This is a genomic window from Bacteroidota bacterium (assembly GCA_016194975.1).
Classification (GTDB): domain Bacteria; phylum Bacteroidota; class Bacteroidia; order Palsa-965; family Palsa-965.
In genome coordinates this window covers 1-57,671 of the sequence record JACQAM010000004.1, presented here as the reverse complement: position 1 = coordinate 57,671, position 57,671 = coordinate 1, and the positions used below count along the sequence as shown (strand labels likewise).

57 protein-coding genes (1 of these 57 running past the window's edge) are annotated in these 57,671 nt (G+C 43.5%); 36 read left to right on the top strand and 21 right to left on the bottom strand.

Annotated elements, in window-relative coordinates:
- From HY064_02245 to HY064_02200, 10 genes are all read left to right on the top strand, one after another.
- Positions 1-72, top strand: the 3' end of a protein-coding gene (locus HY064_02245) for a carboxypeptidase-like regulatory domain-containing protein (protein MBI3509455.1). Its footprint begins 2,421 nt before the window's first position; only the last 72 of its 2,493 coding nucleotides appear in the window; its start codon lies off the left edge, out of view; the stop codon is at positions 70-72.
- A gap of 48 nt (positions 73-120) precedes the next feature.
- Positions 121-1,458, top strand: coding sequence for an insulinase family protein (locus tag HY064_02240; protein MBI3509454.1), 1,338 nt, complete (start codon positions 121-123; stop codon positions 1,456-1,458).
- Positions 1,459-1,575: 117 nt separating this feature from the next.
- Positions 1,576-3,783 (top strand): SpoIIE family protein phosphatase, encoded by a 2,208-nt coding sequence (locus tag HY064_02235; GenBank protein ID MBI3509453.1) that lies wholly within the window; start codon positions 1,576-1,578, stop codon positions 3,781-3,783.
- 12 nt (positions 3,784-3,795) lie between these two features.
- Positions 3,796-5,172 carry an insulinase family protein gene (locus HY064_02230; GenBank protein ID MBI3509452.1) on the top strand — a complete coding sequence of 459 codons (1,377 nt, stop codon included), beginning with the start codon at positions 3,796-3,798 and terminating at the stop codon, positions 5,170-5,172.
- On the top strand, positions 5,156-5,314 hold the full coding sequence (locus HY064_02225; protein ID MBI3509451.1) for a hypothetical protein: 159 nt from the start codon (positions 5,156-5,158) through the stop codon (positions 5,312-5,314). The genes HY064_02230 and HY064_02225 overlap by 17 nt, the downstream gene beginning before the upstream one ends.
- 64 nt (positions 5,315-5,378) lie before the next feature.
- Positions 5,379-5,633, top strand: a complete 255-nt coding sequence (locus HY064_02220) for a type II toxin-antitoxin system HicB family antitoxin (GenBank protein MBI3509450.1) — start codon at positions 5,379-5,381, stop codon at positions 5,631-5,633.
- A gap of 3 nt (positions 5,634-5,636) precedes the next feature.
- Positions 5,637-5,867 carry a type II toxin-antitoxin system HicA family toxin gene (locus tag HY064_02215; GenBank protein ID MBI3509449.1) on the top strand — a complete coding sequence of 77 codons (231 nt, stop codon included), beginning with the start codon at positions 5,637-5,639 and terminating at the stop codon, positions 5,865-5,867.
- A 206-nt stretch (positions 5,868-6,073) separates the two neighbouring features.
- Entirely contained in the window at positions 6,074-6,556 is a 483-nt protein-coding gene (locus tag HY064_02210) for a hypothetical protein (protein MBI3509448.1), read from the top strand.
- Positions 6,557-6,912: 356 nt separating this feature from the next.
- Positions 6,913-7,398 carry an RNA polymerase sigma factor gene (locus tag HY064_02205; protein ID MBI3509447.1) on the top strand — a complete coding sequence of 162 codons (486 nt, stop codon included), beginning with the start codon at positions 6,913-6,915 and terminating at the stop codon, positions 7,396-7,398.
- A gap of 55 nt (positions 7,399-7,453) precedes the next feature.
- Positions 7,454-8,818 carry a hypothetical protein gene (locus HY064_02200; GenBank protein ID MBI3509446.1) on the top strand — a complete coding sequence of 455 codons (1,365 nt, stop codon included), beginning with the start codon at positions 7,454-7,456 and terminating at the stop codon, positions 8,816-8,818.
- A 62-nt stretch (positions 8,819-8,880) separates the two neighbouring features.
- On the opposite strand, the gene HY064_02195 is transcribed toward HY064_02200, so the two are convergent.
- The 3 genes from HY064_02195 to HY064_02185 are packed head-to-tail and all read right to left on the bottom strand — an operon-like array spanning position 8,881 to position 12,162.
- Positions 8,881-9,915: a 2-oxoacid:ferredoxin oxidoreductase subunit beta gene (locus tag HY064_02195; protein ID MBI3509445.1), complete on the bottom strand. Its 1,035-nt coding sequence runs from the start codon at positions 9,913-9,915 to the stop codon at positions 8,881-8,883.
- Position 9,916: 1 nt separating this feature from the next.
- Positions 9,917-11,797: a 2-oxoacid:acceptor oxidoreductase subunit alpha gene (locus HY064_02190; GenBank protein MBI3509444.1), complete on the bottom strand. Its 1,881-nt coding sequence runs from the start codon at positions 11,795-11,797 to the stop codon at positions 9,917-9,919.
- Between the two features lie 17 nt (positions 11,798-11,814).
- Positions 11,815-12,162: a 4Fe-4S dicluster domain-containing protein gene (locus HY064_02185; GenBank protein ID MBI3509443.1), complete on the bottom strand. Its 348-nt coding sequence runs from the start codon at positions 12,160-12,162 to the stop codon at positions 11,815-11,817.
- Positions 12,163-12,321: 159 nt separating this feature from the next.
- Here HY064_02185 and HY064_02180 point away from each other — a divergent pair, with 159 nt between their 5' ends.
- The 18 genes from HY064_02180 (at position 12,322) to purD (ending at position 27,952) form a co-directional block, all read left to right on the top strand.
- Positions 12,322-12,672 carry an NADH-quinone oxidoreductase subunit A gene (locus HY064_02180; GenBank protein ID MBI3509442.1) on the top strand — a complete coding sequence of 117 codons (351 nt, stop codon included), beginning with the start codon at positions 12,322-12,324 and terminating at the stop codon, positions 12,670-12,672.
- A 32-nt stretch (positions 12,673-12,704) separates the two neighbouring features.
- Complete coding sequence (gene nuoB, locus HY064_02175) at positions 12,705-13,235, top strand: NADH-quinone oxidoreductase subunit NuoB (GenBank protein MBI3509441.1); 531 nt, start codon at positions 12,705-12,707, stop codon at positions 13,233-13,235.
- Entirely contained in the window at positions 13,232-13,687 is a 456-nt protein-coding gene (locus tag HY064_02170; GenBank protein ID MBI3509440.1) for an NADH-quinone oxidoreductase subunit C, read from the top strand. The genes nuoB and HY064_02170 overlap by 4 nt, the downstream gene beginning before the upstream one ends.
- 50 nt (positions 13,688-13,737) lie before the next feature.
- A complete protein-coding gene (locus tag HY064_02165) occupies positions 13,738-14,805 on the top strand; it encodes an NADH-quinone oxidoreductase subunit D (protein MBI3509439.1) in 1,068 nt (355 codons plus the stop codon).
- Positions 14,805-15,905, top strand: a complete 1,101-nt coding sequence (gene nuoH, locus HY064_02160; GenBank protein ID MBI3509438.1) for an NADH-quinone oxidoreductase subunit NuoH — start codon at positions 14,805-14,807, stop codon at positions 15,903-15,905. Before HY064_02165 ends, nuoH begins: the two co-directional genes overlap by 1 nt.
- Positions 15,906-15,939: 34 nt before the next feature.
- On the top strand, positions 15,940-17,148 hold the full coding sequence (locus HY064_02155; protein ID MBI3509437.1) for an AAA family ATPase: 1,209 nt from the start codon (positions 15,940-15,942) through the stop codon (positions 17,146-17,148).
- Positions 17,142-17,672 carry a DUF4276 family protein gene (locus HY064_02150; GenBank protein ID MBI3509436.1) on the top strand — a complete coding sequence of 177 codons (531 nt, stop codon included), beginning with the start codon at positions 17,142-17,144 and terminating at the stop codon, positions 17,670-17,672. The genes HY064_02155 and HY064_02150 overlap by 7 nt, the downstream gene beginning before the upstream one ends.
- Before the next feature lie 6 nt (positions 17,673-17,678).
- A complete protein-coding gene (locus tag HY064_02145) occupies positions 17,679-18,158 on the top strand; it encodes a 4Fe-4S binding protein (GenBank protein ID MBI3509435.1) in 480 nt (159 codons plus the stop codon).
- 1 nt (position 18,159) lies between these two features.
- A complete protein-coding gene (locus tag HY064_02140; GenBank protein MBI3509434.1) occupies positions 18,160-18,675 on the top strand; it encodes an NADH-quinone oxidoreductase subunit J in 516 nt (171 codons plus the stop codon).
- Positions 18,672-18,986, top strand: coding sequence for an NADH-quinone oxidoreductase subunit NuoK (gene nuoK / locus HY064_02135; protein MBI3509433.1), 315 nt, complete (start codon positions 18,672-18,674; stop codon positions 18,984-18,986). The genes HY064_02140 and nuoK overlap by 4 nt, the downstream gene beginning before the upstream one ends.
- A 2-nt stretch (positions 18,987-18,988) precedes the next feature.
- Positions 18,989-20,935 (top strand): NADH-quinone oxidoreductase subunit L, encoded by a 1,947-nt coding sequence (gene nuoL / locus HY064_02130; GenBank protein ID MBI3509432.1) that lies wholly within the window; start codon positions 18,989-18,991, stop codon positions 20,933-20,935.
- 20 nt (positions 20,936-20,955) lie between these two features.
- The gene (locus HY064_02125; GenBank protein MBI3509431.1) at positions 20,956-22,458 is read left to right on the top strand and encodes an NADH-quinone oxidoreductase subunit M; all 1,503 of its coding nucleotides are present in this window, start codon (positions 20,956-20,958) and stop codon (positions 22,456-22,458) included.
- A gap of 2 nt (positions 22,459-22,460) precedes the next feature.
- Positions 22,461-23,870, top strand: coding sequence for an NADH-quinone oxidoreductase subunit N (locus tag HY064_02120; protein ID MBI3509430.1), 1,410 nt, complete (start codon positions 22,461-22,463; stop codon positions 23,868-23,870).
- 9 nt (positions 23,871-23,879) lie between these two features.
- Complete coding sequence (locus HY064_02115; protein MBI3509429.1) at positions 23,880-24,275, top strand: hypothetical protein; 396 nt, start codon at positions 23,880-23,882, stop codon at positions 24,273-24,275.
- 231 nt (positions 24,276-24,506) lie between these two features.
- Positions 24,507-24,905: a peptide-methionine (R)-S-oxide reductase MsrB gene (msrB, locus tag HY064_02110; GenBank protein MBI3509428.1), complete on the top strand. Its 399-nt coding sequence runs from the start codon at positions 24,507-24,509 to the stop codon at positions 24,903-24,905.
- Positions 24,906-25,061: 156 nt separating this feature from the next.
- Positions 25,062-26,267, top strand: a complete 1,206-nt coding sequence (locus tag HY064_02105) for a YHYH protein (GenBank protein ID MBI3509427.1) — start codon at positions 25,062-25,064, stop codon at positions 26,265-26,267.
- 31 nt (positions 26,268-26,298) lie between these two features.
- Complete coding sequence (locus HY064_02100) at positions 26,299-26,688, top strand: hypothetical protein (protein ID MBI3509426.1); 390 nt, start codon at positions 26,299-26,301, stop codon at positions 26,686-26,688.
- Complete coding sequence (gene purD, locus HY064_02095; protein ID MBI3509425.1) at positions 26,654-27,952, top strand: phosphoribosylamine--glycine ligase; 1,299 nt, start codon at positions 26,654-26,656, stop codon at positions 27,950-27,952. The genes HY064_02100 and purD overlap by 35 nt, the downstream gene beginning before the upstream one ends.
- 63 nt (positions 27,953-28,015) lie before the next feature.
- On the opposite strand, the gene HY064_02090 is transcribed toward purD, so the two are convergent.
- The gene (locus HY064_02090) at positions 28,016-28,210 is read right to left on the bottom strand and encodes a hypothetical protein (protein ID MBI3509424.1); all 195 of its coding nucleotides are present in this window, start codon (positions 28,208-28,210) and stop codon (positions 28,016-28,018) included.
- 85 nt (positions 28,211-28,295) lie between these two features.
- Between HY064_02090 and HY064_02085 the strand changes: the two genes are divergently transcribed.
- From HY064_02085 to HY064_02070, 4 genes are all read left to right on the top strand, one after another.
- Positions 28,296-29,285 carry a hypothetical protein gene (locus tag HY064_02085; GenBank protein ID MBI3509423.1) on the top strand — a complete coding sequence of 330 codons (990 nt, stop codon included), beginning with the start codon at positions 28,296-28,298 and terminating at the stop codon, positions 29,283-29,285.
- Positions 29,286-29,359: 74 nt separating this feature from the next.
- Positions 29,360-30,052 carry a phosphoribosylformylglycinamidine synthase subunit PurQ gene (purQ, locus tag HY064_02080; GenBank protein MBI3509422.1) on the top strand — a complete coding sequence of 231 codons (693 nt, stop codon included), beginning with the start codon at positions 29,360-29,362 and terminating at the stop codon, positions 30,050-30,052.
- A gap of 140 nt (positions 30,053-30,192) precedes the next feature.
- Positions 30,193-32,907 (top strand): T9SS type A sorting domain-containing protein, encoded by a 2,715-nt coding sequence (locus HY064_02075; GenBank protein MBI3509421.1) that lies wholly within the window; start codon positions 30,193-30,195, stop codon positions 32,905-32,907.
- A gap of 106 nt (positions 32,908-33,013) precedes the next feature.
- Positions 33,014-35,707, top strand: coding sequence for a T9SS type A sorting domain-containing protein (locus HY064_02070; GenBank protein MBI3509420.1), 2,694 nt, complete (start codon positions 33,014-33,016; stop codon positions 35,705-35,707).
- A 58-nt stretch (positions 35,708-35,765) separates the two neighbouring features.
- Here HY064_02070 and HY064_02065 read toward each other — a convergent pair whose 3' ends face one another.
- From HY064_02065 to HY064_02040, 6 genes are all read right to left on the bottom strand, one after another.
- Entirely contained in the window at positions 35,766-36,158 is a 393-nt protein-coding gene (locus tag HY064_02065) for a hypothetical protein (GenBank protein ID MBI3509419.1), read from the bottom strand.
- Between the two features lie 71 nt (positions 36,159-36,229).
- A complete protein-coding gene (locus HY064_02060; GenBank protein MBI3509418.1) occupies positions 36,230-36,805 on the bottom strand; it encodes a nicotinate-nucleotide adenylyltransferase in 576 nt (191 codons plus the stop codon).
- 6 nt (positions 36,806-36,811) lie between these two features.
- Entirely contained in the window at positions 36,812-37,372 is a 561-nt protein-coding gene (gene gmk, locus HY064_02055; protein ID MBI3509417.1) for a guanylate kinase, read from the bottom strand.
- Between the two features lie 40 nt (positions 37,373-37,412).
- Positions 37,413-37,808 carry a four helix bundle protein gene (locus HY064_02050; protein MBI3509416.1) on the bottom strand — a complete coding sequence of 132 codons (396 nt, stop codon included), beginning with the start codon at positions 37,806-37,808 and terminating at the stop codon, positions 37,413-37,415.
- Between the two features lie 80 nt (positions 37,809-37,888).
- Positions 37,889-38,746 (bottom strand): YicC family protein, encoded by an 858-nt coding sequence (locus HY064_02045; GenBank protein MBI3509415.1) that lies wholly within the window; start codon positions 38,744-38,746, stop codon positions 37,889-37,891.
- A gap of 163 nt (positions 38,747-38,909) precedes the next feature.
- A complete protein-coding gene (locus HY064_02040) occupies positions 38,910-39,887 on the bottom strand; it encodes a DMT family transporter (GenBank protein MBI3509414.1) in 978 nt (325 codons plus the stop codon).
- 40 nt (positions 39,888-39,927) lie between these two features.
- On the opposite strand from HY064_02040, the gene HY064_02035 reads away from it, so the two are divergent.
- The gene (locus HY064_02035; protein MBI3509413.1) at positions 39,928-41,049 is read left to right on the top strand and encodes a peptidylprolyl isomerase; all 1,122 of its coding nucleotides are present in this window, start codon (positions 39,928-39,930) and stop codon (positions 41,047-41,049) included.
- A 60-nt stretch (positions 41,050-41,109) separates the two neighbouring features.
- On the opposite strand, the gene HY064_02030 is transcribed toward HY064_02035, so the two are convergent.
- Both HY064_02030 and HY064_02025 read right to left on the bottom strand, forming a co-directional pair.
- Positions 41,110-41,457 carry an arsenate reductase gene (locus HY064_02030; GenBank protein MBI3509412.1) on the bottom strand — a complete coding sequence of 116 codons (348 nt, stop codon included), beginning with the start codon at positions 41,455-41,457 and terminating at the stop codon, positions 41,110-41,112.
- Between the two features lie 8 nt (positions 41,458-41,465).
- The gene (locus tag HY064_02025; protein ID MBI3509411.1) at positions 41,466-43,388 is read right to left on the bottom strand and encodes a tetratricopeptide repeat protein; all 1,923 of its coding nucleotides are present in this window, start codon (positions 43,386-43,388) and stop codon (positions 41,466-41,468) included.
- A gap of 229 nt (positions 43,389-43,617) precedes the next feature.
- Between HY064_02025 and HY064_02020 the strand changes: the two genes are divergently transcribed.
- From HY064_02020 to HY064_02010, 3 genes are all read left to right on the top strand, one after another.
- The gene (locus HY064_02020; GenBank protein ID MBI3509410.1) at positions 43,618-44,775 is read left to right on the top strand and encodes a cystathionine gamma-synthase; all 1,158 of its coding nucleotides are present in this window, start codon (positions 43,618-43,620) and stop codon (positions 44,773-44,775) included.
- Positions 44,776-45,019: 244 nt separating this feature from the next.
- Positions 45,020-45,745: an SDR family NAD(P)-dependent oxidoreductase gene (locus tag HY064_02015; GenBank protein ID MBI3509409.1), complete on the top strand. Its 726-nt coding sequence runs from the start codon at positions 45,020-45,022 to the stop codon at positions 45,743-45,745.
- Positions 45,746-45,769: 24 nt separating this feature from the next.
- Positions 45,770-47,863, top strand: a complete 2,094-nt coding sequence (locus tag HY064_02010) for a T9SS type A sorting domain-containing protein (GenBank protein MBI3509408.1) — start codon at positions 45,770-45,772, stop codon at positions 47,861-47,863.
- A gap of 64 nt (positions 47,864-47,927) precedes the next feature.
- Here the strand turns inward: HY064_02010 and HY064_02005 are convergent, their stop codons facing one another.
- The 9 genes from HY064_02005 to HY064_01965 form a co-directional block, all read right to left on the bottom strand.
- Entirely contained in the window at positions 47,928-48,371 is a 444-nt protein-coding gene (locus HY064_02005) for a hypothetical protein (GenBank protein ID MBI3509407.1), read from the bottom strand.
- A 72-nt stretch (positions 48,372-48,443) separates the two neighbouring features.
- Positions 48,444-49,346, bottom strand: coding sequence for a hypothetical protein (locus tag HY064_02000; protein ID MBI3509406.1), 903 nt, complete (start codon positions 49,344-49,346; stop codon positions 48,444-48,446).
- Between the two features lie 138 nt (positions 49,347-49,484).
- Complete coding sequence (polA, locus tag HY064_01995; protein MBI3509405.1) at positions 49,485-52,328, bottom strand: DNA polymerase I; 2,844 nt, start codon at positions 52,326-52,328, stop codon at positions 49,485-49,487.
- A gap of 178 nt (positions 52,329-52,506) precedes the next feature.
- On the bottom strand, positions 52,507-53,088 hold the full coding sequence (locus tag HY064_01990; GenBank protein ID MBI3509404.1) for a hypothetical protein: 582 nt from the start codon (positions 53,086-53,088) through the stop codon (positions 52,507-52,509).
- Between the two features lie 234 nt (positions 53,089-53,322).
- Complete coding sequence (locus HY064_01985; GenBank protein MBI3509403.1) at positions 53,323-54,312, bottom strand: M28 family peptidase; 990 nt, start codon at positions 54,310-54,312, stop codon at positions 53,323-53,325.
- 77 nt (positions 54,313-54,389) lie between these two features.
- Positions 54,390-55,949: a cysteine--tRNA ligase gene (locus tag HY064_01980; protein MBI3509402.1), complete on the bottom strand. Its 1,560-nt coding sequence runs from the start codon at positions 55,947-55,949 to the stop codon at positions 54,390-54,392.
- 211 nt (positions 55,950-56,160) lie between these two features.
- Positions 56,161-56,580 carry a hypothetical protein gene (locus HY064_01975; GenBank protein ID MBI3509401.1) on the bottom strand — a complete coding sequence of 140 codons (420 nt, stop codon included), beginning with the start codon at positions 56,578-56,580 and terminating at the stop codon, positions 56,161-56,163.
- The gene (locus HY064_01970) at positions 56,559-56,861 is read right to left on the bottom strand and encodes a hypothetical protein (GenBank protein MBI3509400.1); all 303 of its coding nucleotides are present in this window, start codon (positions 56,859-56,861) and stop codon (positions 56,559-56,561) included. Before HY064_01970 ends, HY064_01975 begins: the two co-directional genes overlap by 22 nt.
- The coding region (locus HY064_01965) for a hypothetical protein (protein MBI3509399.1) at positions 56,858-57,671 on the bottom strand (814 nt) is incomplete at its 5' end. The genes HY064_01970 and HY064_01965, both read right to left, overlap by 4 nt.

The following is a 57,671-nucleotide window of genomic DNA, read 5'->3' as shown; positions in this document are numbered from 1 at the left end:
GATTTTGCGCTGGGCTATATGCAGAATGCAAAAGTGAGCGCCGGAATGAGAATTGGCGTGAGATTGAATTGAAAATTCTTCATTGGCAAAAAAATAATTCAACGATTAAATAATTCAAAAATGAAAAACAAAAAATTAGTACTGCAACTGCCTCTGTTTTTACTGCCGCTTTTTGCGAATGCCTACATCTATCCCACCTTCGATACACAACTACCGAACGGTTTGAAAGTGATCGTGTGTGAAAAACCGGGCTTGTCTGCCGGGCAGGCGGGAAACGGTTTTGCAGAAGTGGAAGTGTGGTACCGCGTGGGAAGCAAAGATGAAAAAGCCGGCATTCGCGGAATGGCACACATGTTTGAACACATGATGTTTCGAGGAACAACCAATGTTACCGGCGAACAATTGCTGGAAAAATTCGACAGCGTGGGCGCCGACTGGAATGCGTACACCACTTTCGACAGAACAGTTTATCATGAATATGTTCCTGTTTCTGCTGTGGATATGTCGCTTATGCTGGAAGCCGATCGTATGGCGAATCTGCATGTGACTCAGGAAATTTTAAATACGGAACGGCAAGTGGTGGGAGAAGAATACCGGAATGGAATGAGTAACTGGTACCAGAAAATGTCGCAGGATCGTTACGAAGCTTTGTATCCGGACGGACATCCTTACCAGTATGATGTGATCGGCCATCTCGACGAGATCGTGAATTTTACCGCGCCGCAATGCATGGATTTTTACAATAAATATTATTCGCCGAACAATGCATTTGTAATTGTTAGCGGCGATGTGAATCATGAAGAAGTTTTTGCAATGGCAAAAAAATATTTCGGCGTGATCACAAAACAACTTCCACTAACAGTTCCGGGCCCTTCTCCCGACCTGATGAATTTTCATGTGAAGATCACCGACATGGATCTGAATTATCCGCTGCAGGATTATTGTTATGCATTTCCACAACCTGCTGCCGGCGATAAGGATTATTTCGCTTACGATATGCTGATGTCACTTTTTTTTACAGATGAAAATTCCATTCTCAACGAACGCCTTGTGAAAAAAGATCACCTCGCGTATGCGGTCATACAGGCGAATGAACCGATGAGTTTGTATCCGTCCATGACGCAGTTTGATGTGTTCATGCCGCCTATGCCGGGAAATATAAAAGTGAAAAAAACGATCCGTGCAGAAATGGATTCAGTGATCGCAAATGGATTGCCGCAGGATAAAGTGGACGATTTTATTTCGAATATGAATGCGGCGAAAATCATGTCGGCGTATTCTGCTGCGGGAATTGCTGACGATCTCGGAATGGCGGAATATTATTTTCACGATTATCATAAAGCCGACACGATGGTGGATAGTTACAAAGCCGTTACACAGGATGACATCAAACGCGTGGCTGCACTTTATTTTTCGCCCGATCACGTGGACCTGATCAATATTAAACCGACGGAGTAAATTCTATTGTACGAACTACGAAACTCACGAATTACGAACTACGAAGTAAAACGAAAATTACGAATACGAATAACCACTCCATCAAAAATAATAACGTGCTGTATTAATTCCCGGAAATTGAAAAAGAAAATATTTCTCCTGTTGTTCCTTCTCTCGTCTGTGCGCACGTTCGCGCAGGATGTGCATGCTAACATGAATGTGGGTGAAGTGACGCAGGGAATGTTACTTGATAAGGGATGGAAATTTTTTCCGGGCGATGAACCTGCGTGGTCGCAACCGGAATACGATGACAGCGATTGGACCGCTGCGGTATCGTCATTGCCGACGATGGTTTCTCCGCCTGCAAAATTATTCAAAGGCAATGGATGGTTTCGTTTGCATTTCACAGTGGATACTTCCATGATGGGCAAGCCCATTGCGCTGGTGATGGTGATGATAGGCAGTGCGGATGTTTATCTCGATGGAAATCTCATTCAGCAATTCGGAATTCCAGGTGATAATATTTCGGAAGAAAAAGTTTACCACTCAAAAGGAACGGAACCGGTAATGGTGAATCTTGGAAAAAACAAAGAGCATCTTCTTGCCGTTCGCTATTCATCCTGGCACTTGTCGGAAAAAAAGGAGAATAAATTAGGTGATATTTCTCTGAACGGATTCAGTTGCAAGATCGCCGACTGGAAAGAAACGCGGATCGCTGAATTGAACACCGCCATGATGATGGGGCACTTATTCGGTTTCCTGCTCGGATTTTTTGCGGCGCTTTGTTTCCTGCACACATTTCTCTACATCTTCTATCGCAAGAACAGATCCAATCTTTACTACAGCGCTTTTTCACTCTGCATGTTCTGGATCTGTTTATCCACTGCAATAAAAATCTACAATCTGAATTCAGGAGAGGCAACGGCCGATAATACAGGTTCAATAGTTTTATTATTAATGCTGATCTCGCTCACAGGTTTTCTTTACTCGATTTTCTATGAGAAGATTCCTAAAATTTTCTGGGTGTTTACCGGCCTCTGTTTTGTGGCAATGATCCTGCGACTGATGTCATCGGAACTCGCCGGATTTCTTATGGTATTTATTTTCTTTTTTGCCGGGGTAGAATGTATTCGAGTGGTGATCCGCGGAATCATCAGGAAAACAGATGGCGCGTGGGTGATCGGAACAGGTGTGATTATTGCTGTGCTGTTTCCTATTTTGTGTGTTGTGATCAGTTTTGTTTTGCTTAAAGGCGGCAACATTTCCTTCGCTTTAACAAGCACGTTAGGACTGATCGTGCAGATCATGCTCGGCTCATCGGTGCTGAGTATTTCTGTTTCCATGTCTATTTATCTCGCACGACAGTTCGCACGGACGAATAAAGGATTGGAATTGCAGATGGTACAGGTAAAAGAACTTTCTGCAAAAACAATTGCGCAGGAACAGGAAAAGAAAAAAATTCTCGAATCGCAGAATGAAATTCTCGAATCGCAGGTAACCGAACGCACTGCCGAAGTGGTGCAACAGAAAAAAGAGATCGAGGAAAAAAGTGAGAAACTGCAGGAAGTTTACAAAGATATCCGCGACAGTATTCATTATGCAAAACGGATTCAGGAAGCCATGTTGCCCGCTGCAGAAATATGGAATAAAGCGTTGCCCGATTCTTTCATCCTGTTCAAACCAAAAGATATTGTGAGCGGCGATTTTTACTGGCTTGCAGAAACAAAAGAAAAAATATTTTTTGCAGCAGCTGATTGCACAGGTCATGGAGTTCCCGGCGCGTTCATGAGCATGCTCGCTTCTGAAAAATTACATGAAGCAGTGGAGATGAACGGAAATTCTTCGGGAATTCTTAAGCAGGTTAATCGTGGGATAAAAAAAGTTCTCCGCCAGTCGGAAAATGCAGCGCAGAAAAATAATGCCACATCACTCGATGTGAATGACGGAATGGATATTGCACTCTGTGCTTTGTCGAAAGAAAAAAATACACTGAATTATTCCGGTGCCAATCGCCCGCTGTGGATCGTAAGAAAGAACGGAGAGCTGGAAGAAATAAAAGCAACGAAAGCTCCCATTGGAGGAATGACCGATGATGAGCAGGAATTTGAAGGACACGATGTGATCATGAATCCGGGAGACACTGTTTACATTTTCAGCGATGGTTATGCCGACCAGTTCAGCAAAACAGAAAAAAAATTAATGACCAAACGTTTCCGCGAGATCATTCTATCGCTCGCCGGAAAAACAATGACAGAACAACGATCGTTCCTCGACACGTTCATCGAAAACTGGAAAGGTGACGTGGAACAAGTGGATGATATTTTAGTGATCGGAATTAAAACCTGAAAACAAATGAACATGAAAAAATTATTTTCTCTCCGGCTTGCTGTTATTCCGGCAATGATCTTCCTGCTTTCTGCAGGATCCATTCAGAAAAATCCTTTCCCGGAAATAACGCGCTACAAACTTCCGAACGGACTCGAAGTGATTTTTGCGCCTTACGGTTCATTGCCCGTTACGGATCTTACTTTCTTCATCAACGTGGGAAAGAAAAGTGAAACGCCCGGCCAACAGGGACTCGCCGAACTCACAGCGACTTCTTTGCTGATGGGCAATGACCAGTATTCGCGCATTGATGAAGATCGTTTGATGTACCGAATGGATGCGAATATTTCAGCGTCAGCCAATGAGAATTTTACGGAAGTGAACGGAGAATTTCTCAATGAAAATCTTGAAGACGGAATGAAACTTTTATCCGCCGTGCTTTTGCATCCTTCTTTTCCGCAGGCCGATGTGGATGAAGAAAAAGGTTTTACCATTTCGCAGAACAAACCGTCGAAGATGGATATAGGCGCGCTGGCAGACATGTATGGAAATTATTTCACGTACGGAATTGCCCATCCGCTCGGAAGGCATTTTTATGAAACACAATATTCAAAAGAAGGAATTTCCCAGATCAAAGAATTTTATTCTTTCAATTATACTCCGGGAAATACAAAATTGGTCGTGACCGGAAAGACAGACCAGGAACTGGTGAAAAAACTGATCGAACAGTATTTCGGAAAATGGAATGCTGCTTACGGAGAAGTGAATGGTTCGTCGTATGATATTCCACCGATCAAAACAAAAGAGTTTGCATTCATTCCGAAAGAAGGAGCGAAGCAGGCCTGCCTCGAATGGTTCAAGCGTGCGCCCGATGCGGGAAGCAAAGATATGCTGGCGTTCCGCCTGGCGAATGCAATTTTTTCTGATCGTCTCGGAAAAGATATCCGCGAGAAAAAAGGATTCACCTATGGAATTTACAGCACGTATTCCGAAACACAGAACGACGGAATTTTCCGTGCGAAAACGCAGATAAGAAATGAAGTGACGTACAACACGATAATGGCATACGATACGGTGCTGAGCAATCTTTTCAAAAATGGCGCGACTGATGCCGAGCTGAAAAAATTCAGGAACATGATGAAGACCGATATTCTTAATGTGGAAGAACCCTCTTCAATGGCATCGCTCATCAATCCGTGGGTGTACAAAGATTATGAGAAACGGAAAAATTATTTGGCAGATCTCGACGCGATCGATCTTGCAACGGTGAACAAAGCGATCAAAAAATATTTTACGCCCGATTGTTACAAGCTGATGATCGCCGGTGATGCAACAGATCTTGCAGATCAGCTCGCGAAAATTTCCGGATTGCAGAAGATGGCGTTGACGGATATTGAGAAGGATCAATAATGGGGAACTTCTTCCATTCAGCAACCGTGGTGTATGGAATTTGTTTGCGGAAGGATGCAGGAAGAAAATGTTCGTTGCCGGTGGAATAAAGAAACACGACGGAGGAATCGTATTTGTTTCTCTTTCTCATTGGGGATTTTGAAAGAGAAGATAATTGAAAACTCCTCTTCACAATTCGTTTCTCCTTATTTTGTATCTTTAGAATTATGAAAAGGAACGCAAGAGAAAAAATGCATATCCCACTTATCGTCGAAGTAGATGAGGATGGATTCTTCATCGTGTCTTGTCCGCTCTTTAAAGGATGTCACACTTACGGCAAAACAATTGATGAGGCGTTGGAAAATATAAGGGAAGTGGTGGAGATGTGTATTGACGAAGTGAAGCCAAAGAAAAAGGGCAAGAGCATTATTCCAATAAACCGTTTTGTTGGTTTCCGCGAGATCGAAGTGAAGGCAAGTTAATTTATGGGAACACATTTGCCAGCTATTTCGGGAAAGAATCTCATCAAAGTTTTACAACGGCATGGCTTTTCCGTGATCAGAGTTAACGGATCACATCATAGAATGTCGCATCCTGACGGAAGAGTAACCACCATTCCTGTTCACAAAAATGATGCGATTCCCAAAGGACTTCTGAGAAAAATAATCCGCGAAGATCTTCAGATGGAACTCGAAGAATTTCTGAAGATATTGTGAGTGATCGAATAATTTTGACTAACGGATGTTCTTGGAAAAATTTCGGGATTGAAGAAGATGGCGTTGACGGATTTGGAGGTTGATCAATAAATTAATTACAGATTACGTGATTACAAATTACAGATGGAGCTGTTTAAAGTTTTGGATTTATGAAAGCTGAGAGATAATTGTATATTAGAAGAAAATAGCAATGTCATATGCGAATTTTGGAATCCAGTTTTCTTAGCGGCGCAGGCGCAATTTTCCTTCTGGTCATTTTCCTTATAGTTGTTTTCGGTATTTTGCCAGCTTTGATTTCCAAAATTTCTGGAACTTCTATTAAAACAAAAGATTCTATTCTCGGAGGAAAAGGCAACGTTATAGCAACTCCTGATACCTTAGATGATCTTGGAAAAGGAGTTAGGGGAATTTTCGATAAAAAATATAAGATCAAGCAAGAAATACAACGAGAGTATAATGCCGAGTTACGAAAAAAGATTGCTCCTCTTGATAATAAGATAGTTTCAATAATTGTAGAAATGAGTTTAATAGATCTTAATAAGGATGGCGGAGAAATAAAACTTCGGAAGGAAAAAATATTGAAGGATCTCGAGGATAAAAAAACGGAACTGGTAAAGCAAAAAGATATCTTGGAAAGGGAAATTAAAATGAATTACGATAAGAAGCTTGGCGATATGAAATATCTATGATTGAAAAGACTGCAGTGTAATTCGATAATTAGCATCTTATTTAATAATATTATGTATTTGATTCTATAGTCAATAATAAAAAAAACAGAAGTATTTTTTCTCAAAGAGACTTCAAGGTTCCCCAAGTAAAAGGACTTTTGAAACACTGACCAACTTTCATAGCCCCGGCAGGCGGGAGCTCCGCCGACCAGATGACGGGACAGGTGGTAATTTGATGCACCGGGGTGCCGCTCCTCCAAATTGGCCTTCAACCCATTGTGATTTAAAGTAATTTAGCTGTAACTACCTGTGTAGTTCTCCGTCTTATGACTACACCAAGGGAGTGAAGTGCAACGTTACTTCAAGCCAAGCTGCCAATGACCGTAGAAGAATATAACCGCTGCGTCGATCTTTATTCTGACAACCTGTATCGTTTCATATTGAAAAATGTGAAGGATAAAGAAAAGGCGCAGGACATAGTACAGGACACGTATGAAAAATTGTGGATGAAAGTTTCGGAAACCGAATCGAAAAATGCGAAGTCGTACATGTTCACCACTGCATACAGAACGATGATCGATTACATACGAAAAGATAAACGCCAGGGAACGATGGATGAAGTGCCGATGATAGCGGTGTCGCACAACAAACAGTACAGCGACCTGAAAGAAATTCTGAATGAAGCGTTGAACAAATTGCCGGAAATACAAAAGTCTGTAGTGCTGCTCCGTGATTACGAAGGATACGCGTACGATGAAATAGGAGAAATAACAGGATTGACAGAATCGCAAGTGAAAGTTTATATTTTCCGGGCGAGGACGTTTTTGAAAAATTATATTGGATCGATAGAAAAAGTAGTCTAAAAAAATGCGCGCTGGCCTTCCCCCTTTGGGGGACCGAGGGGGCGGCGCTGGAAAAATGAAAATAACGCGCGAAAATTGTGAAGCATGGTTCCTCGATTATTACGAGGGAAATCTTTCGAAAGAAGGAGTGGAGGAAATGTTTGCGTTTCTCGTGATGAATCCCGATCTGAAAGAAATTTTTGACAGTTATGAAGATGTTTATTTCGACAACGACAACAAAATAAAATTTGAAGGCAAGGATGCGCTGAAGAAAGAAGTGCCGGCATCGAGCGAAGACGCGGTGTCAGAAACCAATTACCAGCAATGGTTCGTTGCTTTTCTCGAAGGAGAATTGAACACGGATGGAGTTGCGCAGGTGAATTTGTTCCTGGAAAAAAATCCGCACCTGCAGGGTGAAATGGAGTTGCTGAAGAAAACTATTCTCATTCCCGAAAAAGACGCTTCGGCTTCGCTCAGCTTAGAATGGAAGAATGCGTTGAAGAAATCCCTGCTCATTACAGAAGTAAATTTCGATGAGTATGCTGTGCTGGCGATGGATCAAGAACTCTCCATGGCAGAACTTGCTGCTTTCAGCGCGTATGTGAGTGCGCATCCGCAGGCGCGTGCGGGGAATGAAAAATTCCTCGCGACGAAACTTGTTGCCGATGAAAAAATTATTTTCGCAAATAAAAATTCGCTGAAGAAAAATGAGCGTGATCGCGGTGGATTTGTGTGGTGGAGAGAAGTGAGTTTTGCAGCAGCGGCAATGATCGTGTTGCTCGTTGGATTTTTTGTGTGGAGCAGAATGCAGAATGAAACTGCTCCGGGAAAAACAAACGTGATCGCGAAGAACGGGGATCATCACTCAAATCCTTCAGTACTCAAAAAAGATTCTGTTGTTGCGCCGGGCATCCATTCTCCTTCGAACAATTCGCAGATCGCCGTTGGGAATACGATTCATCCGAAAAATTCAGATCGTATCCTTGTGAAAAATATTTCGGCGAATGATAATAAAGAGAAAATTGTTTTTGCTGAAATTTCTCCGCGTTATTCCGGCAATGTGCTGAATGAAATTCCTGTGAAAAATTATTACGCCGATTATTCGGGCGTTTATTATGACGCGCCGCGGCAAAATATTCATCCGAATGCGGCGCCCGCTTCCAATGATATTTCAGTCGGACAATACGCGATGCGCTGGGTAAAAAATAAACTAGATCGCCGTTCAAATAATGAAACCAACGACGACCAGGATCACGACGATCTTTATGCGATGAATAAAAAAGACAAGACGACTACCGGAGATGTTACGGGTTTCGATCTCACGAGCAGTGCGCTCGACCGCGTGTCGTACGCAACAGGCGCCAATGTGCACCTTGCGAAGAATGATGACGGAACAGTTTTTACCGTGGGGAAATATGATGTGTTGCTGAACAGAAATTAATGTGCGGATGAATAAAAAAACCTGCCGGTAAAAGCAGGTTTTCAAAAAAAATAAATTCTGTTCTATGCGATGATCCAGGTTTTGTCGCCGGCAAGAATTTTATCGAGTGGCAATTTTCCTTTTTTAGCTGTTACCGCATTGATCTGCGCGGTAAGATCATCTTCGTAAGTAGGACGATCTTCAACATAGAATACGCCGAATGGACGCGGATTGTGCGGCTGCAATGAAACATCATCGAACAGGCCGGCGAGAATCATTGCTTTTGTTTTATCGCGCTCATCGTGAATCCAGAGATCATTTGCTGAAGCGCCATTGGAAATATCAACGATCACCGGTTTCAGTCCGTCGAGTTTAATTCCTTTCTCATTATTTTTTCCGAAGATCATCGGTTTGCCATGTTCAACGAAAATACATTCTTCCGCTTTGGTTTCTTTTTCTGTGTAAGGAGAAAAAGCTTCATCATTGAACACCGGGCAATTCTGGTAGATCTCTACAAAAGCAGTTCCCTTATGTTCATGCGCGCGTTTGTAAAGTACCTGCTGATGTTTTGTGTCGCGATCCATTGACCGTGCAACGAACGTTGCTTTTGCGCCGAGCGCAAGTTCGAGCGGATTGAATGGTTCGTCAACAGATCCGTACGGAGTGGATTTTGTATTTTTTCCTTTTTCTGATAATGGAGAATACTGTCCTTTGGTAAGTCCGTAGATCTGGTTATTGAACAGGAGATATTTAATGTTGAAATTCCTGCGCAATAAATGAATGAAGTGATTTCCTCCAATGGAAATAGAATCTCCGTCGCCAGAGATGAGCCACACATCCAATTCAGGATTTGTTGCTTTTACTCCCGATGCTACTGCTGCTGCACGTCCGTGAATACTATGAAAGCCATAGGTATTCATGTAATAGGTGAAGCGCGAAGAACAGCCGATACCGGAAATGAAAACGAAATTTTCCTGTTTCACATCGAGGTCGGGAAATATTTTCTGCACCTGGCTGAGGATCGCATAGTCGCCGCAACCGGGGCACCACTTCACATCCTGGTCAGAAGCAAAATCCTTTGCTGTTTTTTTCGGTACTGTGGTATTGATATCGCTCATCTTATTTGCTATTTAGAGTTTCAATGATCTTAGCTTTTAATTCATCCACTGCAAATGGCAATCCCTGCACTTTGCTGTAATTCATTGCGGGAATAAGATATTTTGCGCGCACTAATGAACAAAGTTGTCCCATGTTCATTTCAGGCACAAGTACTTTATCAAATCCTTTCAGCAATTCACCGAGATTTTTCGGGAACGGATTTACCCAGCGAAGATGAACGTGCGCCACATCATGCCCTTCTTCGAGTAATTCCATCACAGCAGTTTTGATCGCGCCATATGTCGATCCCCATCCGAGAACACAGATCTTCGCTTTCTCTTTTCCGGAATCTACTTTCGCAGCGGGAATAAAATCGGCGATGCGTTCCACTTTCTTCGCGCGCAGGTGCGTCATCTTCTCGTGATTTTTCGAATCATAAGAAACGTTTCCGGTCTCATCCTGTTTCTCGAGTCCGCCAATGCGATGCTGCAGGCCGGGAGTTCCTGGCTTCGTGCGCGGACGAACAAATCTGTCGTCGCGTTTGTAAGGAAGAAATGTTCCGCCGGGATTATTATTTTCTGTAACGAATTTGCAATCGATCGGCATTAAAGAATCTGCGCTTGGGAATTTCCACGGCTCAGATCCATTTGCAACATAACCATCACTCAGAAAAATTACCGGCGTCATGTGTTCCAATGCAACTTTAGCTGCTTCATATACTGCCTGGAAACAATCGGCAGGAGAAGAAGCGGAAATAACAGGCATCGGAGATTCTCCGTGACGGCCATAGATCGCTTGCATAAGATCCGACTGTTCTGTTTTCGTTGGTAAACCTGTTGATGGTCCGCCGCGTTGCACATTGATAACAACAATTGGAGTTTCAGTTATTACGGCTAATCCCATTGCTTCTCCTTTGAGCGCAATGCCGGGGCCCGAAGAAGTTGTCACACCAAGCGCACCTGCATAAGAAGCGCCGATCGCTGAACATATTGCTGCGATTTCATCTTCCGCCTGGAAAGTTTTCACTCCGTTTCCGCGGTATTTTGAAAGTTCATGCAGGATATCGGACGCAGGTGTGATAGGATATGATCCGAGAAATAATTGAATGCCGGCTTTTTCTGCTGCGCAGATCAATCCAATAGCTGTTGCGTGATTTCCTGTGATCTGGCGATAAACACCGGCAGGAAGTTTTGCAACATCAACTTTGAATCGTGTCGTGAAAATTTCAGTATTGTCTCCGAAATTCCATCCCGATTTCAACGCGGTGATATTCGCATTCATGATATCAGGTTTCTTTCCGAATTTCTCCTTGATGAAACCGATCGTGTAATCCATCGATTTGTCGAACATCCAGAAAAGAAGTCCGAGCACGAACATATTTTTCGAACGCTCAATTTCTTTATTGCTCAATCCGCTTCCGGCGAGTGCTTCCTTGGTGAATTTGGTGACGTCAATTTTGTAAACGATAAAATCATCTGTCGAACCGTCTTCAAGCGGATTTACTCCTTCTGGATAATGCGCGAGGTTGAGATTCTTCTTGTCAAATCCTGCTGTATTAGCAATGAGGATCCCGCCTTTTTTCAGTTTATGAATATCAGTTTTGAGCGCAGCGGAATTCATTGCCACCAGCACATCATACATATCGCCGGGCGTATAAATTTCCTTACTTCCGAAATTCACCTGGAATCCGGATACGCCTGCGACCGTACCGATAGGGGCGCGGATTTCCGCAGGGAATTCTGGAAACGTACTCAGGTCTTGCCCGAGAAAGGCAGAAGTATCTGTGAATTGAGTTCCGGTAAGTTGCATTCCATCGCCGGAGTCACCGGAAAATCGAACAACCACATTTTCAGCTTCTCTTGTCTGAACGACTTTTTCGGATTTTTTTTCCAAGGTGTCCATAATTTTTTTTGAATTACTTAAGGATGTAATGACGCTTTCTTTTCCAACAACTCATCTTTCGATTCTACGTGTGCCTCGTCAGGAAGACAACAATCTACAGGGCAAACGGAAGCACACTGAGGTTCGTCGTGAAATCCAACGCACTCTGTACACTTATCAGTAATGATGTAATAAAAATCGGCAGAAACGGCAGGTTGTTCTGAATTCGCATCTGCAGTGAGGCCACTTTTTGCAGTGAAATTACCGGTGAGTTCAGTTTTATAAGAAAACTGCCAGTTTGCACCGGGTTCATAAATTGCACCATTCGGACATTCCGGCTCACACGCTCCGCAATTGATGCATTCTTCTGTGATTTTGATCGCCATAACTATGTTTTTTTTAAATGGAAGAAAAGATTTTGCTGTAAAAGTATACGAAGTTAGTTATTAAAAAGTAATATTTGTTGCACTTTTTCCTGTGCATATTTGTTTATCAAAACAGGTATTTCCGTTCTTTGTACCACCAATCAGTACATTAAAAATTTTATGGGAGCAGGGTCACTTATTCTTTTAATTCTTTGCGGAATTGCATTCGCAGGCGGTGGAATTCTTTTGTCGAAAGTTTTGGCTAAGTCGTCGAAGAATGTGGTAAAAGGAGAAGCTTACGAGTGCGGAATTGAACCCACGGGAACCAATTGGATACAGTTCAATGTGGGGTATTATCTTTTTGCGCTGATATTCCTGGTGTTCGATGTGGAAATGATTTACATGTATCCCTGGGCTGTTGTGGTAAAACATATCGGGATGACTGCTTTCGTTGAAATAATTATTTTCATTGCCATTCTTTTTCTCGGACTTTTGTACGCTTGGAAAAAAGGTGCTTTGAAATGGATGTAATTTTGTGTAAATTAATACCAAGATAGATTGAGATGAGCGACAAGAATAAAATTGAATTTCCCGGCGAAGTTCATCCTACAGAGGGAGGCGGGATATTAGTGACGAAGCTGGATGATGTAATCAACTGGGCACGTTCAAATTCATTATGGCCTCTTGTATTCGGAACGAGTTGTTGCGCAATCGAAATGATGTCGGCGGCAGATGCAAAATACGATTGGTCGCGATTTGGATTTGAAGTGGCACGTGCTACTCCCCGACAAGCTGATCTTATTATTGTTGCAGGAACGATCGTGATGAAGATGGCTCCCGTGCTGAAAAGATTATACGACCAGATGCCCGATCCGAAATATGTTATCGCAATGGGCGCATGTACGATCTCCGGCGGACCATTTTTTTACAATACGTATTCCGTTGTCAAAGGAGTTGATCACGTTATTCCTGTTGACGTTTATATTCCCGGATGTCCTCCGCGTCCCGAAGCTTTGTTGCACGCGATGATCACACTCCAGGAAAAAATAAAACGCGAACCCTATTTCAGGAAAGTAAAACAAAAAGAAGAATGAACAGGGAAGAATTGAAAGCTGCTTTACTTGAATTATGTCCTTCCGTTATTTTTGATGAGACCGGCGAATTTCTGAACGCTGAAATTCCGAATGATGAGTTCCATTCTTTTATGAAATCACTTCGTGAAAAAAATAATTTCTGCTTCGATTCTCTTTTCTGCCTCACTTGTGTTGACTGGAAAACGCATTTCACAATGGTCTATCATTTACTTTCACGCGAACACAAACATCAGTTGGTGGTGAAAGTAAAATTGACCGATCGTGATCACGCAGAAGTGGAAACAGTTTGCGATATCTGGAAGACCGCGGAATTTCATGAGCGCGAAGTTTTTGATCTCTTCGGAGTGAAATTCAGAAATCATCCTGATCTGCGCAGATTATTCCTTGATGACAACTGGCCCGGATTTCCATTGCGGAAAGATTATACGGACATAAATATGATCGAACTGTGAAACTGCTGGGAGAAGATCAGGTCACTGAAGAAGGCGAGTTCATTGTGAACATAGGCCCGCAGCATCCTTCTACACACGGTGTGTTGCATCTGAAAGTCTGGCTCGACGGAGAAACGATCAAACATATTCAACCGCATCTCGGATACATTCACCGCTCGATCGAAAAAATGAGCGAAGCATTATCCTATAGAAATTTTATTTTCGCAACAAGCCGGATGGATTATTTATCCGCGCACATGAATAATGAAGCGTGTGCGCTCGCAGTAGAAAAAGGATTGGCGCTCGAAGTTCCTGAACGTGTTAAAGTGATCCGCACGATCATGTCGGAACTTACGCGATTGTCATCACATCAATTATGGTGGGGATGTACAGGACTCGATCTCGGCGCAGTCACGCCATTCTTCTTCGCCTTCCGCGACCGTGAAGCGATCAATGCGATAATGGAAGAAACTTGTGGCGCACGACTCACGCAGAATTACATGGTGCCCGGCGGAGTAATGTTCGATCTGCATCCGAATTTTGTGAAGCGCACAAAAGAGACGATCAATGAAATAAAAAAGAATCTCCACGAATACGATGAACTGCTCACGGGAAATATAATTTTTGAAAATCGCACCAAAGGCGTTGGTTATCTTTCGAAAGAAGATGCGATCTCCTTCGGCGTTACCGGCCCTACCGCGCGCGCATCGGGCGTGAGTTGCGATGTGAGAAAATGGTTTCCTTACAGCGCCTACGATAAAGTTCAGTTCGAAGAGATCATCGCTACAGGTGGAGATTGTTACGCGCGATACATGGCGAGGATGGAAGAGATGAAACAATCTGTTTCCATCATCGAACAACTTATTGATAATATTCCCGAAGGAGATTTCCAGGCGAAAACAAAAGCAGTACTCAAATTACCGAAAGGAGAATTTTATCAGCGGGTTGAAACCGCGCGCGGCGAACTCGGAGTTTATCTCGTGAGTGATGGCGCTGCTTCTCCTTACAGGGTAAAATACCGTTCACCGGGATTCAGTAATCTTTCCGCTCTTGCAACAATGGCAGAAGGAACCAAGATCGGCGACCTCGTTGCGATCATGGCGACAATTGATCTCGTAATTCCGGATATTGACAGATGATGGCGAACTTCATAACACTCATTAGTTTTTCCGGATTGACCGGGCGCATTCATCACTGGCTGCAGGAAATTCTGCCTTCAAGTCCGAGGATCGTTTCATTGACAGAAATGGTGCTCACCGGAATTTGTCTTCTTGTTTTTCTCGTGCTGCTTAGTTTTTTTCTCGGTTACATGGAAAGAAAAGTTGCCGCATTCATGCAGCTTCGCCGCGGACCGAATCGCGTGGGGCCGAAAGGAACATTGCAGATCATCGCAGATACGGTGAAACTTCTTTTCAAGGAAGGACTCACGCCAACTGCCTCCGACAAATTTCTTTTCAATCTCGCGCCGTTCATCGTTGTTATTGCTTCCATGCTCGTGTGTGCGCCGCTTGCGTTCGCGCGAGATTTTCAGATCTGGGACATCAACATCGGCGTGTTTTATATTTCTGCAGTTTCATCGATTTCCGTAATAGGAATTCTCATGGCGGGATGGTCGAGCTTCAATAAATATTCTTTACTCGGCGCCATGCGCAGCGGAGCGCAGATCGTGAGTTATGAATTGTCAATAGGACTTTCGCTCATCACCATTGTTATTCTTGCGGGAAGTTTAAGAATTTCCGACATCGTAACGAGCCAGAGCGACGGCTGGTGGATCTTCAAAGGACATTTACCGGTGATCATCTCCTTCATTATTTTCATTGTCGCTTCTACCGCGGAGATCAATCGCGCGCCATTCGATCTTACTGAAGCCGAACAGGAATTGACAGGTGGATTTCATACCGAATATTCCGGAATGAAATTCGCGATGTTCCTTTTATCAGAGTACATTAATTTATTCGTCGTGTCTGCGATCGCCGCAACACTTTTTCTCGGTGGATGGATGCCGCTGCATTTCGGGAAACTGGAATCGTTCAATCACATCATGGATTATATTCCCGGATCGATCTGGTTTCTGGGGAAAACATTTTTTATCATTTTCATCATCATGTGGTTCCGCTGGACATTCCCGCGATTGAGAATTGATCAGCTGCTGAATCTTGAGTGGAAATATTTACTTCCGATCTCGATGGTGAATGTTCTGCTGGTTACGTTAATGGCAATAATGGGTTGGTATTTTTAAAAAAATAAAAAGTCTACGATTTTAAAAAAGAAAAATGTTAAAGAATATTAGAATAACAAACTTCTTGAGTTTTGAAGATGAAACTTTTGTATTCGACAAACGTCAAAATATTCTTGTCGGGATAAATGGTTCTGGAAAGTCAAATTTTTTAAAGTGTTTGAGAATTCTGAAAGAAGGTGTTGCGGGAATAGGTATGAAAAAATATGTTTTTGATGTTCTTGGAGGATTTGACAACATCTTTTTCAAAGGAACTAACAAGGGAAAAAATCATTTGCGCATTGAATACACATTTGACGCTTCTGTTATCAGAAATTTTGGTTTTAAATTTACTGACGATGTAATTTATACGATAGAATTTTTTAAAAGCCCTAGCACTTCAAATTATTACATAAAGGAAAAAATACAAACAATAAAAAAAGAAGGTGTCGGTTTTACTTATTTGGATTTTGATAATGGTACAGGTATGTTAAACGAATTAGATAATAATGACAACTACAAAAGAACGAAACTAATTAGGTATAATGATTTTGTTGAGCCTACTGAATTGGCTTTGTCAAAAATTTTTGACACCAACCGGTACTTAGCTCTTTCAACAATAAGAAAAGCAATTTCAGATATTGTCGTTTACGACTATTTTGACACAACACCTACAAGTCAGATTCGCAAACCAATGCTTCCTACTTCTGAAAAAAGATTGTTGCCAGATGGAACTAATTTACCACAGATATTAAATACCATTAACATTAATAATAAAACAAGTTTCCGAAAAATAGAAAGTATGTTAAATCAAGTAAATCCAAAATTCAAGGGATTTGATTTTCATATTATTGGTGGAAATATCGAATTGATGCTTGATGAGAATAATCTTAATAGCTCTATCCATGTCAACAATATTTCCGATGGTACATTAAGATACTTGTGTTTATTATCAATATTATTTAATCCTGATAGAGGTGCATTAATTTGCATAGATGAACCTGAAGTTGGTTTACATCCCGACATGATAACAAATGTTTGTAATGCTATAATTGAGGCATCAGGAAAATCCAATATGATAATATCTACGCATTCGGAAAATCTATTAAATTCTTTTGACCTAACAAATATTAGGGTTTTTGAAAAAGACGAACGAAACTCTTCTAAAATTCTCAGTTATACAAAAGAAGACTTTAAAGATTGGTACGAAGACTTTAGTGTAGGCAAAATGTGGAGAGAAGGAGACTTGGGAGGTAACAGATGGTAGATAGAAGATTATTTATTGAAGGCACAAAGGAAATTCGCAATGGAAACTTACGAGAAGGTTTCGGTATGCTCATTGAGCAAAAAGTGAGGGACAAATTGCTCCGAATTGACATGGGGGGCGGTAAGGAACAAACAATTAATAAGTTTAAGCACAGTACAAATTCTAAGTTATTGTGTGATCTTGATGCTCCATCACCTGAAATTGAAAATGATTTGAAAAAGAATGCTCTTGAGAAAGCAAAGGATTCCGTTTTTTACATGATTCAGGAAATGGAAGCATGGTTTATTTCTCAACCAAAGATTTTGGATCAATTTTACAATATGGAAATCAGCAAACGGCTTCCCCAAAAAAATGCTAGTGCATTTGCAAATCCAGATGAGGAATTGCAGCGTATTACAAAAGACACTAAAAAAGGAACATATCATAAAGTAAACCACGGCGCACAACTCTTAAAATTATTAGATGCCGATAAACTTTATCATGATTTTCCCGATTTTCAAAGATTAATCGATAGTTTCAAGTAAGCGAAAATGGAAGCACAACCGGGATATTTTAAAACGATCTTTCTTTCCATCCGTTCACTCCTGAAAGGAATGAAACTGACGGGATATTATTTCACGCATCACAAAGAAATTCTCACAGAAGAATATCCAAACAACCGCGCGACACTGGTAATGGCCGATCGTTTCCGCGGAGAAGTGATCATGCCGCATGATGAACACAACGAACATCGCTGCACGGGATGCCAGGCATGCGAGATCGCGTGCCCGAACGGATCGATAAAAATTATTACAAAGCAAGTCATCAAGGAAGACGGCAAAAAGAAAAAAGCTATCGATGCTTTTATTTATCATCTCGATCTGTGTACGATGTGTAATCTTTGCGTTGTAGCTTGTCCTTCGGAAGCTATCGTCATGGGACATGCTTTCGAACACAGCGTACTCGATAAATCAAAACTGAAAAAGATCCTGAATGAGCCCGGCTCAAAAGTAAAAGACGGAATAGAATAGTATGAGTGTATCTGCGATCATATTTTATTTATTGTCCGCCGCGATCATTGGCGGTGCGTTCATGGCGGTAACAAGTTTGAAAATTTTCCGTGCCGCCATCTATCTTCTTTTCTGTTTGATGGGAATTGCAGGAGTTTATTTTTATCTCCATTACGAATTCATCGCGGCCGTGCAGATCGTAGTTTACGTTGGCGGAATTGTCGTGCTCCTTATTTTTTCTATTTTTCTCACGCACGAATCGGGTGCCGATATGAAACCGCCGATAAAGCAGCGTTCCATATTCGCAGTGATCGCAACACTCTGCGCTTTTGCACTGATCTACGTGATCGTGAACAAACAACAATTCGTTCCTTCCCCCGCGCCTTCGATAAATGCAGATGTGAATGAGATAGGAACAGAAATGCTGAGCACCACAGCACACGGATATATTCTTCCTTTCGAAGTGATCAGTGTATTGTTGCTAGCAGCGATGATCGGCGCGATCGTCATTGCCATTAAAGTAAAACCTAAAGAATGAACCAGATCGGATTGAATCATTATCTCGTTCTGAGTACTGCGCTGTTTTTTATCGGCACGTACGGATTTCTCACGAGGCGCAACATGGTAACGATGCTCATGTCGATCGAGATTATTCTAAACAGCGTGAATATTAATTTTATCGCGTTCAATAAATTTCTTTATCCCGGAAAACTCGACGGATTGTTTTTCACACTCATCATCATCACCATCGCAGCTGCTGAGGCGGCAGTGGCGATCGCTATCATCATCAACCTGTACAGAAAATATAAATCCATCGATGTGGAAGATGCCGATTCCATGAGATTCTGATTATGATCGACGCAAAACTCATAGCGCTCATTCCGTTACTTCCCCTTGCGACATTTCTCGTAACGGGATTGTTCGGAAGAAAATACCTGAAAAACTTTTCGGGAATACTCGGAACACTTTCGCTTTTGACAGTTGCGATCATTTCCGTTTATGTTGCTTACGAATATTTCTTTGTCATCGGAAAAAATACCGCCGGCGTTTATGAAAAGATCATTGCGCTGAAAATTACCTGGCTGCAATTTTCACCGAATCTTTCCATCGACATGGGTATCATTCTCGATCCGATCTCCGTGATGATGATCGTGGTGGTGACATTCGTTTCGCTGATGGTGCATTTCTACAGCATCGGTTACATGAAAGGAGAGGAACGCTATTCCACTTTTTATTCATTCCTCTCGCTCTTCACATTTTCCATGCTCGGGCTTGTGCTCTCAAGTAATATTTTCCAGATCTATATTTTTTGGGAACTGGTCGGACTTTCTTCCTTCCTGCTCATTGGATATTATTACGACAAACCATCGGCAGTTGCCGCTTCAAAAAAAGCATTCATCGTCACACGATTTGCAGATCTCGGATTTCTCATTGGAATTTTAATTCTTGCATTTTATTCCGGCACGCTTGATTTCTCAACACTCATCACACGGCTCACAACACACACCGAATATTATTCTGCGATCACCGCAGCTTCCTTCATGGGAATTTCCGCGCTCACCTGGGGACTCGTACTCGTTTTCATTGGCGGTGCAGGAAAATCGGCGATGTTTCCATTGCACATCTGGCTGCCCGATGCGATGGAAGGGCCAACGCCGGTTTCTGCATTGATTCACGCGGCGACGATGGTTGTTGCAGGAGTTTTTCTCGTAGCAAGATTATTTCCCGTGTATGCGCTCTCGTGCATGCCCGCGCTGGAAGTGGTAACGTATGTGGGAATATTTTCTTCGTTCTTCGCAGCGATCATCGCGTGTACGCAGACGGACATCAAGCGCGTGCTCGCGTATTCGACCATGTCGCAGATCGGTTACATGATGTTCGCGCTCGGCGTTTCCGGTTATGGCGGTGAACACGGATTGGGATTCATGGCGTCCATGTTCCATCTCTTCACGCACGCGATGTTCAAAGCATTATTGTTTCTCGGCGCCGGAGTTGTAATTCATTATGTTCACAGCAATGAAATGAAAGACATGGGAGGATTGCGAAAGTCAATGCCTGTAACGCATATTACATTTCTCATTGCTTGTCTTGCCATTGCGGGAATTCCTCCGTTCGCCGGATTTTTCTCGAAAGAAGAAATTCTTGCAGCGGCGTGGCAGAATAATAAACCGGTTTTTTTTGTTGCAATTCTCACTGCCGCGATCACCGCATTCTATATGTTCCGTTTATATTTCTCCATTTTCTGGAACAAAGAAAAAGTAGACTCGCATGCTCACGATGCTCACGCGCACGGGGAAGGCGCAAAAACAATGCTGATTCCACTGATCATTCTTGCCTTGTGCGCCATTGGTGTCGGATTCATTCCGTTCGGACATTTTGTAACGAGTGATGGAAAATCATTGCACACGGAATTCAACCCGTTGTTTTCACTCGGGCCGGTAGCATTGGCATTGGGAGGAATTTTTCTCGCAATGTTCCTTTATAAAAAATCAAGCAGCAAAGCGGATTCGATCTCGGAAAAAATTTCCGGTTTGTACAACGCGGCGTATAGAAAATTTTACATTGATGAAATTTATTCTTTCATCACGAAGAAGATCGTGTTCAATCTCGTTGGCCGGCCTGCTGCATGGATAGACCGCAACATCGTGGACGGATTCATGAATATGCTTTCGACCGTAACGGAAAATTTTTCTGAAACGCTCCGGCCTTCACAATCAGGAAAAGTGCAGCAATACGCCGTTTACTTCTTCACGGGAGCGCTCGGCCTTGCGGTGGTATTAATCTACATCTGGAAATAAAAAAGTGATTTGATAATACTATGAATCTTTCGCTCTTAATATTCATTCCGCTCTTAACCGCCATCGGACTGATGATGTGCAAAAACATTTCGTATGTGCGTTGGGTTGCGTTCGTGGGATCAATGGTTCAACTGGTGCTCGGCGGAATATTATTGAAAAGTTATTTTGCGGAACGCGCTGCAGGAAATGCCGCACCGATGCTTTTTGAATACCGTCACACCTGGTACCAGGGATTGAACATCGATTATTATGTGGGTGTCGATGGAATTTCCATTGCAATGATCTTGCTCACTGCATTTGTAGTCGCAGCAGGCGTGCTCATCTCCTGGAAAATGGAAACGCTCACGAAAGAATTTTTCTTTTTGCTGATGCTGCTGAGCATGGGCGCTTACGGATTTTTCATTTCACTCGATCTCTTCACTTTATTTTTCTTTCTCGAAGTTGCGGTCATTCCTAAATTTCTGCTCATAGGAATATGGGGAAGCGGCAGGAAAGAATACAGCGCAATGAAACTTGCATTGATGCTCATGGGCGGATCTGCTCTCGTGCTCGTTGGAATTCTCGGTGTCTATTTTTATTCTGACAATGGAAGCGGCGGACATACTTTCGATCTGCTGAAAATTTCTCATCAGCATATCGCACCGGCTGTACAATATTTTTTCTTCCCGTTCTTATTCATCGGCTTCGGCGTTTTCACGGCGATGTTTCCTTTTCACACGTGGGCGCCCGACGGACATTCTTCTGCGCCAACTGCCGCGTCTATGTTTCTTGCAGGAATATCAATGAAACTCGGAGGATATGGTTGTCTTCGCGTCGCAACTTATTTAATGCCCGAAGGAGCGCATCATTATTCGTGGCTGATCATTTTGGTTTCTACCATCGCAATTATTTATGGTGCATTCGCCACACTGATGCAAACCGATCTGAAATACATCAACGCATATTCTTCCGTTTCTCATTGCGGATTTGTGTTGCTGGGAATAGGAATGATGACACAGACGGCGATCAACGGTGCGGTGATGCAAATGGTTTCGCACGGAATAATGACAGCACTTTTCTTCGCCGCGATCGGGATGTTGTACGAGCGCTCGCATACGCGTGTAGTTGCGCAACTAGGAGGATTATTAAAAGTAATGCCGTTCATCGGTGTTGTTTTTGTGATCGCAGGTTTGTGTTCACTCGGACTTCCGGGCCTCAGCGGATTCGTTGCAGAGATGACCGTCTTCATGGGATCGTGGCAGGTGCAGGAATCGTGGCACCGGCTTGCAACTATTCTCGCCTGCGCTTCCATTGTTGTAACTGCTGTTTACATTCTGCGTGCGACCGGTGCTTCGCTGATGGGGCCTATAAAAGACAAACATTTTCTCGAACTGAAAGATGCAACGTGGAATGAAAAATTAGCTGCGGTAATGCTGATCGTTGCGATCCTTGCAATAGGAATGACACCGTATTGGCTTACCAATCTTATCACGCCCGATACAAAAATTATTATGGAACGTTTAGCAAACATCGGGGGAATCTGATCATGGGAATTGATTTTTTCGAATTGATGAAACCGGAAGTGAGTTTAATGCTCATCATCTGCCTGTTGCTTGTAATGAAGATTTGGGATGGAGTGAAAGAAACCGGCACATTGCTCGTGATCGCTAATCTTTTTCTTGTTGCGCATTTCATTCTCGGATTTTTCATGAATAAGGAAGGAGCTTTGTTCAGCGGAATGTATCATACGAATGCGATCATTGTTCTTGAAAAAAATATTCTTGCTTTCGGTACGCTGCTCATTTCACTTCTCGCCTGGGACTGGCTGAAAAAACACCAGCATCTTCTTGAATTTTATATTCTTCTTCTTTCCACGCTGCTTGGCCTCAACTTCATGATCTCTTCCGGAAATTTCCTGATGCTGTATCTCGGTTTGGAACTGGCGACAATTCCTTTAGCAGCGCTCTGCAATTTTGATCTCGATAAAACAAAATCTTCCGAAGCAGCATTGAAACTGATCATGTCTTCTGCATTCGCTTCCGGCGTTCTTCTCTTTGGAATTTCCATGCTGTATGGAACAACCGGTGCCATCAGTTTTGATGAGATCGCCGCGCATCTTGATGGAAACGCTTTGCAAATGATCTCGCTCATTTTTGTTTTCTGTGGATTTGCTTTCAAACTTTCCGTTGTACCATTTCATTTCTGGACGGCCGATGTTTACGAAGGATCGCCGGTTGCAGTCACATCGTACCTTTCCGTCATTTCAAAAGGCGCGGTTGTATTTGTTTTTATCAATGCGCTGTCGCCTCTTTTCCGCGAAATGCATGAAGCCTGGGAACATTTGTTACTTGTTGCGATCGTTCTCACTATTACTGTCGGAAATTTATTTGCCATCCGTCAGGATAATCTGAAACGGTTCCTTGCTTTTTCTTCCATTACGCAGATCGGTTATATTTTACTCGGGCTTACAGAAGGCGGATCGCTCGGATCATCTGCGGCAATTTATTTCCTCGTGGTTTATATTTTTTCCAATCTCGCGGCATTCGGTGTAGTAGGAATGATCGTTTCGCAGACCGGAAAAGAAAACATCAGCGAGATGAATGGATTTTACAAGAACAACGGAATACTCGGTTGGGCGATGGCACTTGCTGTATTTTCTCTAGCGGGAATTCCACCGACGGCAGGATTTTTCGGAAAAATGTTTTTGGTAATGGCGGGAGCTTCAAAAGGAAATTATTATCTCATCGCATTCGCCGCACTCAACATGGTGGTCTCACTTTATTATTACCTGCGAATTGTGAAAGCGATCTTTATGAATAAGGCGGAACAGCCGATGGAAAAGATAAAAGGAAGTCCGGCACCCACGTTTGCTCTTGTAATTTGCATTGCCGGTATTGTTGCCGTTGGATTCTACAGCGGCATTTATGATTACATCTTTTCACTTTTTACGAAATAATTTTCAGCGATGGCATTGAATCCCAATCACGCATTCGAAGAACTCGACGGAATCAAATGTTCTATCGTGGAAAAACTGTGCACTCCTGAGCGTGTGGAATTCCTGAAAAATATTCTTGAGCTGAATAAATTCACAGTCGTCATCAGCAAATCCCCTCCGCCGAAAGTTGTTCCTCCAAAACCTGCAGCGCCGCTCGCGGAAGGACAAGTCGCGCCACCGCCTGCGCCTGAACCGCCGCCCGCGCCGGAAACATTTACCGTTGGAGTTACCGATGTGTCATTCGATCCGATCACGGCGATCTACAACCGCCAACTGAAAACGCGCGATAAAAAATTCGTGGATATTTATTATTGGAAACAGGAAACTAAAAGTCCGGATACTTCTAAGTGGTATTGGCAGAAATGAAAATGTATTGATTCGGTTCCGATCTCAAAGATTATCGCATTATCTTTTCTTAACAGTAGAAGTATTCAGTTGCGAAATCCATTTTGCCGGTAGAAGCGTATATCAGGGAAATCAATTACAATGAAAATGATCTACTCTCTGGCAATCACGATAGCGCTTATGGGCGGATGCGCAAGCCCGGATACCGTTCCGGCAAAAAATTTCGCCAACGATAGTTTAAAAAATACTGCTATGGACACCACGAAAATTGTAAAGACAGATGCAGAGTGGCAAAAAACACTCACGCCCGAACAATACCGGATACTCCGTGAAAAAGGAACAGAGCCCGCATACACCGGCGAGTACTGGGACAATCACGAAAAAGGAATTTACAAATGCGCGGCGTGCGGAGCAGTTTTATTTTCTTCGAATGAAAAATTTGAATCCGGTTGCGGATGGCCGAGTTTCACCATGCCGTTCGATTCCGCTACGTGTGATTATCACAAAGACACTTCGGCTGGAATGACGCGCACAGAAGTAACCTGCCACAAATGTGGAGGACATCTCGGTCACGTGTTCGATGATGGACCGCCTCCGACTTACCAGCGCTACTGCATCAATTCGGGTGCGTTGATTTTTGTGAAGCAATAAGTGGGGAGTACGAAATACAAAAGTGCGTTGGTCATTGCGATCCCGATCTTAATCGGGAGAAGCAATCTTGCGGGTAGCACTTTTGTATTTTGTACGCTGCCGAAAGTTTTTCTCTTAATCATCGTCTTACTCTCATAAAACCGCTAAATTTCCTTTATGAGAAAGACCACTACCATTGCCGTTGCAATTTTGTTTTCCTTTTTTGCAAAAGCACAACTCACTCCCGAGATCACTTCGTGGATACTGAATACGAACAGCGCTACCGGTTACAATAATATTCCGTCTGATGTGCAGATCGTGCAGTATTCCGCAACGCAGGTTTACATCAGTTGCACTTGTATTCCCGGTTACAGCATCGGGCCATGGACGGGTAATCCGAACACTCCTTCGAATCAGAATTTTGTTTACATGATCACGCGCGCACCTGTGCAGAATACGGGTTCACCGGTTGTAACTCCACTCGGACACATTGGTGTTTGGTCGAATGGTGTTTCTGTTTTCAATGCGAAAGACGGAATGAGTTACAACAATCAGGGAATATGGAACAGGAATGCATTGTATTATGAAGGAATAAGTTTCGACAGTTGTCTCGGGCATCCTGCTCCCAATGGAGAATACCACAATCACGTGAATCCGCATTGTCTTTATGATGATCACGACAGCAGTGTGCATTCGCCCATCATCGGTTATGCGTTCGACGGATTTCCGATCTACGGTGCATTTGCTTACACGAACACAAACGGAACCGGGCCGGTCACAAGAATGCGCAGCAGTTACGTGTTGTCTTCCAACACAACCCGTACCAACGGACCGAATGTGAATTCAACTTATCCTGCAGGATGTTTTTGTGAAGATTATGTGTACACGCCGGGTGCAGGCGATCTTGATATACACAATGGAAGATTCTGTGTTACGCCTGATTATCCCAGTGGGATCTATGCTTATTTCGTTACGCTCAACGATACTTTGTATCCGCAATATCCTTACGTACTCGGACCCACCTATTACGGAACAGTGCAGGCGGGAAATACAGGTCCGGGTGGCGGACACGTGACGATCACGGAAACAACAACAGTTTACACGGGCGCTGCGGGCGTTTACAACATCACACCAACGATCAAATACACATTGATGCCGAATCCGACGAGCGATTTTTCCTACATCTATTTTGATCCGTCAAGCACAACGAATAATATTGCAGGAGAACTTTTCGATGCGAACGGACAATTGATAGAAACATTTGAGAATATGCAACCGGGAGTTCAGTATCGTGTTGATCTTTCGCAACACGCTGCGGGAATTTATATCCTGCTTTTGCAATCAAACGGAGCGCAGGTGAAATTAAAATTAGTGCGGATGTAATTCCCCATCCTCCTAACAGCAAACATTTTTTTTGCTTAAAGAATTTAACCCTAAAAAAAGCGGCCCCCAAAATGTGCCGCTTTTGTTCTTCTGCCGTTTAACCGTACAGGAAGATATAAAAACCGGAAGAAACAATTCCTCCCACGAATGGTCTCTCTCCGGTGTACCTTTTTCATCCTTTACTTTATTTCATTTCCGCTTACAACAGGATTGTTTACAGGGTAAAAAAGGTTATGATGAAAAGGCTTATATCACAAAAGAACAAAACCGGGACACTTACAAAATAAAAAATCGATACTGTGCAGCAATGAGTCGATGCATTGCAGGAATGGCAATATTTCCCGGCTCATTGCTCCGCGCTTCCTACTGCCCGTTATCTTTGTTGCATGAACGTACTTCTTCTCGGCTCCGGCGGACGTGAACATGCTTTCGCCTGGAAACTTTCAAAGAGTAAAAAACTTTCAAAACTTTTTATTGCACCAGGAAATGCGGGAACAGCTTTGTGTGGAACGAATGTGGCAATAGTGGCAACCGATTTTGGTGGAATAAAAAAGTTCGTTCTCGACAATGATGTGAAGATGGTAGTTGTTGGCCCCGAGGATCCATTGGTGAAAGGTATTCACGATTTTTTTCTTTCGGATGAAGAACTGGAAAAGATCATGGTCATTGGCCCGCAGAAAGCCGGTGCGATGCTCGAGGGGAGCAAGGATTTTTCAAAGCAATTTATGGTGCGGCATAAAATTCCTACTGCTGCCTATGAAACTTTCACGAAAGATTCGCTCGAAGAAGGATTCAGATTCCTTGAAAAACTTTCTCCCCCTTATGTTTTAAAAGCCGACGGACTCGCAGCAGGAAAAGGAGTGATCATTCCGAAAACACTTGCCGAAGCAAAAATAGAATTGAAGTCGATGCTGGCCAATGCAAAATTCGGTGATGCAAGTTCGAAAGTGGTGATCGAAGAATTTCTCAAAGGAATTGAACTTTCTGTTTTTGTGCTCACCGATGGAGATTCCTATAAAATTCTTCCGGCTGCAAAAGATTACAAAAGGATCGGCGAAGGAGATACAGGTTTGAATACCGGTGGAATGGGTGCTGTTTCACCCGTGCCGTTTGCCGATGAAGAATTTCTACGCAAAGTGGAAGAGCGTGTTATTGTTCCTACGATCATCGGATTGAAAAAAGATAAGATCCCCTACGTCGGTTTTATTTTTATCGGACTGATGAATGACAATGGTGACCCGAAAGTGATCGAATACAATTGCCGCATGGGCGATCCGGAAACGGAAGTGGTATTGCCACGCATCAAAAGTGATCTGCTGGAAACTTTCATTGCGGTCGGACAAAAAAAATTAGCTCGTTTCAAATTCGAACTGGATCCGCGCACTGCAACAACAGTGATGATGGTGGCAGGTGGTTATCCCGGCGATTATGAAAAAGGGAAAATAATTTCCGGACTTGAAAAAGTAAAAGACGCCATGGTGTTTCATGCCGGAACAAAAATTGACGGAGAAAAAATTCTGACTAACGGTGGACGGGTGATGGCATTCACCGGCTGGGGCGATTCTATTGAGGATGCACTCATCAATTCCTATTCAGCTGCTGCATTAGTAAAGTTCGACGGAAGTTATTACCGCAGAGATATCGGCCAGGATCTCCTGGAGTACGAAATACGAAATCCCGAATGAATTCGTACTCTAAAAAAATCCCCGCAAAAAATGCAGGGATCCACTTTGTATTTTTACAGCAACTTATTTCAATTTGCCTTCTTGAATTGCTTTTTTATTCAATTTGTGTTGCCAGGTCATCCACCAGATGAAACACATAAAAGCACCGAGGATAAGAATTTTGTTTGGCGAAATGTGATCATACATCCATTGGAGGAGATCGAAAAATTTGTAGAACGCACGTCCTACGCTGTACCAGAAACCGTGACCTGTCATCATAATTGAAATGTTTTTAGCCGGCTTCAAAGATAAGGATTCGTTTTAATTGAAAAAATGGCCAGTGACTAATGACTAATTTTACTTCGTGATCATCAGAACGGTTCGCACCTATCAGCCGCTTTCATTGGTATTGATTCCATTGATCGCCGTTGCATTGTGGCTGCCCGGATTTTTAAATCCTACTTCACCATCGGCGCAGATTTACATGCCATTATTCTCAGGGCTTGCTGATTTTTCAAATTCTCACCCGCTTTTTGCACATTGCTGCGGAATTATTCTTTCTCTTGCACAGGCATTTTTTCTGAATTACATCATCAATCATCACCAGGTGCTCACAAAAAAATCCTGGTTGCCTGCTTTGCTTTTCATGGTGCTTTCTGCCTGTTCACCGGGGCTGCTGGGTTTTTTTCCGGAAATGATCGCAGGTTTATTGTTACTCGTCGCGCTTCATTTCTTATTGGGAACTTATCGGGCTGACCGCGCTTTCACCGCAGTTTTCAATGCAGGATTTTTCATCGGATTTGCCGGGTTGATCTACGCACCTTCTTTACTTTTCGTGTTGTTCGGATTTGTGGTCATTCTCATTCTTCGCCCTTTCATCTGGCGCGAATGGATCATTTATCTCGTTGGCGTATTTATTCCGTGGATTTATTCCGGTGTTTATTTTTTCTGGAATGACCAGCTCAGAGAAATGTCTTATCGTGTACTCATTGACCCGGTGAAGCACCGCGATTTTTTTCTGAAACTTCCCGTGGAATATTATTCATTGAGCGCTGTCGCGGCTTTACTTTTATTGGTAGCCGCAGGAAGATTCATTGCCGGATCAGGAACATCTACGCTCAAAACAAAAAAATCTGTTTCCGTCATGATCTGGTTTCTTGTTTTTTCATTGCTGGCTGTACTGCCCGCACAGAATTTCGCTGTTGCCGGATTTCTTTTCTGCCTTTATCCTGTTTCCCTTTTCATCTCGAATTATTTTCTTCTGGCAAGGCGCACATGGATAGCAGAAATTATTTTCATCCTCCTCCTGCTCAGTATTGCCACCACTTATTTTTTAAACAAATTTCCATTGTAGTTCACAAATCCATCACCGTGCTGGCAACGGAAGCCGGTTTACGCAGTATCTTTGTGATGTAAAAGAAAAATAAAATGAAGATCGGTGTAGTAATTTTTCCGGGATCAAATTGCGACCAGGACATGATTTATGTTCTGCGGAATATCATGAACCAGGAAGTGGTGGAGCTCTGGCACAAGGATCATGATCTGCAGCGGGTGGATATGGTGGTGCTGCCCGGTGGATTTTCTTACGGCGATTACCTGCGTTCGGGAGCTATTGCAAGATTCTCTCCCATTATGAAAGAAGTGATCGATTTTGCGGGCAAAGGCGGAATTGTTTTTGGGGTGTGCAATGGATTCCAGATCCTTTGTGAATCCGGATTATTGCCAGGCGCATTGCTTCACAATACAGAACGGAAATTCATCTGCAAAAATATTTTCATCAAAGCAGAAACAAACAACACCGCGATCACGCAGGGAATTCCAAAGGAAAAAGCGCTGAAAATTCCCATTGCCCACGGTGAAGGAAGATTTTTTGCTGATGCAGGCACTTTGAAAAAACTGAATGACAACGGACAAATTCTTTTCCGTTATTGCGATGAGAATGGAAAGATCACTGCAAATTCGAATCCGAATGGAGCAGAAGAAAATATTGCAGGAGTTTGTAACGAAGGAAAAAATGTTTTCGGAATGATGCCGCATCCTGAACGCGCTTCCGATATTGAACTGGGAAATACCGATGGAAAAATTCTCTTCCGCTCCTTGCTCAGCCTCGTTCACGCCTGAAAATCACTCCTCTTTCTTTTTATTTCGCCCTTTCCCTCGATGAAACAACTTTTCATCGTGATTAAGTAAGATTTTGTCGAAATAAATTTTGTTTCCCCTGTTCTTATTCGGAACTTTCTTTTCCCTTAACCCAACACTCCATGAAAATATTTCTACGCTTATCTTTCGCTGCATTTCTTTTATCCACTTCTGTATTTGCCCAGCAACCGCAGATCGGAACTTCTTTGTGGGCAGCGCAACATTCCGTTCGTACAAGAAATGTTGCTGCGAATAATTCTGTCCAGAATGGAAACGCAACACTCGGAATGATCTATGACACGACTGCATGCGGACTCAATTTCCAGCAAGCATCCCTGCGGCTCGGACAACGATTTACTCCTGCAGGAATCACACAACCCGCAGCATTTCCTATTGGCAATCTTCCTTTCTGTGCGCAAATCGACAAAGCGTATATCTGGTGCGTGGATGTTGGAAACGGCCCGGCGATAAATGTCACAGTTACAAATCCGGTTGGAACTACAACTACTTTTCCAATGACAATGATCGGCATGGATGTCGACATGTGCTGGGGCGCTACAGGCACGTACGCCTATCGTGCGGATATAACGAGCATCATCAATGGAAATGGAAATTATATGATCAGCGGTTTGCCTACTACTACAGTTTTTTCTTCGACAACGAATGATATTGACGGCGCAACGATGATGGTTATTTACAATGATGTTTCTGCGTCATACACCGGTTCCATTCGAATCGATGATGGCTGCAAGGTTACAAATGGCGGAGTAAGTAATTACACGATGAGCGGATTAACACCCTGCGGAAATTCTACTTCTGCAACCGCATTCATGGTGATGGCCGATCTGCAAATGAACGGCGCGACGTGGACCATGAATTCGGGGCCAACGAATACTACTACAAGTTTCAACTGGTGGGATTATTTTTCTACCTCTACTAGTGTTCCTCAAACACAAACGAGTTGTAATTATTCTCTGAATGCTTCCGGAGATTGTGATTGTCTTGCAATGACAGGTTTGTACACGCGAACAGCTTGCACCACTTGTAACCCCATGTCGTCTGTTCTCACTGCGAATGTTGTTTCCACAACGCCTGCATCATGCGTGAATAATGGAGCGGCAACAATTTCTGTTTCCGGTGGCAGTGGAAATTATACGATCAACTGGAATACATCGCCGCAACAAAGCGGTTACACAGCTACCAATCTTCCTGCAGGAACTTATTATGTTTCTGTTACGGATTCCACTGCATCTGCATGTACAGGTTTGAGTGTAACTATTCCATACACCGGACCTGTTCTTTCAGTGACTTCAACCGGTGTGAATTGTTCTACGCTCGGATCAGCTTCCGTGAGTGTGACCGGTGGCACGGGCCCGTACACGTACTCGTGGGCGCCTACGGGTGGAACGAATTCTACAGCGAATAATTTACCAGCCGGAGTTTACACAGTGACGGTGACGGATAATACGGGTTGTTCCATTTCAGCAACAGATACTGTGCACAACAATACTTCGCTCATTGTAAATACAGCATCGCTTCCTGATACGTGTCCATCACCAACAGGAAAAGTTTTTGCTTTTGTGAGTGGAGGAACTTCTCCTTACACTTATCTCTGGCAACCGGGAAATCAAACAACGTCATCGGTTTCAAATCTCACTGCGGGAAGTTATACTGTTACAGTTACTGATGCAGTAGGATGTGCGATCACTTCGCAAGTGAGTGTGAATACGGTGAATGTTCCAATGACAGTTTCTGCTTCCATTGTCGGGGGAAGTTTTTCCTGCCTCGATTCCGTTTATCTTGCTGCTACTCCGAATTACACTCCAACAACTTTTGTTTGGGCGCCTCCTGCAAACCTGAATAATTCCACTTCGCAGAATCCGCATGCGCTGGTGATCGGAAATGTTACTTACACGGTGACTGCAACTTCTCAATGCGGAACAGCAACCGATTCCATTACAGTAAGTGTGGCAGGATCGAATACGCACAATGAGCCGATCTGTTTTGTGTCGGTTGATACAGCGATCAATCACAACGTCGTTATTTGGGAAAGAACAAATTCTCCGGCGGCAGGAAGTTATAATATCTATCGTGAGTCGTCAGTGGCGGGAGTTTACAATCTCATCGGATCGCAACCGATCACACAGTTCTCCACATTCACCGACATGACTTCGAATCCGCTGCAAATGGCGAGTCGTTATGAAATTACCACGTCAGATTCATGCGGCGCAGAGTCGGATACGAGTGCGCATCACCGCACACTGTTCCTCCAGGTGAGCCCTTCTATTTCCGGCGGATATAATTTGATCTGGACTCCGTACGAAGGATTGAATATTGCGACGTATGATATTTATCGCGGTTCAACACCAGGAAATATGAATGTGATCGCTGCTGTGCCCGGAACAATTTTCAATTTCACTGATGGCGCTCCGCCTGCAGGGCCAATTTATTATTGTGTAGTGGCTGTTCATCCAACCGGAGGATGTAATCCTTCGCGGCTTTCACAACAAGCGGCGAGTACTAACGGATCACTTTCAAATATCGGTCTTGCAAACGGAGTTGGAATTGATGCAGCTTCATTGATGCAGAACAGTATGAGCATTACGCCGAATCCTAATGATGGAAATTTCCAGTTGAATATTCAGATTTTGAATTCCGGAAAAATAGAAGTGAAAGTTTTTGATGCGATCGGACAAATTGCCTATGAAAAAACGGAAAATGCAGGCGCAGGAATCTTCACAGAAAAAATGGATCTCTCTTCACTTGCTAAAGGAGTTTACATGGTACAGGTGAAAACAGAAAAAGGAATTGTGGTGAAGCGCTTGGTGATCGAATGAAATAGAATGATCTTTTAACTGCTTCTGATTTTTTTACAAAAGATGATGCAGAACATTGGAGATAATATCCCGAAAAAATAAATTGCAATTGCATAAAAAAAGCATCATGAAAAAAATTCAAAAGGTAATTATTGCTGCAGTTTTTCTTCCGGCATTTATTGCCGCGCAAATTCCTCAGATCGGAACCGCCGCATGGGCCGCGCAGCATAATCATACGCAGCGACTGGTCGGACCTGTCGTCACTCCACAGAATGGAAACGATACGCTGAATAATATTTACAGTAACACCGCCTGCGGATTAAATTATTGCATGTCATCGCAGCGTCTCGGCCAGCGTTTTGTTCCAATAGGAATTGCACAACCTGCGCCGCTTACGGTAGCCATGCCCGCGTGTGCAACTGTTCTCAAAGCTTATTTGTACACAGAAGCTCTCGGTGTTGCTCCGTCAATCACAGCAACCATTACCGATCCTTCCACTACTACCACAAATTTTCCGATGACGGATATCGGAAATTCCATTGACGTTTGCTGGGGAATGAACGGAACACATGTGTGGAGAGCAGATGTTACTTCCTGCATTACAGGTCCCGGAATTTATTCACTGAGCGGACTTCCTGTGAGTACCAACACTGCAACGGTCGATGTGGAAGGCGCAACACTCATAGTAATTTACAGTGATCCTTCGGCAAACTGGACAGGAACACTCGTGATGGACGATGGTTGTCATACGGTCGCGTCCGGGCCCATGAGTCACACGATGATGAATGTGAATGCATGCGCGAATTCTACTTCAGGTACCGCGTTCTGTCTTGTTGGTGATATGCAGTTCAACACGTACACGGTGATCATGAACGGCGTAACGGTCCCCACTCCGCAATTCAACTGGTGGAATGAAATTTCAACTGTAACAAATGTCACGAACGGACAGGCAACCTGTAATTACTCGCTGAATGATAATGGGGGAGATTGCTACACGCTCGCTGTTGCCGGGTTGTATTTTAAAACAACCTGTTCTTCGTGTACACCTGTTGCAACCAATCTTTCTCTTTCCACTTCTTCTATTCCGGATAATTGCAATGGGAATGGAAGTGCATCGGTGAATGTTACAGGGGGCAGTGGAAATTATACGTATCTCTGGTTGCCGGGCGGACAAACAACTTCTACTGCGACCAATCTCGCTGCGGGAAATTATTCGGTGTTTGTGCAGGATGGAAGCGATTGCGCTTCAGCAAGTGTCACGGTCAGTTACACAGGTGCAGTGCTCACTATGTCTTCGGTTGGAGTTACGTGTTCGTCTGCAGGAAGTGCAACTGTGAATGTTTCCGGCGGAACAGGTCCGTTCACTTACAACTGGTCGCCGTCGGGAGGGACGAATGCAACAGCAAACGGACTTATTTCAGGAAATTATTATGTGGCGGTAACCGATGTTGGTTCCGGATGCATGAATACAGATTCTGTTTTTGTGGCGAATAATTCAAGTTTCTCTGCAGTGGTTAGTGCAGCACCTGATACCTGTAATGGAAATAATGGCGCCGCGTCTGCTTTCCCCAATGGAGGAACTGCTCCTTATACTTATCTCTGGCAACCCGGCGGACAAACTACGCAGAATATTTCCGGTCTTCCTGTCGGATCCTATACAGTTACAGTGACTGATGCATCTGGATGTTCTTACACCGGTACAACAAGTGTAACTGCATTTGCGCTTTGGGTTTACGCAGGAACGCTCGGATATTTTTATTGCGGAGATACGATTCAATTGAGTGCTTATTCGAATGACCCGAATGCAACTTATTCCTGGTCTCCTTCTTCATCGCTGAACAATCCGAATATTTATGATCCACTCAGCAATACCGGCATGAACATTACTTACACCGTTACTGCATCAAATGCATGTATGACCGCGCAGGATACTTTCCAGGTGATCCTTGATACATTGAATTATTACAACGAGCAGATTTGTTTTGTGAGCGTGGATACTGCGCTCGATAAAAATGTTGTGATATGGGAAAGATGGGGTTCTCCGTTGAATGGTTACTACAATATTTACAAGGAGAATCCTATAACGGGCCAGTATGCACTTCTTGCTTCACAACCTATTTCGCAATTCACGACTTACACGGATATGGCTTCTACTCCACAATTGAATGCCGACCGATATGTGATCACAACAGTGAATCCTTGCGGGCAGGAATCGGATACGAGTTATCATCACCGAACAATTTTCCTGCAGACCACTCCAGACGGAACAGGAGGATTCGATCTTGCATGGACAGCTTACGAAGGATTGCCGGTTACGCAATACAATATTTATCGGGGCACATCCATCAGCACACTCTCACTGCTTACCACCGTTACATCAACCACCATTTATAATGATCCGGCGCCACCTGCGGGTGTGAATTATTATCTGGTAGAAGCAGTTCATCCATTCGGTGGATGCGCGCCATCGCGCACGATCAATTCTTCTTATCAACCGCTCGATTACAGCAATGCACTTTCAAATATCAATACGGCTAACCCGAATGGAATTGCCCAGGATAATTTATTACAGAATTCTTTCAGTATAGCGCCGAATCCTAATGATGGAAATTTCCAGTTGAATATTCAGGTTTTAATTTCCGGAAAAATAGAAGTGAAAGTTTTTGATGCGATCGGACAAATTGCCTATGAAAAAACGGAAAATGCAGGCGCAGGAATCTTCACAGAAAAAATGGATCTCTCTTCACTTGCGAAAGGAGTTTACATGGTACAGGTGAAAACAGAAAAAGGAACTGCCGTGAAGCGCTTGGTGATCGAATAATAAAATTGTAAATGAATAACCGTCGTTCACGCTGATAAATATGCAGAAGGGACGGCGGTTATTTTTTTTCTCCGTCTAATTGTTCTCTCAGCCACTTCATCGCACTCTCTTCATCGGTGAACATTTTTGTAGGAACATTCGGCTGATTTACATTGATGTAAAAATTCACGAGCAGGCGTTGAGGAAGTGCGCGTGTGATAACAGCCACTGCAAGGAATTGTTGTTGCGCAGTTTTCTCAGCGAAATATTTTCTTGCTTCGTTCGTATCCGTGTACCCCGACCGCCCGTCCACGAGCGCGCCAACGCGCAAACCTTTGGTCAGCCGCGTACCGATCTCCACTAATTCGATCGCATCCTGCAATTCAATTTCCACACCTTCATTGATCTGAAAATGATAAATATCTCCAATAAGAGAAATGGTACCTGTGCGGTGTTGAACGGTTTTGTTCACGGGGGAAGTGAATTAGAGAGGACTAATTAAATTGATTTATCTGAACAAAGCAAGAATCTTTTACACGAAAATTATTTCTGGTAGAAATTCATCGTCTTCACAAAATTCCAGACTTCGCCCGGGAAAAAATGGCGCAGGTCTTTTTTTGCTTTCAGCCCTTCACGCAGAAACGAAGCGGATATTTCCAGTTGAGGCGCATTGGTGAAAGAAACAGACGGATGATCTTTCAGTTTTCCGCCGTCGTGGCCTTTGCGCGGGTAAACTAAAATTCGATGATGTTCCAGGATGAATTCATAATTTTTCCACTTGTGAAGTGTCTCTAAATTATCAGCACCCATGATCAATGCGAATTCATCATCCGGATATTTTTCTTTCAGGTAAGCCAGCGTGTTCACCGTGTAAGAAGGTTGCGGAAGATCGAATTCAATATTACTTGCTTTCATGTGCGCATGATCTCCGATTGCCAGCCGCACCATCTGCAAACGCTGCACATCACTGAGTAAAGTTTTTTTATCCTTCAGCGGGTTGTGTGGCGATACAACGAACCACACACGATCAAGATCCGTGTACTCCAGCATATAATTTGCGAGAGCCAGATGCCCGATGTGAACAGGATTGAAACTTCCGAATAATAAGCCGACTTTCATAGAGTACTACAGGAATTTTCTGACCAATCCTTCCGCTTCGATAAAAGCTTTTTCGAGATTTTCATTGACCAGCGTAAAATCAAACGAAGGCGCAAATTGCATTTCTGAAGTAGCTTTCATTACGCGAATTTTTATTTTTTCTTCCGGTTCAGTAGCACGCCGCCGCAGTCTTTTTTCGAGTATTTCAATCGAAGGCGGGCGCACAAAAATGGCCAGCGCTTTTTCCGCATATTTTTTTTTCAGGGTGAGTCCGCCTTGCACATCCACATCAAAGATCACATGATGGCCTTTTCTCCAGATGCGTTCCACTTCTGAATAAAGTGTACCATACAATTGTCCCGGATAAACTTCTTCCCATTCCACGAATTCATTATTTGCCACGCGCGCACGGAATTCATCTTCGGAATAAAAATAATAATCGACACCAAATTGTTCGTCGCCACGAGGTTTGCGGCTGGTTGCAGAAACAGAGAATTCCAGAGTAGGAAAAGTTTTCAGCAGGTGATGAACGATCGTGGTTTTACCCGCGCCGCTGGGTGCAGAAAATATTATGAGTTTGCCTTCCATCCGGATTCAACATTCAAAATTGAAAATTCAAGATTGAAAATTATCTGTTGGCAAATTTATGACCTTTTCGCCCAGAATTATTCAGGTAATTGATGAATCCCTCCAGTTCGCCACTGATTCTTTCGGCATCCATCTTCAATTTGTCAAATTCTTCCTGCGTGATGTAACCACAATCGAGACACCTGTAAAGTTGTGACCGGAATTCCCCCGCCGAACCTTTTGAGTACGATAGGAAATTTGTGAATTCTTTGTTGCCACCGCGTTCAAATCCCTCCGCAATATTATCCATCACCGATCCGGAAGAGCCGCTCATCTGGTCTTTCAGCTTAAAGTTTGTTTTAATGAGGGAGTTTCTGATCAACGAGTCAGCATCTTTTGCGAATACTCTTGATTTCTGCCAAACGGGCAAATCTTCAAATCGTTTGTAGCTAGCCATAAAAAAATAAATTAATAATAAAACTTAAAAAAATCTTGAATCTTGAATCTTGAATAAAAAGGGACGCAAGTGTAGAAAAACTATAATACGTTCAACAATTGTTCTTTTATCTTCTCCAGTTCATCCTTCATTTCCACAACGAGTTTCTGAATTCCCGCATCATTCGCTTTTGATCCAATCGTATTTATTTCTCTTCCTATTTCCTGCGAAATGAAACCGAGTTTTCTGCCGTTGGAATCTTCTTTCATCGTCTTCAGAAAATAATCACAATGTGTTTTCAATCGCAGTTTTTCTTCCGTGATGTCGAGTTTCTCGAGGTAATAAATGAGTTCCTGCTCGAAACGATTCTTGTCGACGTTCTCTCTTGCCACAGCTTCTGCCAGGTTTTTTTCCAGCCGCTCGCGCACATTCGCCGCACGCTGCGGATCGAGTGCAATGATTCCTTCCAGTTTTTCAAGAATGAGATGAATGCGCGAAGTGAATTCTTTCGACAGCGTTTTTCCTTCATCAGCGCGGAATTTTGAAAAAGACTGCAATGCTTCTGCAATCGATTTATTTACCAGCTTCCATTCTTTCTCATCCAGTTCTTGTCTTTCATTTTTTAGCACATCAGGCAGGCGCATCACAATGGAAAGGAGATTGTCGCTTTTTTCACCGAGATGTTTCGAAAGTTTTTTCAACTCTTTATGATAAGATGCGGCAAGAGACTGGTTGATGGTGGCCGCCGGTTCTTCCATCGTCGATTCAATGAAAATTGAAAAATCTATTTTGCCGCGCTCCGCATTTTTTGAGATCTCGGAGCGGATATCCGATTCCTTCTCACGATAAACCGAAGGCATGCGCAGATTCAGATCGAGTTGCCTGCTATTGAGCGAGCGGATCTCGATCGTTACTTTTTTCTGCGGCAATTCACAAACGGATTTGCCATAACCGGTCATTGATTTCATAGAGTACGAATTACGGATTTTACGAAAGTACGGAATACGAATTGGTGCGAATATACGAATGGAAGATGGATGTTGAAGGATGGAACAAATTCCTGCATTCGAAGAAAATATTAATTTCTATAATTGAAGTAAAGCCATCTTCCGTCTCCCGTTTTCATTGGGCAGCCGCGCTCTTTTTATTCTGGCTCGCCAGTGTCACGCCACTGAAGATCATCAACGCAGAAACAATTTTTTGCCACGAGAGTACATCTTTTCCAAGGTACAATGCAATAGCAGCCGCCAAAACCGGTTGAAGATAAATGTATGCGCTCACCACCGTCGGACTCAGCGCCTTCAATGCAAGTGTATTCAGAATGTAAGCGAAATACGTAACAGCAAAAACAACAAAACAAATATTGAACCAGGTGTGTCCATCCACTTCATGCCAGTTCACTTTCATTACATCGGATGTTCCCAGCGGAACAATGATCACCATGCCGAAAAGGAAAACCCATTTGAGAATAGTGATCGTATGGTATTTCTGCATCATCGGTTTAACCAGCACTAAGAAAATTCCCCATGAGATGGCATTGATGAAAATGAAAATATCTCCAACAGGTGAATCTGCTTTTGCAGAAACAGTGTTACGGAGATTCATCATCACCAGGAAAACCGCGCCGCCAAGCCCGACAATTATTCCGGTTAACCGCTGCCATGTTATTTTTTCTTTCAGAATAATATTTCCGAGGATCAGTACCAGCAGTGGAGAAGTGATCATGATGATCGCACCGCTGATGGGTGAAGTAAGACTCATTCCTTTCACGAACAGCGATTGGTTGATGGAAACTCCGAATAAAGAAAGCAAAGCGCATTTGAGAATATCTTTCCGCGCCATTTTTTCTCCAACGATCATTCCCGTTAACCAGAGCAGTGGAGTAGCGCCAAGTAATCGCAGTACAACAAATCCTATCGGAGAAATGTGTGAAGGTGTAACCTCTTTGATGATGGTGAATCCCGCAGCGTAGATCGCCATTGCAGTGAAGAGAGAAAGGTGAGCAAGAAAAGTTCTGTTCACGATCGCTAAGGTAATGAGTATTGAGTTATAGGTTTGGGTGATGGGTGATGCAGGAATTTCCGATCGGTGACTTCTCAAAACCCAATACTCATAACTCATAACTCACTACATTTGATAAATGAAAAAGTTTCCCCTGGTCCTGCTTTTTATTTCCTTAAGCGCCACTGCGTGCTTTTCACAAACAGCATTCACCGGTAAACCGCAATACCAGATCATCACCAAAAAAGCAGGGAACTATCTCGGAACAATTGATGTGGAATTATTTCCGGCTATAGCGCCGCTTGCTGTAAATAATTTCGACAGTCTCGTAAGTACACAATTTTACGACAGCACAGCATTTCACAGAGTGATCCCCGGTTTCATGATACAGGGAGGAGATCCTAATTCGAGACACGGCCCGCGTTCAACATGGGGATACGGAGATTCTACTCAACCGAATGTTCCGGCAGAATTTTCAGCAGCAAAACATGTAAGAGGAATTCTTTCTGCTGCGCGCGATACAGGGATCAACAGCGCCAACTCACAATTTTTTATTTGTGTAGCTGCAGCGCCGTGGCTCAATGGCCAATATTCTATTTACGGCCGCGTTATTTCAGGAATGGATGTCGTGGATACCATCGTCATGCAACCAAGAGATTCGGTGGATGATCCGCTGGTGAAAATAGAAATGTTCATCACGTACATTGGCTCGAATGATACGTTAGCCACTGTTCCTGTTCTCACGCAGCCGCTGAATAATTCTTTCAGTGCAGTAACAAACAGAGTTTTGAAATGGAATGCACAGAGTGATGGAATTATTTATCACGTCCAGATTTCTACAGATTCAACTTTCGCAACAACTTATCGCAATGTAGATGTGGGAACCAATCAATACACGGTGACAGGGCTTATTTCGGGAAGCAGGTATTACTGGAGAGTGAAAAGTAATAACGGCGGTGATACAAGCGCCTATTCACCGATATGGAATTTTCTTATTTCGGGAACGGGAATTGAATCTTACACAACAACTGATCCGGTATCGGTGACACCGAATCCGGGTAACGGACAGTTTTTATTTTCAGGAATGGAAAATAAGAACACGATAGAAGTTTTTGATGTGACAGGAAAAAGTATTCTGAAAACATCCACTGAAAATTCTTCCTGCGAAATTGATCTTCGCAGTCAGCCGGCAGGAATTTATTTTTATCGCATTGCAGATGGGAATAAAATAATACAGCAGGGAAAACTCGTTAAGCAATAGCAACGAGTGTCGTCGGGTGTTACACCCGACGTTTGATTGTGCCAACATCAACTTGTGATCTTATTTTACTGCAGCAGCTAGCGCCGTCACATTCTTCTTCGAATTGCCAATGAAAATTTTCTTTCCGAGGATCACCACCGGGCGTTTCAGAAAAGTATATTCTTCAAGAATTAATTTCCGGTATTCTTTTTCCGTCGTCGGTTTCGGATCGAGCGTTTTATATTTCAATGCAACGCGGCTGAACAACGCTTCATAACTACCGGCAAGTTTTGCAATCTCATCGAGTTGTTCCGGAGAAATTTTTTCTGACTTGATATCCTGCAATGGAATTTTCTTTTTGTCGATCGCAGTTTCTTTGATGATGCGTGCGCAGGTGGAGCAGGAGGAGAGGTAGTAAAAACAGTTCATGGTTTTCATCAGATGCGGATTCCGACAATGCAGATGTCATCAACCTGTTCGAGGCCGCCTTGCCAGTCATCCAGTTCTTTTTCGAGTTTGTTTTTTTGTTCATTCATTCCGAGGTCACTTATCCCGCACAATTTTTCACTGAGTCGTTTGTATTTATATTTTTTCCCCATCCCGAATTCGCTTTCATTTATTTTATCGGCATCATTTTTTTCAGATCCTCCGAACTGGTCGGCAAAGCCATCTGAAAAAAAGTAGATGCAATCTTCTTTCTCAGGCATCAGGGTTTGTGTCGTGAATTGATTGCGGTTATCCTGGTGGCCAATCGGCTGTTTGTTGGCAGGAATGCTCAGCAGTTTTTTCCTGCGAACGATCCACAATGGATTATTGGCGCCCGCCCAGGAAATATTTTTTTTATTTTTTACGTTCATCACCAGCAATGAAATATCCATTCCATCGCGGACTTCCTCGCTGCTCTTCCGGAAAGTTTCGACAACAAGTTCATTCACTTTATCCAGGATCTTACCAGGATCTTTCAAGCCGAATTCTTTGATGGTTCTGTTGAGCGCATTATTGCACACTACCGATACCATTGCGCCAGGAACTCCGTGGCCCGTGCAATCGGCCACCGCGAGAAAAATGTGATCGTCCATTTCTTCCAGCCAGTAAAAATCTCCTGCAACAATATCTTTCGGACGGTGAAAAATAAAATGATCGCTGAAATGTTTTTTGAAAAGATCTGCCGATGGAAGAATGGCTTCCTGTAATCTTTTTGCATACGTGATACTGTCAATGATCCGCTTCTGGTGATCTTCCACTTCATTCTTCTGCGATTTAATGATCCGGTTTTGTTTTCTTGAAACGCGGAGTGAACGGAAAATAAATGCGGCGAAGACGAGCATGAAAATAAGTCCGATGATAATGGAACGATCAATCAGTTTTTGTTTGCGGTCCTTTTCATCATCCAGCAGTTTCTTTTTTGTTTCCTCTGCTTTTCTCCCCGATTCTGCTTTTTCCAATTCGTAATTCATCTCGCGGCGCGCGATCAGGTTGGAGGATTCCTGGTTGGATGCACTGTCACTCCATTGCTTGAATAATTTGTAATCTTCAAATGCACCGGGAAAATTCCTGAGCGTGCTGTCAGCGAGCGCGCGCGCATAATACGCATCGCGCAGGCCCGTTACAATGTGCAGGCGCGTCTGTATCACGAGCGCGCTGTCGATGTAAGAGATCGCTTCTTTTGTTTTTCCCTCCGACCGGTAGAGACTGGAAATGCTGAGATATATTCCTGCCGTCACATTCACATAATCCAGTTTACGCGCGAGTGCAAGGGCTTTGAAATAATATTCGAATGCTTTCGCATCATCTGATTTCATTTTGTAAATAATTCCAATATTGAAAAGTTGTCTTGCTATTCCGTGCTCATCTTTCTGTAGTTCGAAAGAGCTAAGGGCGCGATTGGAAAAATCGAGCGCCTCGTCGAATTTGTTTTCCGATAAATAGATCAACCCGATATTTCCGAGAATCCTCGTTTTCCCGCTCTCATTCCCGATCTGCTCATAAATCTGCAGCGCTTTGAAATAATATTCGAGCGCTTTCACATTGTTCGATTGTCCTGCATAAGCCACACCGAGATGATGATAAGCGACGCCGATCTCGCGGCTGTGCATCCACTCTTCACTTTTCTTCAACTCCTTGTAAAAAAAATCAAGCGCCTTCGGAAAATCTCCCTGGTTGTAATACACCAGCCCTATGTTTCCATAGGAAGAAATGATGCCGGAACTGAAATTATTTTTCAGTGATAATTCCAGTGAGAGATTACTCTTGAGAATGGCCGAATCATATCCCCCGATGTTCATGAATTCGCCTGATTCTTCAACGAGGTGGCGGATCTTCAATGTGTCCGTGCGATCGGAAGCAAGTAGCGTTCTCAACGAATCTATTTTCCTGTTCTGTGCCGCAGAAGAAAGTGGCGCGAACAAAAGGAAAGGAATAAAGACAAATAAGACCGCCCTCGTAGTACACATATTGAAAAATGTAACCGTATTTTCAAATGTAATAATTTATGACGTGAAGGAACAGGAGGAAACCCAATCAATTTCTCTTCGTTCATTGCACGGGGACGACAAAAAAATCTGCAACTTTACAATTCAAATTTTCCCAATGAAAGACGCCTCCGGATTACGCTTCGCCACCAAAGCCATTCACGCCGGACAGGAGCCCGACCCTTCTACCGGTGCGATCATGACGCCCATTTACCAGACTTCTACTTACGTCCAGGAATCCCCCGGAAAAAATAAAGGTTACGGTTACGCGCGCGGAAAAAATCCAACACGTGTTGCTCTCGAAAAATGTATTGCTGCACTCGAAGGAGGGGAATATGGTTTGTGTTTCTCCAGCGGAATGGGATCAATGGATGCGGTGATAAAATTATTGCGCCCCGGTGATGAAGTAATTACCGGCGATGATCTTTACGGGGGAAGTTACCGCATGTTCACGAAAATTTTTGCGCACTACGGAATAAAATTTAATTTCATTAATATGAGTGACGCAGCGAATGTGAAAAAGCAGGTGAATAAGAATACAAAACTCATCTGGCTCGAAACGCCTACGAATCCCACGATGCAGATCATCGACATTGAAGCGTGTGCGAAAATTGCGAAGGAAAATAAAATTCTGCTCGCGGTCGATAATACTTTTGCATCACCGTATCTGCAGAATCCATTGGCACTCGGTGCAGACATTGTGATGCATTCGGTTACAAAATATCTCGGCGGGCATAGCGATGTAGTGATGGGCGCACTTGTGATGAATGACAAAAAACTCTATGATGAACTTTATTTCATTCTCAATTCATGCGGCGCAAATCCCGGCCCTATGGATTCATTTCTTGTTTTGCGCGGAATAAAAACGCTGCACGTGCGCATGGACCGGCATTGTGCCAATGGGAAAAAGATCGCTGAGTATTTGAAAACGCATCCGCGGATAGAAAAAATTTACTGGCCCGGATTTCCTGATCACCCGAATCACAACACAGCAAAAAAACAAATGAAAGATTTCGGCGGAATGATCTCCATCGTTTTGAAAGGTGCGAATCTCGATGAAACTTTCCGTATTGCATCATCATTCAAAGTTTTTTCATTGGCAGAATCACTGGGTGGTGTGGAATCATTGGTGAATCATCCGGCGACCATGACGCACGCTTCCATTCCGAAAGAAGAGCGCGAAAGAGTGGGAGTGGTGGATAATCTTCTTCGGCTCAGTGTTGGAATTGAAGATGTGAATGATCTGCTGGATGATCTGAAGCAGGCGCTTGGGTAATGACAGGGCATCTCTAATAACTTCGAACTGCTGCGTTGGGCTACGTCCTCAAAACCCTCATTTACGAATAGTAAACTCCGGTTTTTCAGACTTGCCCGCCTTGCATTTCTGTGTTTTTAGAGATGCCCTACAAATTTTTCAATTACAGATTACAAATTGAGGGGTGTCTCTGCGTTGAATATCGAAATTTCATCCCAGTAGAATATTTAATCTGTAATTTGTAATCTGAAAATCTGTAATCGAAATGAATCACTACTTCATCACCGGAACTTCCCGTGGCATTGGAAAAGCCATTGCGGAAAAATTATTGAAGCGTGAAGATAATTTTGTGACCGGCATTGCACGCACGTGCGCGATCACGCATTCGCGTTATGAGCATTACGCGCTCGACCTTTCCAATGAAAAAGAAATAAGCGAATGGAAATTTCCATTGCTGTTTCACGCAAAAAAAATCGCGCTCATCAACAACGCAGGAATTGTGGGACAAGTGAAATATTCCGGCAGGATGGATGCCGATGCTATTCGACGGGCTTATGTTGTGAATCTTGTTGCACCCACAATTTTTACGAACGCATTCCTGAAAACGTATCACGATCACACGGCAAAAAAAATCATCATCAATATCAGTTCCGGCGCCGGTAAAAATCCCATTGACGGATGGAGCGTTTATTGTGCAACGAAAGCCGGGCTCGACATGTACACACGCGTAGTGGCAGACGAGATCCGGTTAAGCGGGAATGTGAACACGCATATTTTCGCTGTAGCGCCGGGTGTGGTGAATACCGCAATGCAGGACGATATACGCACGGTAAATATTTCCGAATTCAGCCAGGTGCAGCGTTTTATCGAGTATAAAAAATCGGATTCACTCGCCGATCCGCTATTGATTGCGGAAAAATATTGTGCTATCTTAGATGTCCCTGAAAAATTCACAGAAACATTATTTTCAGTGAAAGATATCAGGGCATAAAACGTCTCACTTTACCACACCAATATGACCAGGAAAATTACCACAGTATCTGCTGCGTTTCTTTTCGGCGCATTCACGCTCAGTGCCCAGGACGACAGCTATCTTCATTGCGGAACCGATCAGCAGATGGCGAAAGTTTTTGCTGAACACCCGGAATTGAAATCCGATTTCGATCGCAGCCAGCAGGACGCAGAGAACCACGACCGCAGCGAATTTCAGAATGGTTACCCGGAAGCGCACCTGGCGACTACGCTTTACATTATTCCCATTGTATTTCACATCATTCACATGTACGGTTCTGAAAATATTTCTGATGCACAGGTGATCGATGAAGTGAATATTCTCAATCGCGATTACCGCAAACTGAATGCAGATACTGCCGCTATCGTAAATGGTTTCGGCGCCATCGCTTCTGATGTGAATGTAGAATTCCGTCTTGCAAATATTGATCCGAATGGAAATTGTACGAACGGAATTGACCGCGTTTATTCTTCGCTCACCAATAATGCAGATGATAATTCCAAATTGAATGACTGGCCAAGAAATAAATATCTCAATGTGTGGGTGGTAAAATCCATTGGTACAACAGGTGTAGCCGGCTATGCTTATTTGCCGGGAACAGCGCCTTCTTCAAGTACAGATGGAGTTCTCATTCTTTCGAGTTACATCGGAAGCATCGGAACCGGAAATACATCTACCTCGCGCGCGCTCACTCACGAGATCGGACATTTTCTCAATCTTCAGCATGTGTGGGGAAATACCAATAATCCGGGAGTGGCTTGCGGAAATGATGGTGTTACAGACACGCCGGTTACCAAAGGATATACTTCCTGCCCGCTTACGAATAATGAGATCTGCAATGCCACCATTCATGAGAATGTGCAGAACTACATGGAGTATTCTTATTGCTCCGTCATGTTCACTGCCGGGCAGGTTTCGCGCATGCGCAGCGCCCTCACGAGCGGAACAGGACAAAGAAATAGTTTGTGGACCGCAGCGAATATGGTAGCGACAGGCGCGCTGAATTCTCCGCAGAATGTGTGCACACCTAAAGCAGATTTTCTTCCTTACAATACAACAATGGTGTGTGCCGGAGGAAGCATTACGTTCACTGACATTTCCTGGAATGGTCATCCTACCGGTTGGCTCTGGAGTTTTCCCGGAGGAACGCCTTCCACTTCCACCGATTCTATTCCTATCGTGCAATACAACACGCCTGGAGTTTACAGCGTAACGCTTACAGCAACCAATGCTACCGGATCGAATACAGTTACCAGAACAAATCTCATTTATGTTTCTTCGACCACTGCGCAATACAATCAATGGAATTATTTTGAAGGATGGGAAACCAGCAGCACTTTCACGAATGACTGGGTCGTTATTAATCCCACCGGTAGCGGATGGACAAGAGTGACTACAGCCGCATACAATGGTTCTGCTTCTGCGAAACTTTCCAATTCTGCTTCAAGTGCGGGATCGGTTGATGAATTAGTGAGTCCATCAGTTGATTTTTCTGCAATCACCGGCGGGCCTTCACTCACTTTCCGTCTCGCATTTGCGCAGCGCACTTCTACTGATCTCGATAAATTGCGCATACTCGTGTCAACGAATTGCGGGCAAACCTGGTCACAGCGTTATTTGAAATCAGGAACTACACTTTCTACTGTTTCTCCTACCGGCGTTTCATTTACACCCACTTCATCTGCACAATGGCGGCTTGTAACAGTAAGTGTTTCCAATGTGGCAACTAATTCTGACGTCAGAATTAAATTTGAATTCACGAGCGACGGCGGAAATAATATTTATATCGACGACATCAACATACAAGGCACCACCGGAATATTTTCTCCGGAAGCCGGCATAGAAAATTTTGCGATCTATCCGAATCCTGCAGGCGACAACACCAACATCAGTTTCGGAGCGGAAAAAACAATGAATGCTTCCATCACCATTATGGATGTGACCGGAAGAATTGTGAAAAATGTTTATGACGGACAACTTGCTTCCGGCGAACACCAGTTCCCGGTAAGCACAGCCGAACTCGACGCAGGAATTTATTTTGTACAACTCACAACCAGCGAAGGAAAAAGCATCACGCAGAAAATGATCGTGAACTGAGCGGCGGATTTAAAAAAAATAAAACCGGCGGAAATTCTCTGCCGGTTTTTTTCTGACAGATTTATTATTTCGTCTTGAATCCTACGAGTACTGAAACGCAGCCCGCAGCTGTTCCGTTGCCTCCGTCATTCATTCCTGCGGTCACCGTTACTTTGAGATCACTGGTGCTTTTCGCTTTGAAATCCCACACATCTGTATTGTTATGAAGTTTCGAATCGAAGATCACTTGTCCTGTCATATCGGTAACAACGAATGAAACATTTTCGAGTGTCTCTTCATAGCAAACGAGAATGCGGTATTCCTGTCCCGAATAAAAAGTAAGTGAAGTGGACATGGTTTCGCCTTCTTTGAGTTGCGTGGTATTCATCTGCCCGTTGTGAATGAACGGCGCGATCTTGGGAATACATTTTTTTCTCACCCACGTTTTACTGCATTGCGCAACAACGTCAGTAGAAATTGCCAGGGAGAAAAGTGCGGCAAAGAAAATTGCTTTCGAGCGAGTGAACATAGACGGGGTTTTATGACAAACTTTTCAGAAAGTGTGCCAAACTGCTTTTACGAAAAAAATCGGGAAGGAGTTTCAGTTCTGATTTACAACTGAATTCCGGATAGAAGTGGTAAGTGCCAATATATTGTTGAATTCCAGGTCATTAAGACTAACCTGTTTCTGGGTATCATCGCCGACCGTGGTGACTCCGCTTAAAGTATCTGTCGAGTTTTTTACGGGCCCGTCGGCAGTTTTCGGTAGTGCGTCGAAATATTTTTTCAACGACTTCAACTGATCATCGATTGATTTAACGTCGGAATTATTTTCTTTATCGAGCACTACAATGAGTTTATCAAGCGCAGAACGCTGCTCCACGATGCGAATGCGAATATCGTTGCTGTTTGTTTCTTCCGCCACTTTGCATGCGAGATAGAGGCCTTCTATCCATCCTCCGGCGAGCATGAGCGAAGAAGCTTCGTCCTGATGATTCTCGCGGAACAATGCATCGCAATCCCAATACGTATCGGTGATAATACTCAACACGCTGTCGCGATTATTCATATTGTTTTCCAAACGTGAATGGCGGTCATTATCGAAAGCAGAACTCACGTGCAGCGCATCAGCGATCTTGCCGGTGCAATTCATGTACAGCATTGTTTCTGCATGTTCATCAAAAATTCCGGCGAATGCGAGATCAGTTCCATACACACCGAGATTCAATGCGCGCGATGAAGTGGTGCTGTACTTCGGTGCATTCATCGGATCATTCAGAAAATTTTTATTGTATTTCGCTCCCGCAGTTTTCAGCAGACTGGCCATTTCAACCGGCGACGGAACGTAATAAAAAACATTCTGCGCAGAAACAACATTTTTATTCAGGTCGATCGCGGTGGTATCAGATCCTGCATTGCCATTATTGGCCGTATCACTACAGGAGAATTCAAGTGCAGTGAAAACAATCGTGAGAAAAATAACGGATGAGAAGCGTTTGAACATCTTTTATTTTATTGCCGCCAAATATACTTCAGTATAACGCATAATGGCAAGTGAATGGTGCAGCATATTAAAAGAATTTCTGAACAAAGTGATACGAATTACGAATGATACGCATAGCTGCACTATTCGTAATTCGCATCAGTGTGCGTCCAGCCAATTCACACCTGTGCCTATTCCCACTTCGATGGGAACATTCAGCGGCAATGCATTCAGCATCGCCGATTCAATGACCGGTTTTACTTTCTCCACTTCTTTTTGCGGAACGTCAAATACCAGTTCATCATGAACCTGTAAAAGTAATTTCGTTTTGAATTTCTGCGCGGTCAATTCACGGTGCACATTGATCATTGCCAGTTTGATCATATCTGCTGCTGATCCCTGTATCGGCGCATTGATGGCGTTGCGTTCTGCGAATCCGCGCACCACGGCATTCGCCGAAGAAATATCGCGCAGGTAGCGCCGGCGCCCGCGTATAGTTTGCACGTACCCGTACTCGCGCGCAAAGTTCACCGTGTCGTCCATGTATTTTTTTATTCCGGAATATTCCCGAAAATAATTTTCAATGAGTTCTTTTGCTTCTGCTCTTGGAATTCCGAGATTTTCTGCGAGGCCGAATGCGCCTTGTCCGTAAATGATTCCGAAGTTCACGCTCTTCGCTTTGTAACGCATTTCTTTCGTCACTTCTTTTTCGCTGATGCCGTACACGTGCGCCGCAGTAGCCGTGTGAATATCTTTTCCTTCGCGGAATGCTTCGCACATATTTTTATCGCCGCTGATAGAAGCAACAATGCGCAATTCTATCTGGGAATAATCGGCGCTGAGCAACAGGTGATCTTTATTGCGCGCAATAAAAGCTTTCCGTATTTCTTTTCCGCGTTCGGTGCGGACAGGAATATTCTGGAGATTCGGATTATCTGAACTCAGTCTTCCGGTTGCAGCGACCACTTGGTTGAAGGAAGTGTGTACTCTTCCCGAAACAGGATTCACCATTTCCGGCAGCGTATCGACGTACGTATTTTTCAGTTTCACGAGTTCGCGATAATCGAGAATAGCAGGAACGATCGCGTGTTTGTTCACGAGTTTCAGCAATACATCTTCACCGGTTGCATACTGTCCCGTTTTTGTTTTTTTCGGTTTCTCTGCAACTTTTAAAACTTCGAATAAAATATCTCCCACTTGCTTCGGCGAAGAAATATTGAATGCAGTGCCTGCGAGTTGTTGTATTTGTTTTTCGATCTTCTCAATATCTTTTTCCAGATGGCCTGAAAGTTTTTTCAGGAATGCAGCGTCCAGTGCAATTCCTTCTCTTTCCATTGCGGAAAGTACAGGCACCAATGGCATTTCTATTTCTTCGAATAATTTCTGTGCATTGAGTTCTTTCAGTTTCGGAGAAAAATATTCTGCGAGTTGCCAGGTAATGTCGGCATCTTCTGCTGCATATTCTTTTATTTTTTCAATCGGAACATCGCGCATGGAAATCTGGCTTTTCCCTTTTTTACCAATGAGCGTTTCAATACTTACAGGAGAATAAGAGAGATAAGTTTCGGCGAGCACGTCCATCCCGTGACGCATTTCGGGCTGAATGAGATAATGCGCGATCATCGTATCGAACAACACACCTTTTATTTCCACGCCATAATTTTTCAGCACGCTCATATCGTATTTTATATTCTGTCCCGTTTTGATAATTTTTTCATCCGAGAAAAGCGGTTTGAATTCATCTACGATCTTCTGCGTTTCTTTTTTATCGCCGGTGAACGGAATGTAAAATCCGTGATGATCCTTCCAGCTGAAGGACATGCCTACGAGTTCTGCCGAAAGTGTATCAAGCCCGGTGGTTTCCGTATCGAAGCAGAAATTCTTTTTTGAATTCAGTTCATGAATAAGTTTTTTTCTTTTTGCTTCGGTATCGGTCAGTTCATATTCGTGAGGGGTGTTCTCAATATTCTTCAGCACTTTTTCTTCCGCATCGGAGGAAGTTTCTTCTTCTGTTTTCCCGGTATGGCCGAAAATATCCATCTGCCCCGGTTTTGTTTTTTTCGACGGGCCTGAATTCTCATTGGAAGAATCGTCTGCTGTTTCCTGTTTTCCATTGGTAGCAGCAGGAAGTTCTTCTCCAAGCACCTGTTGAGCAAGACGGCGGAATTCCATTTCTGCAAAAAGAGTTTTTACTTTTTCGCGATCGATCTCTTTTGCGCGCAAATGTTCTTCATCCAATGGAACAGGAGCGTCAATGAGAATAGTTGCAAGCCGTTTTGATAATACTGCATTCTCTTTTCCGGCCTCCACTTTTTCGCGCATTTTTCCTTTGATCTTGTCGGTATTCTCCAGCACATTTTCTACGCTGCCGAATTCCTGTATGAGTGACATGGCCGTTTTTTCTCCGACACCTTTTATGCCCGGAATATTATCGACAGCATCGCCCATCAAACCGAGAATATCAATAACCTGCAGCGGCGATTTAATTCCGTATTTATCACAGATCTCTTTTACGCCGAGTTTTTCAGGAGGGCCGCCTTTGTAACCGGGTTTGTAAATGAAAATATTATCGGAGACGAGTTGTCCGAAATCTTTATCGGGCGTCATCATGTAAGTGACGAATCCTTTTTTCTCTGCTTTCTTGGCGAGTGTGCCTATCACATCATCCGCTTCAAATCCATCTGATTTCAGAACAGCGATATTGAAAGCTTCCAGCAATTCGAAAATGTAAGGAAGGGAAGCAGCAAGATCTTCCGGCATTTCTTCACGATGTGCTTTGTAATCTTCAAATTCGATATGGCGGTGCGTGGGTTCGGCGGTATCGAATACAACAGCGATGTGCGTAGGATTTTCTTTTTTGAGCAATTCAAGAATAGTATTCGTGAATCCGAATACGGCGGAAGTGTTAACACCTTTCGAATTGATACGTGGATTATTGGCAAAAGCAAAATAAGAGCGATAGATGAGAGCGAATGCGTCGAGAAGAAATAATTTCTTTTTCATAGAGAAGCGAATATACGGATTACGAATGGGGGAATTGAGAATAGAAGGAGTTGAGAAAAAGATAATCGTACAATTACTCCATTCTTCCATCCTCAAATCTTTTCCGGTTAAAAACCACACAGCCCGGAAACATTGCTGCTTCAGGGCTGAGGGCGGAAACTACTACTAAGGGAAAATCTTAACGCGATCCCTGCAGGGAACCGTTCTGTTGCTGATACCAGGTGTTGTATTCCTCAACGACTTTCTGAATATCGGCGATCTCATATTTTTTATCATCGTTCTGAACGCGGGCCACCAGTTCGGTATTATCTGCCATCAGTTCGGCAACTGTTTTTTTGAACTTTCCTGTTTTCACTTTTTCGAGCGAACCGCTTCCGTCATTTTTCTCAATGAAATAATCGGAATCAACGATCACTTCATTCCCGCGCTGCAATTCATATTGCAACTCATAAAGATTTATTCTGCCGGATGAAAGAACTTTCACGAATGACAATTCTCCGTCGATCGTTCTTGAAATGAAACGTGTTTGTTCGAAACCGAATTCTTTCACCACTTCGGGCTTGTATGTTTTTGTGGCCTCGCCCTGCTTAAGAGAAACTTTGGAAAAAAGCGAGAGTTCTTTGGTCGTGTTTACATGAATGTCTCCTTTAACCGAATCGCCTGAATTAAGAATGACATATCCTGTTTTCCAGACAAGTTCCGCGTAAGAAGTTCCAGAAACGAAAAGTGCAGTAAAAAGAAGGGAGAGAATTTTTTTCATTGTATTTTTTTTGCGAAACCCAAAGAAAATACAACAAGAGCGTAAATGAAAGAGTGTGTGAATAACTATGGAAAAATGTTGAAAAACGAAGAGGATTTGTTAAGGGCATCTCTAAAAATACAGAAATGCAAGGCGGGCAAGCCCGAAAAACCGGAATTTACTATTCGTAAATGAGGATTTTGAGGACGTAGCCCAACGCAGCAGTTCGAAGTTATTAGAGATGCCCTTAAGAAACTACTTCACATTCTCGTTGTAGATCACGTCCACCAGCACATTGCCCACAATTCCCAGTGTGTTCTTATCGATGTTGCTCATATTGTCGGTGTGCTTGTGATGCCACTCCGGGTAGTCGTGCGTAACGGGATTGTAATGCACGATATCAATGCAGGGAATGCGCGTGATCTGGTTGATGTAAAGATGATCGTCAGTTGTTTCGCCCGTCACATCATTGGTAAAAATTCCTCCGTACCCGAGTGCCGCTGCAGCCATCCACACTTTGTTCACAATGTCGGGCGCGAAAAAAACAGAAGTTCCTTCACGCGGAAAGAGCGGCATTTTTCCTCCCACCATATCCAGGAGAATTGCAAATCCCGCTGTGTATCCCGGTGGAGTATGCTGCGCCCAATACTGCGTTCCTATGCACCATGTTTTTGCATCGCCGCCGTTATCACCGAGATCTTCAGCATCGGAAAAAAGAAAATCGACACCGATGCCCGGATCTTTTTCATTGACAATTTTCGCCATCTCGAGCAGAACTGCTGCGCTGCTTCCTCCATCATCAGCTCCGTCAAAAGGTTTTTTCCGGAATGCAGTGTCCTCGTCGAGATCTGCGTACGGGCGCGTGTCCCAGTGCGCGAGCAGGAGAATTCTTTCTTTGCGTTCCGGTTTGTATTGCACGAAAATATTTTTGATCGTGAAATTTCTTCCGTCGTAAGATGATCCGGAAGATTCCTGCGTGGTTGCAGGATAACCGTAACTCTTCAGTTTGTCAATGAAAAACTGTGCGCATGCGTCGTGCGCAGGTGTGCCCGGAATACGCGGGCCGAAATCAACTTGCTTTTGTACGAATGCAAATGCCGAGTCGGAAGAGAATGCAGGGCCTTTCACTCTGGGTTTTTTCGGAGTGGTAACAGCAGAATCATTCTTATGATCGCCTGGATTTCCGGAAGAGCAGGAGGAAATTGCCAGAGTGAAAACGAAAGCTAAAACGAAAAAAAATTTCACGGAGTACATTGGTGTCATTGGTGAATTGTCATGGAGTGTTTGTTGACCATTGGAGATGAACGTCCCAATGACTTAATTTACGATTTCATTTCCCAGTCAGTTCCGTCCTTACCATCTTTTAACACGATATTCAGTTTTGCAAGTTCATCGCGGATCACATCACTCGTTGCAAAATCTTTTTTCGTGCGCGCATCGGCACGCAGGCGAATGATGAGTTGCATCAAACCGTCAGCAGCATTTCCGGAATTTTCCATCACGTCATCTTTCAACCCGAGTACATCGTAAACAAAATCATGTATTGTTTTTTTCAATTCACCGAGATCACCTGCAGTTAAAGTTTCTTTTCCCCGTCCGGCCGCATCGTGCGGGCGGGCATCATTCACCGAATTGATAATGCGCGCCGCATCGAACAACTGCGCAAGAAGAACAGGTGTATTGAAATCATCATTCATTGCATCGTAGCATCGCTTTCTGAATTCTTTCACGTCAAAAGAAGAAGTGGCAGAAGTTTTGAGTTTGTCGAGAAGACGAACCGCTTCCATTAATTTGCGAAACCCTTTTTCTGATGCTTGTAATGAATCGTTCGAAAAATCGAGCGTGCTGGAATAATGCGTTTGCATCATTGCAAAACGAACGGTCATCGGCGAATAACCTTTATCGAACAACGGATGTTTTCCATCGAGTTTTGCCTGCGATGGAGTTGCGCTTTTCGAATCGGCAGCGAGTTTCATTCCCGTAAATAATTCTACCGGAAGAAAAACATTTCCAAGCGAGCGCGACATTTTTTGTCCGTTAATGGTAAGCATGTTCGTGTGAATCCAGTATTTCACAGGAGCTTCACCACAACATCCTACGCTCTGCGCAATTTCATTCGTATGATGCGTGGGAATGAGATCCATTCCTCCACCGTGAATGTCAAAAGTTTCACCGAGATATTTTCTGCTCATTGCCGAACACTCGATGTGCCATCCCGGGAAACCTTCTCCCCACGGAGAATTCCACCGCATGATGTGTTCCGGTTTTGCTTTTTTCCATAATGCAAAATCGAGTCGCCCGCGTTTTTCATCCTGCCCGTCGAGTTCGCGCGTATTACTCTGCTGATCTTCGGGCGTTCTCCCCGAAAGAATTCCATAATTATTTTTCTTCGCGAATTTTTCCACATCAAACCAAACGGTTCCGTCTTTCACGTAAGCGAATCCCTGCTCAATTATTTTTTCCGTCATCTCGATCTGCTCGATGATGTGGCCGGATGCTGTTGGCTCAATAGAAGGCGGAACAAGATTGAGCAGATTCATCACTTCACGAAAACCAAAAGCATAACGCTGCACAATTTCCATTGGCTCCAGTTTTTTCAGTCGCGCTTGTTTTGCAATACGGTCTTCGCCTTCACCTGCATTTTCATCTTCGAGATGGCCCACATCCGTAATGTTGCGCACGTAGCGCACGTTGTACCCGATGTGTGTGAGGTAACGGTAAATGATATCGAATGAAGTGAACGTTCTGCAATTTCCAATGTGAACATCGCTGTAGAGCGTAGGCCCGCACACGTACATGCCCACGTAGGGAGGATTAAGCGGAACGAATAATTCTTTTTTCCGCGTGAGTGTGTTGTGTATGAAAAGTTTTTGGCCGGACATTGCTGCGGTGACAAAGGTAGCAGAATGAAGGAAAAAAAATCAGCGGCCCGTCCGTCCGGGTCATCCCCGTCCGTACCGGCACGGGCGGGCGGGCGGACAGTTGTCAGCAGCAGCGGCAGAGAAAATCTGTGAAGTAATCGGTGTTAATCAGTGGCAATATTTACCCGTTGCCTGCCGCAACTGCTGGTTTGAAAAAAAATAAATTACCTCTCTACTTATTTGCATCAGCAGGAATAGGGCCATCACCCACATATTTTCCATCCCTGAATAATTTTACCTGCACAAGATTTCCATTGGCGTCGTAAACGCGTTCTTCGCCGGTCAGTAATTTGTTATCGCGAAATATTCCTTTCTGAGAGATTTTTCCATTCTTGTAAAGTACACGCTGGCCTTCATCAAATCCATGGTGATTTGAATTCTCATAATATTTTTTTCGGTTAGGATCGTATTGATAATCCCGATTGTCTTTTTGTGAATCATTTTCTTCCGGAAGCGGGGGAAATATTTTTGTTCTTGAAGAATCAATAGATCCGTTAACGAAAAATGTCTGTCGGTAAAGCCGTCCGCTGTCATTGTATTCTTTTGTCCATCCGTTGCTAAATCCATCTTTTACTTGTACGTCGAATTCCATTTTTCCATTGGAGCGTTCGGCCGATTATTCACATAAGTCATTTCCGATTTTTTTCCGCCGGATGGATAATAAGAAGTCCATACACCGGTCCTCGAGCTATTCACATAATTTCCTTCTTCAACAATTGCGGAGTCTGCAAATGACTTATCATTTTTCATTTTCCCGGTGATGATGAAATAACCCTGTTTTTTTCCTGCACTGTCAATGCGGTTGAGCGTATCGTTTTGCGCAGGAAGAATGCTGCAAGAGAGAAAAAATAGTATGACGAAGAGAGATCTCATCTATTTTCCTTTTCCGGTAATGGAGCTTCACCCACATATTTTCCGTTTTTATATAATGCAATGCGCATTAATTTTCCTTTGCTGTCGTAACAATATTCTTCTCCGTCTATGAGCCGGTAATTTTTAAAAATGCCGGTTTGATTTCCTTTCTCGTCAAATTCAGTGAAGTTGCCGGTTGAATTTCCATTGACAAAAAGCGTTTCTCTTTTTACTTTTCCATTCGGCCACTGATTGATCACAATGGATGAATCGGGTTTCGGATCAGAAATTTTGCCGTTGTCACTGCTGTCCTTCATGTTCACCACAATTGCTACATGACAATCAATGCATTCATGATCAGTACTGTAATTATATCCGGGATGATCTTCATGATAAGAACCGGGAAATATTTTTCTCTGCGAAATATCTTCTTGCCCATCGGTGTAAAAAAATTCGCTGAGCATTCTTCCGGTGGAATCAAATTCATACACCCAATCGTTTTCTTTCCCATCGATGTAGGTGACAGAAGTCCATAATCTCCCATTGGGCCAGTACATGTAGTTTGCGCCATCGCGCTTTCCCTGCGAATTGTAATGAAATGCCTGGCGGACGGAATCGTTTGTGTAAAACATTTTATAATCACCGATCCAGTGTGTTGCTTTCCACGTTCCTTCTTCCGATTTATGTCCTTTTTCATTGTAGAAAACCGCATGCCCGTTCGGCCGATTATTCACATAAGTCATTTCCGATTTTTTTCCGCCGGATGGATAATAAGAAGTCCATACACCGGTCCTCGAGCTATTCACATAATTTCCTTCTTCAACAATTGCG

Bases quoted from the DNA above. Each gene is read 5' to 3' on its own strand.
- HY064_02240 (MBI3509454.1), top strand. From the start codon at position 121: ATGAAAAACAAAAAATTAGTACTGCAACTGCCTCTGTTTTTACTGCCG.
- HY064_02230 (MBI3509452.1), top strand. From the start codon at position 3,796: ATGAAAAAATTATTTTCTCTCCGGCTTGCTGTTATTCCGGCAATGATC.
- HY064_02220 (MBI3509450.1), top strand. From the start codon at position 5,379: ATGAAAAGGAACGCAAGAGAAAAAATGCATATCCCACTTATCGTCGAA.
- HY064_02215 (MBI3509449.1), top strand. From the start codon at position 5,637: ATGGGAACACATTTGCCAGCTATTTCGGGAAAGAATCTCATCAAAGTT.
- HY064_02205 (MBI3509447.1), top strand. From the start codon at position 6,913: ATGACCGTAGAAGAATATAACCGCTGCGTCGATCTTTATTCTGACAAC.
- HY064_02200 (MBI3509446.1), top strand. From the start codon at position 7,454: ATGAAAATAACGCGCGAAAATTGTGAAGCATGGTTCCTCGATTATTAC.
- HY064_02195 (MBI3509445.1), bottom strand. From the start codon at position 9,915: ATGAGCGATATCAATACCACAGTACCGAAAAAAACAGCAAAGGATTTT.
- HY064_02190 (MBI3509444.1), bottom strand. From the start codon at position 11,797: ATGGACACCTTGGAAAAAAAATCCGAAAAAGTCGTTCAGACAAGAGAA.
- HY064_02185 (MBI3509443.1), bottom strand. From the start codon at position 12,162: ATGGCGATCAAAATCACAGAAGAATGCATCAATTGCGGAGCGTGTGAG.
- HY064_02180 (MBI3509442.1), top strand. From the start codon at position 12,322: ATGGGAGCAGGGTCACTTATTCTTTTAATTCTTTGCGGAATTGCATTC.
- nuoB (MBI3509441.1), top strand. From the start codon at position 12,705: ATGAGCGACAAGAATAAAATTGAATTTCCCGGCGAAGTTCATCCTACA.
- HY064_02170 (MBI3509440.1), top strand. From the start codon at position 13,232: ATGAACAGGGAAGAATTGAAAGCTGCTTTACTTGAATTATGTCCTTCC.
- nuoH (MBI3509438.1), top strand. From the start codon at position 14,805: ATGGCGAACTTCATAACACTCATTAGTTTTTCCGGATTGACCGGGCGC.
- HY064_02155 (MBI3509437.1), top strand. From the start codon at position 15,940: ATGTTAAAGAATATTAGAATAACAAACTTCTTGAGTTTTGAAGATGAA.
- HY064_02150 (MBI3509436.1), top strand. From the start codon at position 17,142: ATGGTAGATAGAAGATTATTTATTGAAGGCACAAAGGAAATTCGCAAT.
- HY064_02145 (MBI3509435.1), top strand. From the start codon at position 17,679: ATGGAAGCACAACCGGGATATTTTAAAACGATCTTTCTTTCCATCCGT.
- HY064_02140 (MBI3509434.1), top strand. From the start codon at position 18,160: ATGAGTGTATCTGCGATCATATTTTATTTATTGTCCGCCGCGATCATT.
- nuoK (MBI3509433.1), top strand. From the start codon at position 18,672: ATGAACCAGATCGGATTGAATCATTATCTCGTTCTGAGTACTGCGCTG.
- nuoL (MBI3509432.1), top strand. From the start codon at position 18,989: ATGATCGACGCAAAACTCATAGCGCTCATTCCGTTACTTCCCCTTGCG.
- HY064_02125 (MBI3509431.1), top strand. From the start codon at position 20,956: ATGAATCTTTCGCTCTTAATATTCATTCCGCTCTTAACCGCCATCGGA.
- HY064_02120 (MBI3509430.1), top strand. From the start codon at position 22,461: ATGGGAATTGATTTTTTCGAATTGATGAAACCGGAAGTGAGTTTAATG.
- HY064_02115 (MBI3509429.1), top strand. From the start codon at position 23,880: ATGGCATTGAATCCCAATCACGCATTCGAAGAACTCGACGGAATCAAA.
- msrB (MBI3509428.1), top strand. From the start codon at position 24,507: ATGGACACCACGAAAATTGTAAAGACAGATGCAGAGTGGCAAAAAACA.
- HY064_02105 (MBI3509427.1), top strand. From the start codon at position 25,062: ATGAGAAAGACCACTACCATTGCCGTTGCAATTTTGTTTTCCTTTTTT.
- purD (MBI3509425.1), top strand. From the start codon at position 26,654: ATGAACGTACTTCTTCTCGGCTCCGGCGGACGTGAACATGCTTTCGCC.
- HY064_02090 (MBI3509424.1), bottom strand. From the start codon at position 28,210: ATGATGACAGGTCACGGTTTCTGGTACAGCGTAGGACGTGCGTTCTAC.
- purQ (MBI3509422.1), top strand. From the start codon at position 29,360: ATGAAGATCGGTGTAGTAATTTTTCCGGGATCAAATTGCGACCAGGAC.
- HY064_02075 (MBI3509421.1), top strand. From the start codon at position 30,193: ATGAAAATATTTCTACGCTTATCTTTCGCTGCATTTCTTTTATCCACT.
- HY064_02070 (MBI3509420.1), top strand. From the start codon at position 33,014: ATGAAAAAAATTCAAAAGGTAATTATTGCTGCAGTTTTTCTTCCGGCA.
- HY064_02060 (MBI3509418.1), bottom strand. From the start codon at position 36,805: ATGAAAGTCGGCTTATTATTCGGAAGTTTCAATCCTGTTCACATCGGG.
- gmk (MBI3509417.1), bottom strand. From the start codon at position 37,372: ATGGAAGGCAAACTCATAATATTTTCTGCACCCAGCGGCGCGGGTAAA.
- HY064_02050 (MBI3509416.1), bottom strand. From the start codon at position 37,808: ATGGCTAGCTACAAACGATTTGAAGATTTGCCCGTTTGGCAGAAATCA.
- HY064_02045 (MBI3509415.1), bottom strand. From the start codon at position 38,746: ATGACCGGTTATGGCAAATCCGTTTGTGAATTGCCGCAGAAAAAAGTA.
- HY064_02035 (MBI3509413.1), top strand. From the start codon at position 39,928: ATGAAAAAGTTTCCCCTGGTCCTGCTTTTTATTTCCTTAAGCGCCACT.
- HY064_02030 (MBI3509412.1), bottom strand. From the start codon at position 41,457: ATGAACTGTTTTTACTACCTCTCCTCCTGCTCCACCTGCGCACGCATC.
- HY064_02020 (MBI3509410.1), top strand. From the start codon at position 43,618: ATGAAAGACGCCTCCGGATTACGCTTCGCCACCAAAGCCATTCACGCC.
- HY064_02015 (MBI3509409.1), top strand. From the start codon at position 45,020: ATGAATCACTACTTCATCACCGGAACTTCCCGTGGCATTGGAAAAGCC.
- HY064_02010 (MBI3509408.1), top strand. From the start codon at position 45,770: ATGACCAGGAAAATTACCACAGTATCTGCTGCGTTTCTTTTCGGCGCA.
- HY064_02005 (MBI3509407.1), bottom strand. From the start codon at position 48,371: ATGTTCACTCGCTCGAAAGCAATTTTCTTTGCCGCACTTTTCTCCCTG.
- HY064_02000 (MBI3509406.1), bottom strand. From the start codon at position 49,346: ATGTTCAAACGCTTCTCATCCGTTATTTTTCTCACGATTGTTTTCACT.
- polA (MBI3509405.1), bottom strand. From the start codon at position 52,328: ATGAAAAAGAAATTATTTCTTCTCGACGCATTCGCTCTCATCTATCGC.
- HY064_01990 (MBI3509404.1), bottom strand. From the start codon at position 53,088: ATGAAAAAAATTCTCTCCCTTCTTTTTACTGCACTTTTCGTTTCTGGA.
- HY064_01980 (MBI3509402.1), bottom strand. From the start codon at position 55,949: ATGTCCGGCCAAAAACTTTTCATACACAACACACTCACGCGGAAAAAA.
- HY064_01975 (MBI3509401.1), bottom strand. From the start codon at position 56,580: ATGGAATTCGACGTACAAGTAAAAGATGGATTTAGCAACGGATGGACA.
- HY064_01970 (MBI3509400.1), bottom strand. From the start codon at position 56,861: ATGAGATCTCTCTTCGTCATACTATTTTTTCTCTCTTGCAGCATTCTT.